The sequence below is a fragment of the Bradyrhizobium sp. RT6a genome (assembly GCF_040547675.1).
In the GTDB taxonomy this organism is placed as follows: domain Bacteria; phylum Pseudomonadota; class Alphaproteobacteria; order Rhizobiales; family Xanthobacteraceae; genus Bradyrhizobium.
The window spans coordinates 230686-288113 of the sequence record NZ_JBEPQC010000005.1; the positions used below are offsets into that span (position 1 = coordinate 230686).

A 57428-nucleotide genomic window follows, 5' to 3' on the forward strand; every position below is an offset into this window, starting at 1 on the left:
AGCCCGCCGCGCCTCCCTGGAACGGCGGGAGATCAGGACGATGCTCTTGCGGATACTTGGCGAGCAGGGTGCGAAGGACTTCCCATGGATCGCCCTCGAGAGCCACTCCGTTGCAACTCGCTTGTCCGTCCGCGACGATGTAGGTGCTGAACGGCTCGCAGGTCAGATATGAGTAGCGCCCAAGCAACTCATGCCTTGCTGCGCTATCGAAAAACGTGAGGTGTGCTCGATGCGCGAGACATCGCATCGCTGTGACCGGCTCAATCCACTGCAGCTCGCGGACGTGCATGGGACTGTCAGTCACCGACGACTGGCGTGTTGTGAGGCGTGCTCCGATTGTGATCCCGACCCCAACGAGAGCGACGCTCGTCTGGGACCCGCAAGCTCTTGAGATCGATTGTCAGGTTAACCCCCGCCAGTGGACACAGTGCGCCAAGTAACCTGGCTCCTCGCTGCCGTTGAGGCCAAACGCGCATCTGTTGATACATTGTAGTCCGCCGCGAACCGTAGCTCCCGGAGCGGTCGTACCCGCCTGATCGATTCCTGGTACAGATCGTGCGCCTTGTAAGCTGCGAGTTCCGTCTCGTTGTCGAACTCACCATAGACCACGACGTCAACATCGTTGCCGAGCTGGTCGGTCTTGCGATTGCGAGCAACCTCGAGCCGGCGTGCATGTGGGATTGTGGTGAGTACCGATAGGCCTTCGAGGATTTGGTCGATATGGGCCTTATCCTTGGCGGTGAACAAGACGATGTGACGAATCATGGATAGCCGTTAGTGAGTTCGGAATACGTCGCATAACTACCTTAGGATTGAGGCCGCCGCAACACTCGCCAAAGCGGTCGTGGCTTGACGCCCTTGCGATGGTCTGCGGGTTTCAACGAGGCTCATCCGATCTTATTTCTGCTCAGGAAGCGGGAAGGGCAAGGCGCTCAATCGTTTGAATGTGGCGCGCGAGCAGGTTACAGGCTTGATCGACGTTGCGCGCTCGAAGTGCCTGCAGAATCAGGCGGTGATCCTGGTTGGACCGGGGTCGCCAGCCGGCATTTCGCGCCATTGCGAACACCAATCGTGAATTTGCGAGTTGTAGTCCGTCGAGGCTCGCGAGAAGGCGCGGCATCGCACAGGGCGCCACCAGCGTGTGGTGAAAGGCGCGGTTGGCCGTCTCAAACTCCTGAATGGTCTGGGCATTGTCTGCTTCAATCAGGGCGAGCTCGATCTGTGCCAAATGGGCAGATGTGAGTATTGCAGCTGCATTGCGCAATGCGACCACTTCGAGCGCGGCGCGCATCTCGGCGATCTCCTTCACTGAATTGGTGTCGAGCGGGGCAACCCGCACACCGCGACGGCGCACAGCGACGACAAGATGTCGGGCCTCCAGTTGCCGAAAAGCCTCGCGCACCGGGACGTGGCTGGAATTGAATTCCCGCGCGACATGATCCTGCCGGAGCGGGACGTCTGGCTGCAGCGCGCCGCTGATGATGCGCTCACCAATTGACTCCGCAATGCGCACCGCAATCGTCGTGTTCTCGTCAGTCATCATAGATTATCTATCATTGCCCCTCCGTCGATGATCGGCATATGGCCCGCTCGCTTTGCAGAATTACTGCAATCCTTGCAGACTTTCGCGGTCTTTTGGCGTCGGCATACGCTTAAGTTTAAAGTTGGAGAGGCAAAGAAGGCGGGAACGGGCGGTCACATTATAGATAATCGCCAAGATTATCTATTGTCAGGAGGGCGAGACTTATGGTTGCTGCCGCGGGAGTGGAACGAAATGACAGGGGCAGCAGCGCGCCGGTCCGACGTGACTGGCAGCGCGCCGAGGCCGAAGCGCTCTATGGCCTGCGGTTTGCCGACCTGATGTTTCAGGCGCAGAGCATTCATCGCAAGAACTTCGATCCAAACCACGTCGAAATAGCAAGCCTGCTTAGCATCAAGACCGGCGGCTGTCCGGAAGACTGCGGCTATTGCTCGCAGAGCGCGCATTATGACACCGGCCTGAAAGCGACCCGCCTGATGGATCGCGCCGAAGTGGTCGCCACCGCCCAGTGCGCCAAGGACGCTGGCGCGACGCGCTTCTGCATGGCCGCGGCCTGGCGCAGTCCGAAAGACCGAGATCTCGATCAGGTCTGCGACATGATCAGCGCTGTTAAAGACCTTGGCATGGAAACCTGCGTCACGCTCGGCATGCTGACGTCGAAGCAGGCCACCCGGCTCTCCGAGGCCGGGCTCGACTTCTACAATCACAACGTCGATACCTCGCCCGAGTTCTACGACAAGATCATCACCACCCGCACCCTGCAGGATCGCATCGACACACTGGCACACGTGCGCGACGCCGGCATCAAGGTCTGTTGTGGCGGTATCGTCGGCATGGGTGAGCGCGCCGAGGACCGGCTCGGCATGCTCGTACTACTCGCCAATCTTCCCAGCCATCCGGAAAGCGTGCCGATTAACCTGTGGAATGAGGTCAAGGGCGTGCCGGTCAATGACACCGCGGAGCGTCCCGATCCGATCGCACTGGTGCGCCTGGTCGCGACGACCCGGATCATGATGCCGAAGAGCGTCGTGCGGTTGTCCGCTGGACGGCAGTTTATGACCGATGAACTGCAGGCGCTGTGCATTTTGGCCGGCGCGAATTCAATCTTCATCGGCGATGTGCTGTTGACCACCAAAAACCCGCGGCGCGACCGCGACGCGAATTTACTGGACCGGCTCGGCGTCACGTCCGGGCTTGCCTGATTGAAGCAGCTCAACGAGCACGCTGTGCGCAAACTCCGGTTTAGGTGAGGAATGCAGATTGCGTTGATGAAAGGCAAAATCCTTCGCGCCTCGGTGACTGAAGCCGATCTGCACAGTGATGGCTCGATTTCGATGATCGTGTGCTGCTGGATGCGGCAGGAGTCCTGGACAACGAACGCGTTGAAATCGGCAACGTCGAAACCGGAGCGCGCTTCGCCGCCTATGTGGCGGAAGCCCCGCGGATCTGGCACCATGCATTTGAACGGAGCGGCTGCGCGACTCGGGATGCGCGGAGACGAAATTATTATCGTTGCATATGCCTCCTTTGATGAAGCGGGAGCGAAACTCTTCAGACGCGCGTTGTGGTGGTTGACAGAGAAAATCGCATCTTGTCAGGTTGAAAGCCAAGAGCCCGTTGCTGAAGCTTTGTTCTTTGCGGCCATCAGAACTTTCGCGAGATCGACCGCTACTTTGCGAGTGAAGAATGAATTCAATCCAGAGGGCCAAAGTTGGCGACTATGTCGCGGCCTTGCATGCCTTGAGGGAAGACAACCGGCTGCGTGGCCTCAAGCCGCGCGCCGGCATCGATTTTGCGTCGAACGACTATCTGGCGCTGGCGAGCGCGCCTCGGATGAAAAAGGCTGTCTCCGCCGCGCTCGAGGTTGGCACACCGATCGGAGCCGGCGGGTCGCGGCTTCTGCGCGGCAATTGCGACGAACACGAAACTCTCGAAAAAGAGGCGGCTCAGTTCTTCGGGGCCGAGACGGCGCTATTCTTTGGTGGCGGTTATGTCGCAAATTTTGCCGTCCTGACAACGCTGCCGCAGCGGGGCGATCTGCTTGTTCTCGATTCTCTGGTGCACGCCAGTATTCATGAAGGCGCGCGCGCTGGCCGTGCCGAGTTTCGGATAAGCGCCCACAATGATCCCCAATCGATCGAAGACACGATTCGTGACTGGCGGGCCGGGGGTGGAGCGGGTCGGGTCTGGATCGTGGCCGAAAGTCTCTACAGCATGGACGGCGATTTCGCGCCGCTCGAAGGCCTGGTCGCGATCGCGGACCGGTACGACGCGTTCCTGATGGTGGATGAGGCTCATGCCACGGGCGTTTACGGCGAGCAGGGACGAGGGCTCACCGCGCCCTATGAGGGACGCGAAAATCTCCTGGTCGTTCATACCTGCGGCAAGGCGCTGGGCGCTGCGGGCGCGCTCGTCACTGCGTCCGGCGTGCTGCGCGAGTTTATGGTCAACCGTTGCCGTCCATTTATCTTTGCCACTGCGCCATCACCATTGATTGCTGTTGCCGTGCGGGAGGCACTCTTCATCCTCCAAGAAGAACCTGAGCGGCAGCAGCGTCTGGCCAAGCTGGTCGCGTTTACGCATCGGGAGATGGGTTTGCGCGGTTGGCGAAGTCCTTCGGTCTCGCAGATCGTGCCGTACATCGTTGGCGACAACGCGCGTGCGATGCGGCTCGCCTCCGCACTGCAGGCTCGCGGCTTCGATATCCGCGGAATTCGGCCGCCAACCGTGCCGGCGGGCACGGCCCGTTTGCGAATTTCACTGACGCTCAACGTTGGGGAGGATGATGTGCGTGCAATGCTCGATGCTCTCTTCGAGGAGACCAGAGGTGAAACTCGATGAGGCAGCAGATCGTGGTGACAGGGACAGATACCGGGGTTGGAAAAACGGTGCTTTCCGCGGGGCTCGCCAATCTTCTTGGCGCGCACTATTGGAAACCGATTCAGGCCGGCCTCGAAGGAGAGACTGATTCCGAGCTCGTCGCACGGCTGGGCAGTCTCTCGCCTGATCGCATCGTGCCGGAGCTTTACCGACTTCGAACCCCCGTTTCGCCCCATCATTCCGCTGAAATTGACGGAGTTCGCATCGAGCCAGATTCGCTCAATGTGCCAGACACCGGGGAGCGACCGTTGGTGATTGAGGGCGCTGGCGGCCTGATGGTGCCGCTGAGGGGCGATACACTTTACATTGATGTCTTCGAACGATGGCGACTTCCGGTCGTGCTTTGCGCGAGCACGGCACTGGGCACCATCAATCATTCGCTGCTGTCGATCGAGGCTCTGCGAAAGCGCCAGATCCCTATTCTTGGCATTGCCTTCATTGGGGAACCAAATGCTGAGACCCAGATCGCAATTCGGGAGATTGGGCGGACGCGTTGGTTAGGGCGATTGCCCTGGCTGTCTCCCCTCGCAGCAGATACGCTGCAGGCCGCCTTTAAAAGCTCGTTCCGTGCCGATCAATTCAAGCAATGAGGACGAAGCCGAAGTCGCCGATCTGGCATCCGTTCACACAACACGCGCTCCAAGAGGAGATGACAAAAGTTATGCGTGGAGATGGCGCCTATCTCCACACCGCTGATGGTCGTCGAATTATCGATGCCATATCATCCTGGTGGGTCGTGACCCACGGCCATTGCCATCCACATATCGTGAGCGCCATCCAGGAACAGGCGGGCAAGCTCAACCAGATCATCTTCGCAGGCTATACCCACGAACCGGCGGAGGAGATCGCTGCGCAACTCTTGAAGCTCGCATCCGATGGCCTCGAGCATGTCTTCTTCTCGGACAGTGGCTCGGCCTGCGTGGAAGTGGCGCTAAAAATGGCAGTCGGCTACTGGCACAACATCGGCAAACAGCGAAGATGCATTGTCGTGATGCAACATTCCTACCACGGGGACACAATTGGTGCGATGTCGATCGGTGCCCGAGGGGTGTTCAACGCGCCGTACGCTCCCCTCCTGTTCGACGTGACCTCAATCCCGTTTCCTGCGAGCGGTCGTGAGCACGCGACGCTGGACGCGCTGGAGTGGGCTTGTCGAAACGAAATGCCCGCCGCTTTTATTGTGGAGCCGATGATTTTGGGGGCAGGTGGGATGCTGATGTACCCGGCGTGGGTGCTAAGAGAGATGAAGCGGATCTGCGAGGCCTCTGATGTCCTGTTCATTGCCGACGAGGTCATGACCGGCTGGGGGCGCACCGGAACATTATTCGCCTGCGAACAGGCCAATGTCACTCCCGATATCGCCTGTTATTCGAAAGGCCTCACGGGAGGGGCGCTTCCGCTCGCTGTAACACTTTGTCGCGCGGATATTTTCGACGCGCACTATTCGAAAGATCGGACACGTACCTTCTTTCATTCGAGTTCTTATACGGCAAATCCAGTGGCCTGCGCCGCGGCAAAGGCCAACCTGGATCTCTGGCAAGATCCGGAATCTCGCCAACGTGTGGCGTCGGTCGCCACAATGCAAGAGCAGGCAATTGAGCCATTCCGCGCCGACCCGCGCTTTGCAAACGTCCGTCGGACCGGCACGATTACGGCACTTGATCTGAAAGCGAAGGATGGAGGCTATCTCGCGGGCGTCGGTCCGAAGCTTCAGGCTTTCTTTCAAGACCGAAATCTGCTGCTGCGCCCGCTCGGCAATACGATCTATGTAATGCCACCGTATTGCGTCACAGGGGCAGATCTTGATGAAATCTACGTCGGCATCAGAGATGCCGCCGATGCGCTAGCTTGAGGCGGGCTTGGCGCGTTTAGCGAGCGGGAACCCAAGGTTCGACCGTCGGGTTTCCGATTGCCGCCCTTTGACCGCGTAAAGCCAAAGATGGTGGCACTGATAACTCCAGACGAGTTGCTGTACGCACCCCATCGGCGCCAGTTGAATTCCGTCGCGGAAAGCCGCCCGCACGGGGCATTTAAGCGTCAACGCGCGACTCATTGCATTAAACAAGATGGAAAGATAGTTACAGTCAATAATTAAGACTTGGCCGGCGAAGCACCCCGATGGAGCATGCCGCTTCGCCAAGGAGGCGCAATTCAGAGCTCAAACTCTTGCGCCCGGTGTCCGCACATGCCGCGAGACTAGGCATCGCCAGCTTCGCACTTCACGTGCGGGCATGGTGCTGCAGCGAAGAAAGGGGGTATCCACCTAATGCCGACAGGAGGCGAGGAATGCGCAACAGCTCTCATAGTTCGCACCGCGGTTCAGTAAGGTGCTGCGCGATATGCGGTGGAAGGTTCGGGCTGATCCGTTATTACTGCTGGCGAACGGCCCTTTGCTCCAAGAAATGCGTCGGTCGCTTCAAGGCGCGGCGGGAGGCCGACCATCAATGGTTTCGCTGGTTGCGAGCGGCTTAATGCATGGCTACCACGCTATGAAATTTATACTCGTGAATCAAAGACCCCGCGCGGCGACAGAACCTGCACCGAATGTTCTCGGTCCTTAGGTCCGGGTTACGTGCGAGAGGTGGTAACGCGGAGAAAATATTGCAACTACGATTGCTACCGACGCTGCCACTTAATGGACATCGCCTTCCCGTACCTTACAGCGCGTGCCGATTCTAATTCCGACACGAAAGATCTCGTTCCTCTTGGGCTCGCAGCCTTGCTGGGTGCGGCTTCGTTCTGGTTTCAGGTTGGGGCGGCCTCGATGTCATGGATCAACACAGGCGCGCATGCCGACGAGCCGTCTGCGGCTGAGCGACCTCCCTCGGCTTAAGCTGGACTGAGTCGTCAAGCGTGACCCAAAGCCGCTCCGCATGAGGAAGAACGGCTGAGAAGTTCTTATTTGATGATCGCGCGATCATTGGAGGTTTTGATGCGTCCGTACGTGACCCTGGAGAGGTAATTTCCTTTTATCATCTCCCCATTGACAGCTTCCTCTCGCCTTCCCAAGGAAGCGCCGACTCCAAGCATGCGGGGGTGGATCGGGACCTAACATGAGCCACATTTCAGAGCCGCCTGTTGAACGCGTCACGATTCCAGTCCTGCAGCGATGGAAGGAGGAGGGGCATCGTATCGCGATGACCACCGCTTACGACGCGGTTACAGCACGCATCGCCGATCCGATCGTGGATGTCGTCCTTGTCGGGGATAGCGTCGGCAACGTCTGTCTTGGATTCGATGATACGTTGCCGGTCAGCATGGCGATGATGAACCATCACCTCGAAGCCGTTGTACGCACAAATCCTCGTGCCTTGCTCGTGGCCGATATGCCCTTTCTTAGCTTCCATCTCAGTCCAGCGGAGACGATACGCAATGCCGGAGGCTTCCTGCAGCGTGGCGCCGACGCTGTCAAACTCGAGGGGGGTGCCAAGCGTATCGAGATGGTGCGCGCCCTGGTCGATTGCGAAATTCCTGTGATGGGCCATCTCGGCCTGACTCCGCAGAGCGTCAATGTCATGGGTGGGTTCAAGGTGCAGGGCCGCAAGGCCGATGACGCCTTGCGCCTGCTCGATGACGCCCACCGTCTCCAGGAGGCCGGATGCTTCGCTCTCGTCCTGGAGGGTATTCCGGATGAGCTCGCGGCGCGAGCGACCGAATCCCTGAGGATACCGACCATTGGAATCGGTGCGGGTCCTGGCTGCTCAGGCCAGGTGCTCGTCTTCCACGATGTGCTAGGATTGACTGAAGGGCATCGCCCCAAATTTGTTCGCGCCTATGCCAATGGTTTCCAGTTGTTACAGGAGGCCCTGTCGCGTTGGGCAGCCGATGTTCGCAACGGTGCATTCCCGACACCGCAAGAGTCCTATCGGCTTCCTGAAGGCCTTCGCGACACGGTCGCGAACTGGACACCCTCCAATCCAACCTGATGTAAAGCACAATATGCAAACGATCACGACGGTCGCAGAGCTTCGTCGCGCGCTCGCAGAGGTTCGCAGCGCTGATAAACGCGTCGGACTTGTGCCGACGATGGGCTATCTACACGACGGCCATCTGGCGCTGGTCGAGGCCAGCCGGACGCAATGCGACGTCACCGTAGTTAGCATCTTCGTCAACCCCACTCAGTTCGGGCCAAATGAGGATCTCAGTACCTATCCGCGCGACTTCCTGCGCGATCAAGAGCTGTGTCGCGATGCCGGCGTTGCGATCGTCTTTGCGCCGGATATACAGGAGATCTATCCGGCTCAATTTGAGACCTTCGTCGAACCGGGCGAGCTCGCAAAACCAATGTGCGGAGCTTTCAGGCCTGGGCATTTTCGTGGGGTGGCGACTGTCGTTGGCAAGCTATTCAGCATGGTGCAGCCGGATGTCGCGTTTTTTGGCCAAAAGGATTTTCAGCAATGCGCGGTGGTGCGCATGGCAATTGACCTCAACCTTCCAATTGAGATCGTCACCGTACAAACCGTCCGGGAACCGGACGGGCTCGCGATGAGCAGTCGCAACCGCTATCTAAGCGAGGAAGAACGTCGGCGCGCTCTTGCAATCAGCCGTGGGCTGTTCGCCGCAGCGGATAAGTTTCGCTCAGGAGAGCGCGACGTGGAACAGCTGATTGCGATCGCAAAGGAGCGGTTGAATACGGTCGATCGACTGCAGTACCTTGAGCTTGTCGACGCTGATACTCTCAAGCCCGCCGAGAGTCCTCTGCGGCGTACCGCTGCACTATGCGCCGCAGCTTATGTCGGCTCGACACGTCTGATCGACAACGTGATACTGTCGTTGCCGACTCCTCAGCGCGACTCACGACTAAACGACTGAATAGTCTCAGAATACTGAAGTTTGCAGTGAATGGGTGTTTTCGTGGACGAACAGTTTTTGAGAGACCGGGCTCGGATTATTCGCGATCTAGCGGACAAGGCGGACCCCTTCATCAGAAAGAGACTGCTGGACCTGGCGGAACGGTATGACAGACGTATTAGCCGCCCATCTCAGGCGATGAAGATGGTGACCGCGGCGATTTCGCCGACCAGCACAAGCGCGTCATCGATGCGGTAAAGTCCATCGAAACGTAAGCGCGATCGAGGCTGGACAGCCGCAATCGAACACCGGCACAAGCCGAGAAAACGTGTGTTAGGAGAAGCAGAAAGAGAAGGTGGAGACCGCTCTGTGGCGGGGCGCGGCAGTCGCAGATTTCTTACCCGATCAAACACACTTGAACCGCGAAACGCGAAATGTGCATTATCCTCCTCACTAGGGATGGGGGAGATCTCCAAATGTTGGATGCCGCTACCACCGGGCTTCTGCGCGCGATCCTCGACGAGGTCTGCGAGAGCCTTTCCCCGTATGATACCGGCGCCCGCACCTACGTCGCCTCGAAGATTCTGGAAGCCGCCATCAGAGGTGAGACGACGCCCGACCGCCTCAAACAGATCGGCCGCGAGGCCCTTTCCGAAAGACCGACCATGTGGAGGTAGGCCTAGACAACATGATGTTGTCACTCAGTTGAATTTCCAGATCACAGTTCTGAATATCCTGGTGAGCTATCTGGACGAGGCCGCACCGATGCTGAGCTTAAGCGTGACATGGCCATTTTGGCGATCTCCTGCCTTGCCCGGGTTGGCCCAAAAGTTGACGCCATGACCGCACGGAAAAACTTTCCATTCTGCTGAGCTGGCGCAGATTTTCGCCGATGCGAGGTCCCTGATTAGAGAATTTCGCTTTTAGGAAGCCGATAAATGTTACTGCAAGAGATGGAGATAAGCCGAACCCTGAGAACCGACTATCTTGTCGGCAGAATCGATGCGGCTCCTAGTTATCTCTCTCCATACGAACGACTGGACCATCTGACGAAGCCTGAGTGGAGGTAAGGATGCGCCCCAAGGGGCGAATCCAATCAAATGGGAGACCTTCGGATGCCGTACTACTCTTTTGATCTTGTGATTGACGAGGAGTACAGGAATCAAGGCAGCCTCATTCTCGAAAACATCGAGGTTGCCTCCGACCGAGCGGACCAGCTCGCGACCGAACTGTCTATTGTGCATCCGGACCTGAAGGCCAAAGGCTGTGCGGTTCGGGTCACCAGCCCCGAAAATGCCGACGTCTATCGCACGCCACTCGATCCGGTCCCGTCATGGATGAGACGCCAGCACTGAGTCCTCGGGAGCGGCGGGCGACACTCGAAACGCTCGGTTTGGCTAATGGGAGGGGCGATCGCGCGTTCACGGCGAGGCGCCTTGACGTTCGCAGACAGTCGATCTGTCGAGGTCATCTACGGGCCATAGCGTCGACAGAATAGGCGCGAGATGGACGAGGAGAGATTCACTGCTTACTTGACTTGGTCGCCTGAACTTAAAAAGGGAGCCTCGATGAGGCGACCGGGGCGTGGCCTTGTGTCCTAACAGCGTTCCACGCGTTGTTTCCGTCTAAGACCCGCTGAATCCTGCATATCGACCGGCACCTTGTTGGATGCAAAAAAAGGCCGCGCGAAGATTACGCGCGGCACCAAGTCAGGGAGGAAAACGCCCCAAGGGGCCATTGAAGGAGCATCGAGATGAGCAGATCGATCACTCATCGAGAGCTCCAAGCTTGTGAGAGAATCACCGTTGCGAGCGCTTCAATCATCTTTGATCCCGCGCATGAGTGACCGGATAACCGAATTGAGCGCTGCTTGGCGGCGTTTTTCGCGCATGTTTCGCATCTTTTATGCGAAAATGATCAACGTGTCGCACGCCGTGAGCTACTACCGACCTGTTCTGGCAGTTCGCATCTCATCGGCCGGTAAATTGATTTCCCTTTGATAGATCTGCAACGTGTCCTCAAGGCTATGTAGCGCGCCTCGGACCGTTTTTGCCCAGCGAGCTTCGCTCCCTATCATCGCGGCGCAACCCTCGTCGGGGAAAGTTCGCTCGCCACGACGCCGAGCAATAGTGCTTCACCTACACTGCGAGTTCAGGATTTCGAAATCAATGTAATTTAATTGGCAGGTTGTCATCGACCGAATGAAGTCCTCTCCCGTTTAGCTCCATATAGGAAATGCGCCCGTCGCACTCGCGATAACCAGCACTGCGCTGGGGCAAAAACTTATTGAAGGGGTAAAATGAGTAAAATTGCTACGAGGATTTTCGGGCAATCAAAGGGCTGCCGTGGCGTACGCATTGGATTGCGCGGCCAAATGGCACTACTCGGGATTTCCGGGGTCCTCGTCACCGGTGCAATCTGCGCCGCCGCCCTGAATTACGCGAGCCTCGTCCAGAGCGCTTCGAACGACAGCAACCAATTCAAAGCCGATGTCGTATCGTTGTCGCAAAGCTTCCTCGAGTCACGACAAATCGCGAGCGACTTCCTGCGCAAGCCCAGTGAAGTATCGATCAAGAAGTATGCAGACAATTATGAGCAGCAGCTCGCAGACTTGAGTCGCGTCGAAGCACTTGTGACGGCGTTGCCGGAGGATGATCCGCTGAAGCAGGCGACCTTCCTGCGGCCGGTGATTGGTCTCTATGCAACGCGCTTTCATAACCTCGTGGCAGCGCAACGCAACCTCGGCTTCAACGAAGAGGACGGATTTCAGGGCAAGCTGCGCAAGGCCGTGCACACCGTCGAGCAACGGCTGGCAGAGCTGAACCAGCCACGCCTCACGATCTTGATGCTGATGATACGCCGGCACGAGAGAGATTTCATGCTGCGCGGCGAAGACAAATATGGCGACCAACTGGCGGACCGGGAGGTGGAATTCGAAACCGCGCTCGCTCAGGGCAGCCTACCCGCAGAGCTGAAATCCCAGATCCTCGAACTGATCCGCGCTTACAAGTCGAGTTTTATGTCGTTCATGGTGACGCAGCAAGCGCTGAGCGACCAGGTCGACGATCTCGCACAGATCTACGACCGTATCCGCCCGGCGCTCGTGAAGATCATGGCTGCCGCTGACGCGCGCTCGCGGGCTGCGGAAATGCGAGCTGAAGAAATTCGGCGGAAGCTGATCTGGGTGATCGGGCTCGCAACGATGGTCGTCGGCCTGCTCGCCTTACTGTTCGGCCAGCGCATTGCCAAAACGGTCGCTTCGATGACGGCAGCCATGCGCCAGCTCGGCGACGGTCGGTTCGATGTGGTTCTCCCGGGCCTTGGCCGAAAGGATGAGCTTGGCGAGATGGCCGAGGCAGTCGAAATGTTCAAGCTGAGAGCTAGCGAGAAGGCGCAGGCCGAGCTCGACGCAAAGGCCGAACAGGATCGTGCCGCTGCCGAGCAGCGTAAAGCCGATATCACTCGGCTCGCCGGCGAATTCGAAGCCGCCGTAGGCAAGGTGATCGACACTGTCTCGTCCGCCTCCACAAAACTTGAAGTCTCCGCACGCAGCCTTACCAGTTCGGCTGATCACAGCCGGCAACTCTCCATAGAGGTCGCCTCCTCATCGGAAGATGCGTCTGAAAACGTTCAACGTGTCGCAGCCGCGACGGGCGAAATGGCGGCAACCATCGCCGGTGTGGGCCGGCCGGTCGAAGAAGTGGCCAACATGGCGCGCGAAGCGGTTCGCAAAGCCGAACTCAGCGACCAGCGCATGGTTAATTTGACGGCCGCGGCGGAGCGAATCGGCAGCGTGGTCCAGCTGATCGCCGCGATCGCGCGGCAAACCAATTTGCTCGCGCTGAATGCGACGATTGAAGCCGCGCGCGCCGGCGATCGCGGCAGAGGTTTCGCGGTTGTCGCCCAGGAAGTGAAATCGCTCGCGACGCAAACCGCGCACGCGACCGTTGAGATCACCGAGCACATTGGCGGCATTCAGGCCGCGACGACTGAGTCGGTCGGCGCGCTTACCGAAATTGGCGTCATCATCGGCCGCATCTCGGACATCGCCATCACCGTGGTCGATTCGATCGGGGAACAGGAGGCAACCAGCAAGAACATTGCGTTCAATTTGCAGGAAGCGGCAGCCAGGACGACCCAAGTGGCAGCGAGCGCCGGTGAAGTCACCAACCGCGCAAAGGAAACCGGAGGGGCTTTGATGCAGGTGCTGATGTCTGCCGAACTGCTATCTGAGGAAAGCTCTCGGCTGAAGCACGAACTAGACAGCTACCTGGGCAGCGTTCAAACGGCTTAAATCGGCGTGTCAACGTCGCAAGCTCTCCACGCCTGAAAGTTGACCTTTCTTCCGAAGCCAAGTTACCCCATCTGCTCTCGATGCTAGGTAGACCGACTCTGTTAGAGCTGCAAACGCGGAAGCGCTGAGCACTCCTGCGGTTCTCATGCGCGGTTTCTTTATCTCCGCCGCAAGACGGCGTAGCGAGCCGTAGCCACGCTGGAAAAATGCTTTCCCTCCTAACAACAGCAGGAATAATGCGCTGGTTTTGAATATTAATTTATGCGCTGACCGGTCAAGCACGTAACGCAGCGATTGCTGCTCTCTCTTCTGCGGTGCAATCGAGGGTGTCTCATGCGCAATCATGACCTTGTTTCCGGTAGCTTCCTGGCACTGACCGCGGCCGGCCTCGCGCTGCTCTGCTCGAGCCTGCTCGTCTTTGCCTTCGCTTAGCGGCTGCATACGACGTCGAGGAACCGATCGACATCGAGCATATGGAATTTTGAGCCGATGGTCTTGCTGCGGTGAAGGACGCTCAGCGTCGGCATCCAGTAGGCGTTCTGCAGCATCGGCGGCTCGGCGGCAAAGCCACCGTTTCTAGGCGGTTTCGATCGATATCATGTCCTCTGGCAGGAAGATCGTCGCCTCATGAAGGTGACGGTATTGCCGGTCAGTCGCTGTAATTGTCGATCGCTGGAGCGCCGTCGGCCCAAGCCGACAGTCGTTGGTGAAATTGACCTGCCCCTGAAGTTTCACCCAGTAGCGGTTAGAGTCTCGGCGGATGTTACGCCGTTTGGCGCGGTGTGAGCAACGTGCGATCGGCGGAGCTGGTCGGGGTTGCGCAGCCGATCGGACGTTGCGGTGAGGTAGGCGGCATAGGCCGCAGGGGTCAGATAGCGGGCGTTGGCCGTTGTAGTCGCCGACCCAATCCGCAATCTTGGCGCGGGCGTGATCGAGGCCGAAGAACAAGGTTTCGTTGAGAAGCTCGTCCCGCATCCGGCCGTTGAAGCTTTCACAGAAGCCGTTCTGCATCGGCTTGCCCGGCGCAATGAAGTGCCAGTCGATCTTGTTCTCCTCCGACCAGGCCAGCATGGCATTGCAGGTGAACTCGGTGCCGTTGTCGGAGACGATCATGCCCGGCTTGCCGCGCTGATTGATCAGCGCCGTCAGTTCGCGTGCCACCCGCCGCCCCGGGATCGAGGTGTCGGGGATGGCCGCCAGACATTCCCGGGTCACGTCATCGACGATATTCAGGACCCGGAAGCGACGGCCGCTGGCGAACTGGTCGTGGACAAAATCCAGCGACCACCGGGCGTTCGGCCGAGCCTCGACCAGTATCGGCGCTCGGGTGCCCACGGCGCGGCGGCGGGCCCGGCGCTTGCGCACGCTGAGGCCTTCCTCTCGATACAGACGGTAGATCCGGTTCCGCCCGGACGGCTCGCCCTGCTGGCGAAGCAGCACGAACAGCCGGCGGTAGCCGAACCGCCGACGGGCATTAGCAAGCTCGCGCAAGTGGCCGCGTAGTTCGGTGTCCGGCGGTCGGCACGATCGGTACCGAACCATCTTGCGGTCAGCGCCGACGATGCCGCAGGCCCGCCGCTCCGACAGACCCATGACGGCCTGCAGGTGCGCGACGGCTTCGCGCTTGGTGACGGGCCCTACCATTTTTTTGACAAAAGCTCGCGTAGCGCTGCAGCATCCAGCATCTGCTCGGCCAGCAGCTTCTTCAGCTTGGCGTTCTCGTCCTCGAGTTGCCGCAACCGCTTGGCATCGGAGACGTCCAGACCGCCGAACTTCGCCTTCCAATTGAACAGCGTCGCTTCAGAGACGCCATGCTTCCGCGCCAAATCGACAGCCTTCGCACCCGCCTCATGCTCACGCAGCACGCCAATAATCTGCTCTTCCGTAAACCTGGCTCGCTTCATCTGTCCGTCCTTCAGAAGGCCGGACTCTAACTTCAACTGGAGGAAATCGGCAGGGGCAGGTCAAAATCCGTCGAGAAACGGCATCGGAACGCGGAATTCCGGCGTCAGTGCCGCGCCATTGCATTAATCAATATCGCCATATGGCTACTGTGTAGGGGCGAACGTGACCATTGGACGAGCCGACGTTTGTGGAGGCCGGCAAAGTACAATGGCGGCGGCTAAGTCAATTCCAATTGGACGACGCAGCAAATGATCTGGCTGCAGACAATCTGATGCGCTCGGCAGCGAAGTCGTCCGATCTGAGCACAGGTCTACTGCGACGGATCAGCTAGTCCGGAATGGAAAACGAGGTGGCTGAAGCCATCGGCATGCTGATGTAACTCCAGCCAGGACGGCAGGACTATCTTGTTTAAGGCCGCAACCAGACACCCGTCCGGACACGACCTTGATGGCAGATGTCTGCACGGATGGACCTTGCTGCTCGTGAGCGCCACGACGGCGGTGCTTGCCGGCGTCACGGCTGCGGGCGCGGCCGACTGTCCGCGTAAGGACGCGCTCGGGACCTCGCGCGTGCTCGTCGTTGACGCTAAGACTTATCCGCGGGTCGGACTGAAGAGCTTTCCCCAGACGCTGCCCTTGGCCGACCATGAAGTTGTGCTGACCTTCGACGACGGGCCCCAGCCGCCGTACACAGAAGAGGTGCTGGCGGCGCTCGCGCAGGAGTGCGTCCGAGTCACGTTCTTCCTGGTCGGCAAGTCGTCGGCCCAATTTCCCGAGCTCGTGCGGCACGCCGCTGCGCAAGGCCACACCATAGCGCACCACACTTGGTCGCATTCGATGGCGTCGAAGATTAGCTTCGAGAAGGCAAAAGAGGACATTGACCGTGGGATTGCGGCCGACGAAATGGCGCTCCATGGCGTATCGACGATAGCGCCCTCGACGCCGTTCTTCCGCTTCCCCTATTTCGACTTGACCCCTAAGACGCTCAAGCTACTCCAGTCTCGGGGCATCGTCGTGTTCGGAGCGGACCTGTGGGCCAGCGACTGGGAGGAAATGACGCCAGACCAGGAGCTGAAGCTCATCACCAGCCGGCTGAATGCCGAGGGGAGGGGGATCATTCTATTTCACGACGCCAAGGCACATACCGCCGCGATGATGCCCGCCTTCCTACGGTACCTGCACGACAACGGCTATCACGTCGTTCACATCGTTCCGACTGCGCCGCTGCAGAGGAATGCCGTCACGCATTGATGGCGGAATGTCACGGCGGCGCAGAGTTGAGTAATCCCGAATCAACTAAGCTTTCGTTCATGCTAGCCGGTGCAATGATGAAGGCGGAATCGCGCCTGAGCCGTTTCGGGCAGGCTCCGTCATAGGAAGGTAGGAACGGCAAAGTGACGTAGGTCACTTCAGACGTCTGCCTCATCGTTGCCGTTTACGCGCCGGCAGGAGTGGTAGGCGCGCATAGCCGCTCGGCAACTTCTTCGGCAGCACTTCCTGATTTTGAAATGGCAGAAGCCCACCGCTTGTGACCTAAGCGATCTTCTGCCGAAATGCCGCGACCGCCTCACGCTGTAACGCGCGTCGCAAGCATTAGAAGAGGTTTTCCAAAAAAACAGATCGTAAAGTGATCCAACTGAACGGAAGAAACGATCTCGCGCGACACGGCCCGACGACGCTCTCAGAAAGCATTTAACGGCAATGCGATGGCAGGCCGTGAACCCGGCTCATCAGGACGGGACATTGTCTATTCGAAGAACACGAGAGAAGCCAGCCTCAATCGCGCGCTCAACGACCAAGTTGCACGCGTTCGTCGGGCGTCCGTAATATCCTTCATCGCGCGGCAACAAATGGCGCGTCCGATAAGAAATTAAAAAAACTGATTATCTAAACACTACCAAAAACAGTGTGCCTTGGACTCGCGCATTCCACGATTCTCTGAGAGCATTGGTCTCAGGCAATGAAGCCGGTCGAGGGAGCTCATGATGCCCAACAACATCTTCGACACGTTGAGTGATTCAATTATTACCGCGGGCCGATGACCGTTCCTTCCGCGATGCGCGCAGCCACTGCGATGGGACCGTCGAATGTGATTGCTCGAGACTGGATCCGGCAAATCGCTGGTCGGCTTGCCGCTCGAGCTTTCTACGAGGGGGAGAGTGGATCCAAATCCGTGAGCCTGTTCGCAAGCTGTCAGCCTCGCTCTTGTAACGTCCGAGCATGCGCACGATGGCCCCGATGTTGGGGGACACGCAAGTCCAAAGAAGAAGAGACGGCTCCGTGCGACCATCACGATGTTCGACAAGTTGTCTTTCGATTTTCTGAGATATTTTTAGCTTAGCTAGGAGCGACACAGAGACGCTATCACCTCGGTGTGAACTAATACGTCATCTGACCTTCAACCGTGCGGCATATCTGTTTTGGATCGGGTGCTGCGGCAGCCTCCTGCCCCGATGCCGCCGCTGGACCAGGTCGTATGTTAGTTAAACTTGGAAGAGGATATGACATGGTGACCACGCGTGAAGTCTCTATCGATGACGCCACAACGGTGACTCACATGGTTGCTGCCCTACTTGTCGAACTTGAGGGCGGACAGAAGCAGGGCGGACCAGATACCCAGCTTGTTGTCGACCTCCTGGCCATGAAAGAACGCGTCTATGGGTTTCTGGCCTTCACGGAGGCACGCCCGGTCGGCCTCATCATGTTGTCGGAAAGCGCCGCCCTTTTTGCTGGCGGAGCCTACGGTATTATCACCGAACTCTACGTGGTGCCGGATCAGCGATCGTCTGGGGTTGCGATGCGTCTCATTGAGGCTGCGGTGGGCTTGGGCACGGCAAAAGGCTGGGGCCAGCTTGAAGTGGGGGCGCCGAGGCAACCCATTTGGAGCCGTAGCCCGAACTCAGCATTGTACCTGAAGGCCGGTTTTGCAGAAATTGGCCCACGCCTCAAGTTGCCGTTACACAGCTTAGCCAGTCAACGTGCGAAATGTAATGCTGCGGGGAGATCGCGGTTAAATCCACGGCGGCAACGCGCACTAGGCCGCGGTATTCCGGATGCGTCTTCTGCAAAATTTGCGTGAGCGTCGATTTGCCGGCGCCCGATTAATTCGCGATGAGGTTTGTAGCGCCGGGTTTGAGTCCAGCCGACAAGTCAGAGAGCACCGGCATCTCAAACCCCTCATTCTGAGTGAGCTGATCCGCGTGCCTAGCTCGAAAGGACATGAATCCCTGCGCCACGCAGGGGCCGGCCTCTGCGCGGCGATGAGCCTTCTGTAAGGGCCGCACGCTGGCCAGTCTTCAAGGGCGTGCGGATCGGACGGCTAACGCAAGGCTCACGAGCTCGCCCCATCTGTTGAGCCGTTCTTGACCGGCTTATTATTCTTCGCGGTCACTTGCGCTGGCGTCGCATTGACGAGTTGTTCGTACAGGAGAGGATCTGTCGCGCCCTCGGCGTTGATCAGGAAGGCCCGTGCATTGGGTCCAAGACCAATCTTACCACGCAAGGTCGGGTCAGAAGCAGCCTTCAGCAAGGCTGCAAGGCCAACACCACCACTTTCGCCTGCAACGACGGCGGGATCGCCATCCTTCGGATTTGCCAGACGTTTCATCACGCTGATTGCGTCCTCGTCGTCGACAGTCATAAAAGCATCCGCTGTGCGCGAAAGGATGCGCCAAGCGACGAGCGAAGGCTCGTAGCATTCGAGCATCGCCATCACGGTCGATTGCCCATGATCTACCTTGACAGGATGCCCGGCCCGCGTGCTTTCGAAGAGGCATGCTGCCCGCGAGGGATCGACAACTGTGAAGAACGGGCGGTCGTCGCCCAACAGAATTGATAGATGTCCAGCAACGGCTGCGGCGATCCCACCGACGCCTGCCTGGATGAAGACGTGTGTCGGCGGCTCCGGCAACTGGCGTAGTGCTTCGCTCACAAGTGCGGTGTATCCCTGCATTACAAAGCGGGGGATCCGCTCGTAGCCAGGCCAAGGACGTGTCAGACACTGTGATCCAACCTTCTTGAGCTGCAACTCGCGATGCTTGGACGACGGAATCGTCATAGTTGCCGTCGACGCGGATCATCTGCGCGCCAAAGCCGGCGATGGCGGTGATGCGCTCGTTGCTCACGCCTGAATGAACGAAGATGGCGCATTTTGCATCAACGAGCTGGGCGCCTTGAGCAACTGATCTGCCATGGTTGCCATCCGTGGCGCAAGAGAGCGTCATACCTCTTGCCACGGTCTTCACTTCAGGTGTGTGCAGCTCGGACACGTCAATATCGCGACCGAGCTGCCGAGTTGCTTCCTCGAGCACCAGACGGATCACAGCATAGGAACCGCCCAAGGCTTTGAAACTCCCAAGGCCGAGACGTTGGCCTTCGTCCTTTAGATGGATCGAACCCACTCCAATCTCGCGGGCAAGGCCTGGCAAAGAAATAAGAGGGGTTTCCTTGTGACCATCGCGATGCTTGAAAAACCGCTCGACCTCGCGAGCTGCTTCGAGACTCAACGTGTCGGCGTCCTAGGCATCGAGGGGCGTGCGGTGGTCGATGTGCTGGTTGAGGAGAAACATGGTTTGGCTTTCTTGCCTCATCGGGAGCGCTTTGCATGGAATACTACATTTACGAAAATTAAGTTCCGCATTCTGGAATCATTTTGTGCAAGATTCGCTCATACCAGAGGAGAGCTCCTTGATCAGCTTGGATCGCTCGAGCCGAAAGTCGCAAACGATACGGCGCGCTCTGCAGCAATAGAAAAAGCGCCCTATTGGCGTCATACCTGGCAGCGGATCGGCTGCTTCCTGAACCCGTCACAACCAGCGGGCCTTCGGTCGTGCAGACCGACCACAACCACCTTCGCCCGCGCTGCTTTAAGAAAATCTTGAACGAGGGAAATTGATCAGACGGAGCGGCTAAAAAGCGATGCGACGAAGCCCGGCTTGCGCGAGAGCGCCGCCGGCCGAAATCACAGCAGCGTTCTGTATAAAATGATTAGACGGCTTCACCGACCATATTGCTTCATCGAAATACGCGTGCGCGCTCCGCCAGGTGGCCTAAGAAGGCTGGACAACCAGTACCATGCTGCGCACCCGCTCGACCAGCCGATCCGTCCGCCGCAAGATCCGGGGCCGCCCTTCGAAGTTGTCTTCGGCAAAGCGCCCGCACTGGCCTTGCAGACCCAAATGCTGCGCAATTATCGGACAATCGATGTGGTGAAATCCGTCGAAAGAAGCGCTCGAACGCGGAATTTAAGCGTCAACGCGGGGCTCGTTGCATTTATCAATGTCGACATGTCGTTACTCTACAGCATCGAACAAGCTGTTTCGCGAGCCGACTGTTGCGTAAGTCCCAATTGCCGGTGCTCGCTGCCTCCTGCCCAGCGTGGTAAACGTCTACGAAAATCAAATAGGTCTCTGTTAAATTGGAGTTCGCCTTGGGACGTTTCTACTTTCACCTACGTGCCGGCGACGAGATTACGCTCGATGAGGAAGGAACAGAGCTGCCAGATTTATCTGCGGCTGAGGGTGAGGCCGTATTAGCTGCGCGCGAGCTTCTAGCCGAAGCGATCAAGAGCGGTACGCCAGACGTGTCGGAGGTTTTGGTCATCGCAGATGAGGTGGGGCGACCGCTCAGTACCGTGCCCCTCGCAACCGTTCTGCCGAGGCTCTTAAAGAAGTAGGGTGCCTGTTGGCGTCTGAGCATCATTCCGACAGTATTTGCCGCTTCCGAGATCCTTATTGCAGATTTATCGGCTTGCCATACGGCCCCGCCGCTATCCAAACTGCGGGATGATAGTCCGACCAACAGAAGCATCGCTCGAGCGAGCGCTGGATCGCGCGCAGGCTATTTCTTCAGGCGAACGCCCCTTCAATCTCCGATTCGTGATGCCTCGTTTCGCCTCTAGGTACCCTCCGCACCACACGTGGAAGCAGATTGTTCCTTTTAAGGTCGCACGATCAGCCTTGTATCTTGTCTATCCGCCCGGCATGCCCGCGGACACGGCTGCGCAATCAACGACGCTTAGGCGTCTCGCCCCCTTAACAGGTGCCGGATTAGCCAAGGCTGAAGATCAAATAGAGCGGGATCGCGGCCACAACTTGCGTCGGCATCGGACGGCCTTTCCCAATGAAACTAACGAAGAGACCGCTGGCGCTGGACAGCGATCTCTTGGACCCGCCTCGAAGCGTCTTCAAGATGAAAGCTCTTACCCGGGGTCCGCCATAATCAAACGCCGGACTCGCCACCCTGTGAAGTCAAAAACGAATCGAAGGCCAGTGGAACAATTGTGACGTTGCGAGCGCGACACACCTAACAAGCTAGGCCAGCACCGGCGGAGAGTTCTTCCTCGGGCGGAAGCCAACCGATTTGGCATAGAAATGAGTGACGGTGCCTGGCGCACAAGCCGGCGTGTACCGTCCCGTAAGTTCGTAGCATAATTATTGCAGTTGTTTCGGGTATCCTGATCGAAGGAGCTACTCGATGCGAACCGGACGCCCAAAGGCAACACTAACGATATCGAGCGACAAACGCACGCATCTTTGGCCATAACGCGGTCGCGCTCTTTGCCGGCGGCACTGACATTGCGGGCGAAGATCGTGCTGGCGTGCGAGCGCGAGCCCAGCAACGCCGGCGTGGCAACGCGGTTTGGCGTCGGTCCCATACGATTTGCAAATGGCGCAGTCGCTTCATCACCGATCGGATCGAGGGGCTCTACGACGAGATGCGTAGCGGCAGGCCCGCACGGTTGAGGATGAGGCGGTGGCCGAGTTGATCACCAAGACACTGGCCCGCAAGCCCAAGGCCGCAACACACTGGAGCGTGCGCGCCATCGCCAAAGAGACCGGGATGCCAAGAGCACCGTCCATCGCGTGAACGGGTAGCGAAAGATGCGTGCAGATCTTTGTCGTCGCCCTTGGATTGTTTCAGTTCATCTCAGGATTTTAGTTCAGCCTGTAGGCGAGCTTTTTCCAGCCGATGCCTGACTCCGCTGAGGCAGCTAGCCAATTTGGCGAATTCCTTAATGCCGAGATAATCAAAAACAAACTGATCGATCTCTTCCTGCTGTGCCGCGATGCTCGCAAGACGTTTGCGAGCGTTGTCTGTTAGCGACAGATGTACGACTCGGGCGTCCTTCGTGCAGGGCTCGCGCCGCACAAACCGTTTATTCTCGAGCTCCTTCGAATGCTTCGTGATGAAGGCCGAGCCCACCTCCATTAACTTTGCAACCACGTTGACCGGAACCCCGTCATTCCGTTCCAATTCGGTCAGCGCCATCAGGATCATCATTTGCGGTCCAGTAATACCGAGCGCATTCGCCTGGAAATAGCGAAGTTCGTCCAGACACACATTGATAGATCTGATCTCCCACGTGAATCGCCTAAGTACATGCTGACCCGCGGCAGAGCCCTTTCCGAGCCGTGTTGTTCGATTAGGCAAATTCGGCGCCATCGGATCTTAGGAGCTCCATCGTTAGACTGTTCCGCGCCAGCAGAGTTCAACAGAGAGGATTGATGTTTGACTGACCGACTCGACCGGCCACGCGCTGGATGTCAGCTCGATGAGCTGCAGTCCCCCCGCTCGCTCACGATGCTACTCTCTCGCTGGAGCTCCAACGCATACGTCGCAACTTCACACAATCGCGGTGGTGAAATCCTTCAAAAACTTGCTTGTAAACGCAGAAGTTAAGCATCGCGGCAGGTCAGACGTAATTAACTGCCACCAAATAGCCCAGAAAGCGCGAAGACATCGCTTCCCACAACCCATTCAAGCTCCGCGCAATCGGTGCGTACGAGCTGACTGGCGAGACACTGCCATACGCCTGAAGTGCTGGCGTTCGTCAGAAGAACAACAGGGCAACTAGCACCCCCGCTTTCTCGCGAGCTTCACGCGTCGAGACGAGGCACGTCCAGATCCCGCCTTCGCCGAGTCGTTCTTCCTTGCCGTCGAGACTTGATTACTCCCGCCGGCTAAACCCGGCGCGACAACTCACCATAAGATGCCTGGAAGGCACGGCCGCGGAAGGACCGATCTATTCGCCGAATCCGTGAGAACCTGGTTCACCGGGAGTGAACCTCGCTCAGACCCCGGCTTCCTATGAGGAGCATAGATAAATCTCTCCTCACTTACGCCTTCGCCGTCCAGCGACCCAATGAAAACAACCCGTTAGGCTTCTATTGCGACATCGTCAAATCAGTGTTGTCAGGCGAATTATGCGATCGCTTGAATGGCGTTGGAGAAGATGCTGGCCGGTCGGCTCAGGCCGTAATGATCGCGCAGCGTTGTGCCCGTGTAGTCGTGACGGAACAGGCCGCGCTTGCGTAGAATAGGCACGACCTGCTCGGCGAAGATGTCGAACCCGCCGGGTAGCCAGGGCGGCATGACGTTGAAACCATCGGCTGCCCCGTTCTCGAACCAGGTCTGGATGTTGTCGGCGATCTTTTCCGGCGGTCCGGCAATCACCCAATGGCCGCGGGCGCCGGCGAGGCGCTGCACGAGCTGACGAATCGTCGGCTTCTCGCGATCAACGATGTCGATCACCAGCTTGAAACGGCTGGCGACGCCGCGGGCGCCCTCGGTATCGATCAGATGACGAGGAAAGGGGCCATCGAGGTCAAACCCGGAGAGGTCGAGACCAATCATCTGGCGCAGCTGGGTCAGCGAATACTCGGGCTGGATCAGCTCGTTGAACTCGTCCTGCAGTCGATCGGCCTCAATCTGCGTGCTGGCGATGAAGGGACTGATGCCGGGCAAAATCTTGATCTGATCGGGACTGCGGTCGAAGGCGCGCGCCTGACGCTTGATGTCGGCATAGAATTCCTGGGCGCTCGCCAGTGTCTGATGCGCGGTGAAGATCGCCTCGGCGAAACGCGCCGCAAAGGCACGTCCGTCGTCGGAAGAGCCGGCCTGGACATAGACCGGTCGTCCCTGCGGCGTCCTAGAGATGTTGAGCGGCCCCCGCACGCGGAAATGCTTTCCGATGTGATTGATCGCGTGGATCTTGCCGGTGTCGGCGAAAACACCCGATCTGGGATCGTTGACGAGCGCGTCGTCCTCCCAGCTGTCCCAAAGGCGCGTGATGACGTCGAGATACTCCCGCGCCCGCTCATAGCGTTCGTGATGCGGAGGATGCTTGGGCAAGCCAAAGTTCTGCGCGGCCTGCGGCGTGCTCGTTGTCACGATGTTCCAGCCGGCCCGGCCGCTACTGATGTGATCCAGCGAGGCGAAGAGCCGCGCGAGGTTGTAGGGCTCGGTATAGGTCGTCGATGCGGTCGCGATCAGGCCGATCCGCTGGGTGGCGGATGCGATCGCGGTGAGCAGGGTGATCGGCTCGAGCCGAAACCGCTGCGCATAGCGGACATTGTCCGCCAGCGCCGGGCCGTCGGCGAAGAAGACCGCGTCGAACTTGTGCGCTTCAGCGCGCTGCGCCAGCTCCTGATAATAGGTGACGTCGAGGATGCGATTGGCTGCCGTACTCCTGTGGCGCCAGGCAGCCTCGTGATGACCGTCTGGATAGATGAAGAAGTTGAGGGAAAGCTGCCGTCGTTCGCTCATTTGCGAGATCCGTGTGCATTGGGAGCTGTAACAAGCGAGACTCTACGTCTACAGTCACGCTGATGTCGATGAAATGAATTTGCATTGTTGAGTTGGATGCAAGCACGAAGCTTGCGAGCAGAGCACCAATCAAAGACGAGGGCAGTCGTCACGACGAGAAACGGCGGCGGTTGTAACGATTTTATCGCGTCTTTGGACGAGAAGTGCGTTGCGTCGCGTCAAATTACGTTCCTCTTGCAACTGCGCGAGCAGTCATCATTGCGAATCTTTCAGTGTCAGCATCGACGGCGACGCGTTCGTTGCCTGTCGCCGAAAACAAAGCTGGTTTCGTTTCATTGACTGACGATCGATCGCTCGTACCATTCAAGGCCTCAACGCGAAGTCGCTTCATCATGCTCCAATCCGATCCCAGTGACCGATGTCCCGGCTGGGGCCGTCTGCCGGAGCACGTTGCGGCCGAGTAGGGCCCCTAGCCTGAAATGATTCATCTATCTCCGCCGTCGTTTCCGCGACCGGCGCATGGCGGAGCTTTGTCCAGGAGATCGCAGTAACGAGAGCACGACCATGAGCCACACGACAACCATCGATAACGTCATTCCGCGCGCCGACATCGTCAAGCGTGCGGCAAGGGTCGGCGCCGAGATCAGGAGCATCAAACTGTCGGGCGACCTTTCGGACGAGACCATCCGTGCCATCAATCAGGTACTGCTTGAGCACAAGGTGATCTTCTTTCGGGACCAGGAACATCTCGACGATGCCGAGCAGGAGCGCTTTGCCATCAGGCTCGGCAAGCTGGTGCCCCATCCGACGGTCGGCGCGATCAAGGGCACGTCGTCGATCCTGGAGCTGGACTCGGGCCGGGGCGGCGGCCGCGCCGACCAATGGCATACGGATGTCACGTTCGTCGACGCCTATCCAAAAATCTCGGTGCTGCGCGGCGTGGTGATTCCACCCTACGGCGGCGATACCGTCTGGTCGAACACGGCAGCCGCCTACCTCGACCTGCCGGCGCCGCTGCGCAAGCTCGCCGACGAACTGTAGGCCGTCCACAGCAACGCCTATGACTATGCCGTGAAGACGCGGGCAACCGAGGCGGACAAGAAGCACTTCGACGAGGTATTCACCGGAACGATCTACGAAACCGAGCATCCGGTCGTGCGCGTCCATCCCGAGACCGGCGAGCGCACGCTCGTGCTCGGGAATTTCGTGCAGCGCTTCGTCGGCCTGCCGAAATACGACGGCCAGAAGCTGTTCGACCTGTTCCAGTCGCATATCACGGCGCCGGAAAACAACGTGCGCTGGAGCTGGAAGGCCGGCGACGTTGCGATCTGGGACAATCGCGCCACGCAACATTACGCGGTCAACGACTATGGCGACCAGCACCGCGTTGTGCGCCGCGCCACCATCGATGGCGATGTACCACTCAGCGTCGACAGTCGCCGCAGCGTGACGCGCGTCAAGACATCCAAGCCCCAGACCGCCAAAGCCGCCTGATCCGGATTAGCTCACGAGAGTCGCAATGATGAACGCTATACTTCAATTGCTTCGCGCAAGGTGCGCCCGGTTGGGACGTGCCACCCGCAAGACGTTGCGGGTTTTGTTGGCCGGCGCCGTGGCGCTCGGCCTCATGGCCCCGGCATTCGCCGAGCCGCCGCTCGAGAAGACCGACATCCGCTACCAGGGATCGGCCGGGCAGGTGACGTTTATCGAGCTGGCCGAGGACCTCGGCTATCTCGCGCCGCTCAAGCTCAAATGGGTCGGTAACACCATGAGCGGGCCGCAGGACATCCAGACCGTCGTCACCGGTGATATCGACATTAGCGGCGCGTTCTATGGGGCGATCCTCAAGTTGATCGCGGCGAAGGCGCCGGTCAAGGCGGTGGTCGGCTATTACGGCTCCGATGCCAACACCTATTATGGCTACTTCGTGAAGGACGACAGCCCGATCAAGACTGCGCGTGACCTGATTGGCAAGAAGGTCGCGGTCAACACGCTCGGCGCCCGTCTGGAATTCGTGCTCCGCGAATATCTGGCTAGGTCCGGCCTCAGCGCAAGCGAGGCCAAGCAGGTCACGCTGGTGGCGATCCGCCGGTCAGCGGCGAGCAAGCGTTGCGCCAGGGCCAGGTCGAGGTCAGCGCGCTGGGCGGTGTCCTCCGCGACAAGGCGCTGGAACGGGGCGGCATCCGCTCGCTGTTTGTCGACTCCGATCTGTTCGGCCAGTTCACCGGCGGCGCCTATGTGTTGCGAGAGAAGTTCATAAAGGACAATCCCAACCTCTCGCGCAAGCTGGTGGAGGGGATTTCGCGGGCCATCGAATGGGCCCAGACCACACCGCCGGAAGAGGTGCGGGCCCGGTTCGACAAGATCATCGCGGAGCGCCAGCGCAACTAGGATGCCTCCTCGATCAAATACTGGAAGAGCACGGGCGTTGCGTCCAAGGGCGGCGTGATCTCGGACAGCGAAATCCAGGTGTGGATTGACTGGCTGGTGAAGGACGGCCTGTTCAAGCCGGGGCAGCTCAAGGCTTCCGACACCTACACCAATGCGTTCAACTATTTCCGTCCCGGAAAGACGGCGGAGGCCCGATGACCTCCGTCAAGATCCGTTTCGAGCATGTCCGCAAGGAGTTCGTCGTGCGCGGCGAGGGCGGCGGACCAGGCCGCCACTTCATCGCGCTGGAGGACATCACGCTCGATGTTCGCTCCGGCGAATTCCTGACCCTAGTTGGCCCAAGCGGCTGCGGGAAATCCACCTTGCTCGATCTGCTGGGCGGGCTCACGCTGCCGACCAGCGGCCGGATTCTGCTCGATGGCCGGCCGATTGCCGGACCCGGTCGCGACCGCGGCATCGTGTTCCAGCAGTATGCGCTGTTTCCCTGGCGCACCGCCGCGCAGAATGTCGAGTTCGGGCTTGATATCGCCGGGCTCAAGGCCAAGCAGCGGATCGACATCGCGCAGCATTTCCTCGACCTGGTCGGGCTGGCCGGCTTCGCCGACCGCTATCCGCATGAGCTCCGGCGGCATGAAGCAGCGTGTCGCGATCGCGCGAAGCCTCGCCTATGATCCGGAGGTGCTGCTGATGGACGAGCCGTTCGCCGCGCTCGACGCCCAGACGCGCGAGACGCTGCAGGGTGAGCTGCTGCAGATCTGGCGCGCCACCGGCAAGACGATCGTCTTCATCACCCACGGTATCGACGAGGCCATCGTGCTCGGCCAGCGGGTGGCGGTGATGACGTCGCGTCCGGGCTGGATCAAGCAGGTCATCGACATTCCGGACGTGCTGCGCAGCGCGGACGACGACGTACGTTCGCTGCCTGAGTTCGGCCCCGTGCGCCACGAGGTCTGGAGCCTGTTACGCGAGGAAGTGCTGAAAGCGCAGCAAGGGCAATTGACCGCCGGCGCTTTCGCGCGAGCCGATCGCAAAGTGGAAGGGGTCGCCCATGTCTAGTCTCGAGATGTTGACGTTGCTGGAGCTTGCACACGGTCGTCGAGAGCCGCTCACCAGCGCGGAGAGCCCGGCATCGCCGGTGATGGACCGGATCCGCGCCGCCGCCCGCGGGCACGCTGTCTTCGGGCACCGCTCATTGCTGCTGATTGCCCTGTTGGCAGCGTGGGAGGCGGCTCCGAGGCTCGGGCTGATCGATGCCGTGTTCTTGCCACCCTTCTCGGAGGTCATTGCCGCGGGCTGGCAGCTTGCGCAAACCGGCGAGCTCTATGATGACGTCTCCGCCAGCCTGCTGCGTGCTTTGAGCGGATTTCTGATTTCGGTCGCCTTGATCGTCCCGCTTGGCGTGGCGGTCGGTTGGTATGCGCGACTCGGCAATCTCGTGAACCAGTTCATCGAGATCTGCCGCAACACGGCGCTGCTGGCGCTGCTGCCGGTCTTCATCCTGTTGCTCGGAATCGGCGAGCTGTCGAAGATCACGATGGTAATCTATAGCTGCGCCTCGCCACTCCTGCTCAATACCATTGCCGCGGTGAAACAGGTCGATCCGTTGCTGATCAAGTCAGCGCGGACCATGGGTGCAACCCCGCAGCAGCTGTTTCGCAAGGTGATCGTTCCGGCGGCGCTTCCCACTATCTTCGTCGGTATTCGCCTGGCCAGCGCGTCGGCCATGCTGGTGCTGGTTGCGTCCGAAATGGTCGGCGCCAAGGCCGGCCTCGGCTATCTCATCATCAACAGCCAGTACAGCTTCCTGATTCCGCAGATGTATTTCGGCATTCTCAGCATCACCGTCATCGGGCTGGCGTTCAATGCCATTCTGGAGGCACTGGAGCGGCGCCTCACGCGGTGGAAGGCGCCAGTGACGGCATGAGATATGGGACAGGCGCCGCTCGGAACTTTCCGCGCGGAGGCCAGCGTCACCATGCTGCTCGGCGGCACATCGCGGATCAGCCAGACATTCCCGCCGATGGTCGATCCGCGGCCAATCGTGATTCAGCCGATGGTGATACGGCCAAGGATCGTTTCGCCGACGTAGATCACGACGCCGTCGTCCAGGATCGGGTGGCGGGTGTCGCTCCTGATCACATTGCCTTTGTCATCCGTCGGAAAGTCGCGCCTCGAGCGTGACCGCCTGATAGATGCAGACATTGTCGCCGATAATTGCCGATAGCGACCTCGGTGCCGTAATCGATGAAGAAGCCGGAGCCGAAGCCGGTGCGAGCGCCGGGGTGAATATCGATGCCGATCGGCCTGGCGCAATTGAAAATACGTGAATTACGAGCCTATGTCAGCGATCGATGACTTTTTATAATGTCATCGATCGCTGACATTTACAAATTGTCAACGAACGCTGACTTATGCTAAAGTAAGCGAACGTTGACATTTGGAAATCCCATGCTCGTACGCACACCAGCCGAACTCGGTGCCGTCCTTCGCGACCGGCGCAAGAAGCTCAAACTCGATCAATCGACGTTTGCTAAACGCATTGGCGTCAGCCGCCAATGGGTGATCGAAGTTGAGCACGGTCACGCGCGCGCTGAGCTCGGTCTGATCCTTCGCGCCCTCGACGCCCTGGACATTCGCCTGGATGCGAGCACCGAACAAGCGCCGGCCCGCGGGGCCACCAGGCCAGCCGTCGATATCAACGCCATCGTGGCCAAGGCCAGGAAGAAAAAGGCATGACGAGCGAACTTGTTGCTCTGCTGGATGGTCGGGAAATCGGCCGCGTGCGCAATGACGCCCGCGGCCGGCTCACCTTTGTCTATGACAGGGACTGGCGCGAGGCCGAGGGAGCCTATCCGCTGTCGTTGTCCATGCCGATCGCGGCCGAAGAGCACGGTCCTTCCGCCGTGCAGGCTTTCCTCTGGGGCCTCCTGCCCGACAACGAACGCGTGCTCGAACGGTGGGCCCGAAGATTTCAGGTGTCCGCGCGCAACGTGTTTGCCCTTATTTCCCATGTCGGCGAGGACTGCGCGGGTGCCGTTCAGTTCGTCACGCCCGATCGACTGGAGGCCCTGCGAAGCGGGGCCGAAGACAAGGTCGAATGGCTTGATGAAACGGCGATCGCCAAACGCCTGCAGACCTTACGCGAGGATCACGCTGCATGGCGGTTGCCGCGCGATACCGGACAATTCAGCCTTGCGGGTGCCCAACCCAAAACCGCCTTGCTTCTGCAAAAGGGCAAGTGGGGAATTCCCTCCGGACGCATCCCGACGACGCATATCCTCAAACCGCCGACCGGCCATTTCGATGGACACGCGGAAAATGAACACATCTGCCTCATACTTGCGCGCAATCTCGGTCTGCCCGTCGCCGACACCCAGGTGATGCATTTCGGCAAGGAAATTGCCATCGTCATCGAGCGCTACGACCGGCAGTTCAGTGGCAACGAGATCGTCCGTGTCCACCAGGAAGATATCTGCCAGGCGCTCGGCATCCTGCCGACCATGAAGTATCAAAACGATGGCGGACCAAGCCCTCCCGACGTGATCGAGCTTTTGCGCACCTACTCCACGGATCGCGTCGCCGACGTTGACACGTTTGTCGACGCTCTAGGCTTCAATTGGCTGATTGCGGGTACGGATGCTCATGCCAAGAATTATTCGCTGCTGCTGGCCGGAGGCCCTCACGTACGACTCGCCCCGCTCTACGACATCGCCAGCATTCTTCCCTACGATGACTTCGATCTGCAGAAGATCAAGCTCGCGATGAAAATCGGCGGTGATTACAAGCTCAGCCAGATTAGTTTGCGCGATTGGCAGAAGTTCGCGCGCGAAACGCGCCTCGATCCTGACAAGGTGATCGCCCGACTGATTTCCATGGCCGAGCAGCTTCCGGACATTGTAGCCGCCGTACGGAAGCAAGCGCAGAAAGACGGATTGGACAATGCTGTCATCGGGCATCTCGCCGACCAATTGATTGCCAGAGCCAAGCAATGCCGTCGACTGCTCGGAGGGATATAGCTCAGAGCAGCCGCCAGCAGGATGATGATGGTCAGCAGCAAGGCTGCCGACCATCCTCGACATGTCGCTGTCGACGTCAACGCAGCACCAGCATCAACGCGATCGGCATGCCGATATCGATGTCGATGTCGACCATGATCGGTGGTTGCTCGCGATCCGTTGCACCCGCGTAGTCACTGCGGCTGCCATCACCTCACGTTAGACGTGTCCCTTCAAGGCTCCGGCAGATAAGCGCCGGATTAGCCGGGGGCGAAGATCAAATAGAGCAGGATCACGGCGACGGCGACTGTCCAGCCGACTGACGTGGCGAGAGCCCATATTTGGGTCGGCATCGGACGAACTCTCCCGATGAAGCTAACGAAGAGACCGCTGGCGCTGGACAGCGGCCTCTTGAACCCGCCTCAAAGCCTCTTCGAGATAAAAGCTCTTACCCCGGGGTCCGCCATAATCAAACGCCGCACTCGCCACCCTGTGAAGTCAAAAACGATTCGAAGGCCAATGGAACAATTGTGACGTTGCGAGAGCGACACACCTGACAAGCTAGGCCAGCACTGGTGGAGCGCTCTTCCTCGGGCGGAAGCCAACCATTTGGCACAGAAATGATCGACAGTGCCCGCATTCGCCAGCGCGGAGGGTGACGTAAGGCCGGCTGCTAGTCGGCGGTCCCAACCTGATCGGAGAGGTCTTCGACTATACTCACGAACATGTGCGATTCCTCCCCGAGGGCGCCAATCTGCAAACGCCTCCACGAGATCACCCGGCGGCCACGAACTGGATTGTAGATCGTATCGACGATAGGCTCGAGCTGCCGGCTTTGCGCAAGTAGCTGCTGATCGCGCTTTTCGATCAGTTCGGCCGTTTCCGGTGAAAACAATTCACGCGCGGTCTTGCCGACGAGGTCGCTGCGCGACATGCCGATCTGCTGTTCGGCCGCTTTGTTGATGAACAGATAGCGCAGACTGCGCGCGTCCTTGGCGATGATACCTTCGCGCACGTTCTCGACGACCGTGGCGAGCAGCCGTTCGGTACGCTCGAGAATTCGCTCTTTCTGCCGCTGTTCCGTGACGTCCTCCTGGACGGAGACCCAGCCGCCCCCATCCATAGGCCGTTCATAAATCTTGACGATCCGGCCGTCGTTGAGCCTTACCTCGTAAGTTGCCGGCTCCTTCTTTCCGATGCGAACGAGAATGGCCGAAACGTACTTTTTGATGTCGCCGCTGAACAGCCCGTGCTCCAGGATCTCCTCGAGCGAGGACCCTGACTCGATGGTCTCGGGCAGATTACACATCCGGCGGTAGTTGCTGTTCATTGCAATCACACGTGCCTTGCCGTCGAGCATGATGAGGCCTTGCGGCATGCTGTTGATAGCGGCGGAGAGCTGCCACTTTTTGGCCTGGTACTTCTTGTTGAACGCGTCGCGCTCGGCCATCGCGGCGTCGCGCTGCTTGCTGAGGTCCAATTCAAGCTGTTCGAGTTCAAAAACTTGAGCGACAGCAGCGCGGAAGTTCTGCACGCCGCGCGCCAGGTGGCCGATTTCGTCGTGCCCTCGCAGATGTGGCACCTCGCTTCCGATGTCCCCGGTTCTGATACGATCGGTCGCCTGGGAAATGTCTGAGAGCCGCGCCAGCACTGAATCCCGGATCACGAGAACATTGAGCGCGGCAAGCACCAGCGCCGCCAAACCCAGCATGAACAGGTACCCTGCCGCACAGCGATTCTGTTCGGCGAGCCCATCTGCTTCGCGAGTGCGTTCGTTGTAGCCGCGCTGCAACGCTTCCAGATCCGCATTCAACCTGCTGCGAACCGTGCTGCTGGCTTCGGTGTCCCCAAACTCGCGGGCAGCTGCGGGGCTAATCTCCACCGCCCGGCGCACCAACTCCTGGCGGAAATCGATGAATTGGGCAATCCGCCGTTTGAGGGATGCGAACTGTTCGAAGTCTTCCGAACGGACCGTAGGCTCCCAGCCGTTCATCACCTCCGCAAGCTCGTGGTTGCGCTTGAGGATTCCGTCCGCGAACTCTTTCACCTTGGCTCGTTCGGTGGACATGTAGATGCCGCGCGAGTCCATCACGATCGCATAGATGGATGCGTTGACCAGTCCGGAATTGATCGCCGCTGCAGCGGAGGAGGCTTGCGTATTACGATAGGAACTCTGCAGTCGCACCGTCTGGACAGGCATGACCAGAAGAAAGGCCGTAACAATTCCCAAAAACCCGGCGATCGCATAGACTTTCTCGGCTACTGTCAGGTCGTCGACCCCGCGCGCAAAGCGGATATACTTTTTTCAAAAGCCGCACGACGGGCCCGGCTCCAAGCCTGCGATCGCAGCATTCATGACACATCCCAGCCTAAACCTGCGCAATTGTGCGCGTTTTGGGGGCAATGTGCGTTGAGGAACGGCCGGCGTCGGAGAGCACGTCTTCGGGGGAGACTGGGGCGTACGCATCCCAGCGTAGGCCGCGGGCTCATTGGATTATTCTGGCGGCGAGCGCTTAGGCGGCTCCGGGCTTTCCATCCAGCCGATGAACTGGATGAGCAGACGGGGGCCACGCGAGCGACGGCTCATCTCATGTGAAGACGAAGACAAGCAGGCTCGAGCAGAGTAGCGCAACTCCTAATGCGGTGAGCCCTAGGAAACTGCTGGAGACAAGATCATGACTGCCCATGAACGACCTCTGCGGCGAGGAAAAGAGATCGGCAGTCGCCGCTTCGTTCCCTTTCCAGCCAATCTCAAGATTATTATTAAATGACGCGCACAATTCCTGCTGGACCCGCGATGGGGCGCACTTTTACAGCAAGATCAATGGACAGTTCGCCGCGTTCCGGCGGGCATCCTCGTTTAGTGCTATGGCGCCTGCAAGCAGATCGCGCCCCTTCTGACGCTGAGTAGACCAGAGCATTTGCCCGGGAATTCAGAGCTGTGCAATCAAACGCGCCGATGCGAGCCGCTCGACACCGCTCAGCCTTGGCCAGCCCCTCGGGGTCGTGGATTTACCGCTGCTACTCGGACGCCGGCCGGCGATCTCAAGGCCGTACGGCACAGCAAAGGTTTTTGTTCAGACGCAACGGCGTCGGCAGTAGTGCGCGTTTGCGCGCCCTGCGTTCGCTGTATTGGAGCTTCATCGAGCAAAATGGGCCGGAAGCGCGTGCGCGGCGTCTTTTGCGCGATTGGCTATCTCCGGATCAGCGTGCGCAGTTTGATGCCGAGGTTATTTCGAAGTCACGGGCTCTCACACCGGCCCGCGATATCGAATTCATCAGGGCACCATGAGCAATGTTTTGGAGTTTGATGAAACAATGCAGCCTAAGATCGGGTGGTGTTTCGTTCCCGAACGGGCTCTGGCAGCTGGCGACGTGATGCTCGCCCAGAAGATCGCGCTCGAAACCGACGAAGCCGCAGTGCTCGCGCTTGCCCACCGGTTTTCTCCGAGGCTGCCCTCCCTGCGCCGAGTAGTGCGGCGTGCTTACTAGGCCGCTCACGGGCGGGGCCGCCGCTTGTGACGGCGGCGGCCCCTTGCCGCGAAGGAGGCGGTTACGCGAGACATAGCCACCTCCGCGACGATAGGTAGCATCAACGCAGTGCTCGCCTTACGCAACCGGATCTACTTGTTAGCCTTACTCGATGGCGCCTGGTCGCATTTGGTGATGATCTTCTCGACATCTGCCATCGTTTCAGTGAATGCGTCCCATAGCCGCATCGCCTGAGCGGCGCTCTCTGCTTCGGTGAGATATGCAGTCTTGATCAGCAACCGGTTCAACAGATACGTGACGCGGGAGTTGTCAGAGTGCCGGGTTCGCAGAGCGATAATCTGTCGACGCATCTCGACGAGGTCGAGCGTTTTATGTTTTGACGGCCTCTTCAAAATCACACTCGCGCGCGTGGCCGGGCAAACGAAGCCGCCACGCCGAATAAGATGGCGCGACGGCTTCGCCTGGGCGGACCCGGACGGGGGCAATGTCCGGTGCACAAAGCTAACCCTCCGATGCGCCGCTGCAATCAATTCTTCAAGTTAAGCTTGATCTCCTCGCAGGGAAGTTAATTCGGGAACCGAGAAGCCCCACCGGAATGTACTTGCAGGTGAATGCCCAAGAAGGAACGTCAGGGCCTGCGTCGGAATTCCTGACTGAGCAACAGCTGCGAAACTTCGAGATGCATCGTGAGCTGTGACTGCGCGAGCCTCGCCAAATGCTTCGGGTTCTTGACCGCTACCGGTTCCGTTCACGACCCCGCGAGATAGCGCCGATCGCGATCCTCTTGGAGATAACGCCCGTCGAGGCTGCGCCGCAGGCGACGACGGCGGACCGTCCTACTGTTCAGGATCGCCGATGTCGAACGCGCCTAGACGGTAATCTTCGCCTACCGATTGCTCAGTCGTCGGCCGTGTGATCAAGGTGAAAGTGGCGTCGGGGTAACGCGTCCACACTTCGATGTCCTCTGAAGTGACGGTCAGATATCCGAAGAAGCACTTGTATCGACCCGGCTCCGTTACCCGGCCGATTTTGTCCCAATTGATCTTGTTGACGCGCATCGCTAGCTCCACTCGTTCTCAGGCAGCGAACCGGGCGGAGCTTTAAGTTCTTCGAGGCCGGCTTCGATCAGCGCCAGTTCATCTTGGATCGCTGTTACTGCGTTTTCGGGGTTGATGCCCGACACGGCTTCCAGCTGGGCGAGCACCTTGCGCCGATGCGCCAGCAAGTCGACTAGAGCGCGTCGGTCCCGCACCTTCACGTAGCCAGCGACGATCAATTCCATGGCCTTTGACACGTTCGTCGTTTCCCACCGGTTTGCGGGTTATCGGGGGCGGCTAACTTCTGTCAGACCGGCTGCGGTCATACGATATTCGACACTTTCGCCGGTTGAGCGTCGCTCCATCCATCCGTTTCGTAAGAGAGCGAGCGTTGTTCCGGGGTGATCGGGAAGCTTCGAAGAAGACGCCCAATCGCGGTCACGAAGAGGGTCGAGCATTTGCCGGTGATACTGATTAAAAAGCGGCCTGCGCGGGCGTTCGGTTTCCATGGCCGTTTGTTGCCATCGCATTGTTTACGATCAATTACGGATCGGGAACAGCCGGGCAATCTTTTCTAAATGGTTCATGGATATTTTTCTGCGGCATGGATCACGAGGACGCATCTGCTTGGTTCGTTCCGGCTCTCAGGCGAAGCTACGCTCGTCTAGCAGCGTGGATGACGCGCGGTAATCGCGCGCCTGAGCCGAGCCGCTTGCCGGCGCAGCCGCGCTCAGAGCGGCCAGCTCGCTTTCCCGCCCCCCCCCCCCGCGGCGGCCAGTGCCGCCGCGCATTTAGGCATTGCAGGCATCGCGAATGACGAACGAGCGCACATCGACGCGTCCGTGGTTGCCGGACGAAGAGGCGGAATTGCTCTCGCTCTTTGGCGCAGGTGCCACGGCTGAGGAGGTCGGCGAACGGTTAGGCCGCACCCGCCAAGCGGTCTACGCTCGCTTGCAGCGCTTTCAAAAACAGCGGGGGCGAGCGAGTAGGACGAGTGGGAAACTCTTTGCTCAGTTACTAGAGTGATCGAGCGACGGCGATCGATCTCTAGAGTCGCAAGATCACATCCGCAGCGGAATCAAGGTAGCAATCCGATCGCATCGGCCGGTCGCCCGGCCGAAGTAACCCTCAACCGATACATCGAAGGTTCAATTGCATCCGCTTCAAAAGGCACCAAGCTGTGAGTGATAGCATTGAGGTCGACCGATGACCAGCCCGACTGATGACGAATTGCGCGCCGCTGTCACCGCCGCCATTGAGCAGTGGAAGACTTCGCGCCAGCTTCCCCATCTGTCGCCGTACGATTGTGAGACGCTGAACAAGTTGATCATCACTGGACTTCAAACCGTGCTGTTCCAGCGTGCGAAGGCCTTCGACAAGCGCTAAACCGGACAGCTTGATCAAACCCGGCGGAATTCCAAGACGCGATCTTTAATCGAAGCATGCGCCCGAAAGCCCGCGTTCATCCAAGCCCTTGCTTGGGTATGCCAACCTTCATGGAGCTTTCGTTGCTCCACCACGCCGTGAATTTGTGAGCCGATGCCGGAAGCTCTCTCCTAAGTATCTCTTCCATCTCGGAGAAGGTTAGCCGAACGATTTGTCCACGCTCGCTCAACAACCGTTGATGCAATGGTTCGTAGATCGAGTTTCGGAAGCTCATGGTCTCACCGCAGGCAAGGCAAACATGGACGTTGTCCTAGTGCAAGTGTGTGCCGAGCTTGCGCACGGTGGCGATCACAAGAGCCGGAAGTACATCGCGGAGCAATCGATCCAAGCGGCTGAGGCAGGGCAAGGGACCTCAACAGACATCACGGCAGTCGCCCGACGCGCTTTGGTCCATCTCAACAATCGACCGCGGTCCGCCGAGAGGGCGCCGATCGGGCTGAGCGAGGGCGCCGCCGGGCTGGCTGCTGGCGGGCCCGCTCGACCAAAGGCGCTCGCGTCCTTGGAGGATCGCTTCATCGCTCGCCTACCACCACCTTGTCTCTTGCTCTTTTATATTCGAGCAACTGCGACACCGCATCGTAGGAATGATACCTCGCGTACACGCTCTTTGCATTCCTCTCGCGAAGATCGGCCAGAGCATCAGCCCAATAAGCGACCATGGCGCGCCGAACTCCGTCGAGGGCGAAGATGCGTTCGGCCTTTGCAAAATCCTCGTCGAAACTCACACTTACTGCACGTTCAGCAGCTTTGTAGTCGGCCGGTTGAACATCCCCAGCGCGTTGGCCAAGCCACATAATCGTTTTGGGATACTCCAAAATCAGACGGTCGAGCACAAGGTAGTGCGAAAACTTTCCGTCCACAGGCGTTCGAGTGCTGAAAGCGACTTCGTGAGACCCGATGTTTAATGTGAACCAACGCCCTCCGTTGGTCTGCGGGAGAACGCTTAAGGTCCACGCGCCTTGAATGTCGAGGTTGCCGTACAATCCCGAAAGCTGGAACAAGCGAAAGAGAAACAGGCTGACATCGGGATTGTGGAAGAGCCGATCCGTCCTTTCGGGATCGACGCGAAGTGGCTCGCTAATCGAACGCAATTGTTCTCTAGCCTCGTGCGGAGCCACGCTGAATAGCTCCCGCGTTCCGTCGATCTCTACGTTTCGGTTGCGAAAGTGACGATGGAGAGCGTTCTCTATTGCGACGCAGTCCGTCACGTGGACAAAATCGGACAATTCCCATGGACCGTGAGGAGCATATGCCTCGCCCCCATTTATTCCGCGAAGCCGTTCGCTAATGGGCCGCTCGGTGCGGCCGATCTTTATGTAGTCGCTGTTCGGCGAAACGAGAATGTAGACAAACCCCTGCGGCATATGCGTGTTCCCCAAAAACACGCCGAACAAAGTAAAGGACCACCCGGACGTGAAACAGGCGGAACGTCTGGATTGCATGACTGGGTGCGGCAATCCTCGCGCATCGGCGGCAGATTGCTAACCAAAAGGTCTGACGAAACGATTAGTGGAATGACTGCGGGCTCCCACTAAGCCTAGACGACGCAGACAGAATGAAATGGCCGGCGGGCATCACTGCCGCCGGCCATCGCTTGCGCTACCTTGGGCTAGCGGTGATCGGCAGCGCTGACCGCGAGGCTGCCGAACGCCGACTAACAACCCACTAACCAATTCGGGCGGGCTCTGGATATTTCGCGGGCAACAACGCGGCGAGCCTGTGCTGCGGCCCGCGTTGAACCAGCCAGCGTTTCGGACCACGCGCGCCGGATAGTGCTAAAACAGGCCGGGCATCCGCTTGCTGGCGTGGCGTTGTTGACGCGGAAGAGAACGGCAAAGGAGCCCGCCGTGATGAAGTATGCCGGCGTTTCTATCACTGCCCCGTTCCCGGGTGCCCTCTTAAGTTGGAAGAGCGAGCCCCACGGCGGTCGGCAAGCGCGGCCGGACCCAAGCCGATCGAGCAGAAAGACGGCGCATCACAAGGGTCAAACGCTGCCAATCGCCGTGGTTGCAATGCTAAAAGGTCCTCGCCGACTGACTGGGGGCAGCATGGTTAAGGCATTTCGCAATGTGATCATGGCACTTACTTTTGTAGGAGTTGCCGGCTGCAACATGTTTTGGAATTTCATGAATGCCTATATAGCCTGCGGTCTTGCGCTGGCGGCTTCAGTTGCAGCCGGCTTTTGCGTTGAGCGCGTCTTCATCGAGCGGTCTCGTCGGGAGATGATCCGCCTCCACGGCGCGGACTGGCATTCGGCGGAGAACCGACAGCTCGACTCATGAGCCTCACCCGTCGCACGCTCGTCGTTTTCATCATCCGATTGTTCGCATTCGAGCGGAGGGCCTAGCCCAATGATCAAACTGGTCCATCCATTCCGGTTCGCTCGCATGGAGCGCCTGCGAGAGCTGCTTGAACGAGACTACGAAATGGCAGTTGATCCGAATGCGGGCGTGAGCACCACGAAGCTGGTGAGAGCCGATCCGCCAATGCTCGATGCAGGTTTGGTACTCGGTCGTGATCCAGGAGGGTGCTAGCTGGGTCCTTTTGCGAGCGATGCGAGCGCTAGGGCACCGCAACCGGTCAATACGCCCGGGTAGCATCACGATCTGGAAGGGCGACGACCATAAGCCGAGCCCGAGGTAGGGGGATGCCGAAAGCGAACTCCCCGGCTCCATTAGTCCTTACCGCTTTACAATGTTGCCACAGGGGTCTCGTCGTAGTCGACACCATCGCCGCCAGCGAGGTAGGCGCGAGGCTCAACGGCAACAGCTGGCGGAGAAGTAGTGCACGAGCTGGCAACCTGATGATTGAAGGCGGCCCTATGGGGTTGTCCCTCACCGGACGGCAGGTCGTCACTGGAAACCAGCACTATCTGCTCTGGCGACTTGGTCTCGAGGACCATTTCGAGCTCGCCATTGCCGAGCTTACGCGGCGGCAACTCATGGCTATGGGCGTCGATCACGAATTTTGGGTTGTTAACTGGTATTAGCGCGTGCCCGGGCTGTGCCCCAACCTATTCGGGGCACACCTGAAGAGAATGAAAGCGCTAAGTGTTTGTAGTTAGTGTGAAAATGGTTGGCGCACAAAGGATCGAACCTTGGACCTCTCCCTTCTGAACGAGATGGTGCTCGCGGCCAAGCCTTTTGTCGTCCCATCGATTTGTATTTGGCCTCTACCCACGGGCGGTGGCGTTCGTAAAAATCAACGAATATGAGAGTAATGGTCTCCAGTACACGCTATTGAACCCAGTCGTGAAAGGCAGAGTACTGGGGGCTAAGGGGGCTTGCCTCTTACTGTGGATTGTCACGCTACAGGCCTTCGCCGCTTCCTGCGCAAATGCAGCCTCGGCTACCCCGCCGAGTGGAGCTTCTAGCGACAAGTCGAATGCAGTCGAATCAATCACTGCGGTATGATCGCTATCAATGCCGTGGCTACGCCCGAGATACCCCTAGCCGAAGTGGGATTCGGCAGCCGAAATAAACTGTTTGCAGTGTTCGATGAACTCTTCGACATACAAGAGCGCAGGTTTCTCGCCCCAACCAACTTCTGCGAAGAAGAATTGGTGAGAGACCATACTTGATCCGGATGCCGGTAGCTTCTCGGGTTTGGATTCGGCGGCGGCGCCTTCATCCTTTTCGATCGATCCATCCGCGCGGATAACTGTCACCGAGACGGACATGGTCATTGTGATTTGCTCGCTTACTTCCACGTTCACCTGCGCGTGGGTTAGCTCCGGGTGCTGGTGCAGGATATAGTTTCGGCGCTCATAAAAGTAGTGAAAGAGCTGATCGGATTTTTTCCACTTTTGATCGTGCCATCGCCTGTATCCTTGTCCATTGAACCTTGAAGAATAGTCCGCTTTGAGATGTTCGATTGAGGTTCTCGCATAGACAATGGCAGCTTCGAGATTCGCTGCAAATGGGAGCCGGTCGCTCAGCGCGTTAACGTCGCTCTCCGCCTTCTGTGCTTGGGAAAGAAAGTATCGCGCCTTCAATAGTGCGGTTTGTGCTGTGCTTGCCGTCATCGATTACGTCCATTCCAATGTCTTTTTTGGAGCCAGTTGTGGGGCGTGAGAGGCAAGAGTAGGGAGCGGCACAGTTGGGATTGAGGTTGCCCGCCGTCGTCAGGATGACGTGAATGAGCTTGGATTTCATGGCGTCGACCAGGAGCTTGATCAGTTGATTGTCGTGCAGCTCGTACAGCGCCAGATAGACTTGGCCGCCTTCCTTCTTGGCGCGGTCGACCAGTTCGGTCACAAACTTATAGACATCTCCCATCAGGAATTCCCGGATCTTTGAATCCGGACGCCGGATTTCTTCCTTCAGGGTTTGGAGGAGGTGGGTCTCCTTCTGGCCGGCTGCCTTGGCGCGCTCGGCCGGTTTGTCCGAGTTTGCATCCTTGATCGAGTTCTTGGCCGGCATCCAAGGAGATCACTAAGCGGATGACAAGTTTCTGGTTAGCAAAAAAACGCGAATACCATCAGGTATACCAAGCCAGCGTTTCACAATTTCGGTTCGAATCCGCCTCGGTATTAGCTTGCTAGATCGGGAGCTATTCTCGTCAATTCCCGGTGAGTCCGCATTATGAGCTCACAGCATAGCGATGAACCCAAGGCCGATCAGCCCTTTGTCCGCGTGTGCGCCTGCTCTTTAGGGTCATTAACCTTCAGGTCGCTGGTTCAAATCCAGCCCCTGCGACCAAATGATCCTTCCAAGTCGCCGACCTGAAGGGTTTTTTGGAGCCGCTGTGCCTCGTCGCAGCGGCCGCCCGCAGGTCACAATGTCTTCAGGTATTCGAGCAACGCCTTTTTGTCCTCGTCGCTCAGGCTCGTCCCGTACTCGTGACCGCATCGGCTGTTTCCCGAATGGATATCACTACAATCCGTAACGGATCGTGTTTCACTCGACTGCCCCTGGACGGCAGCAAGGCCAACGTCCTCGATGTCGTATTTTCGTCCGACGCTGAACTGCGACTTGCGTTGAGCTGACGGTTTAAGCAATTCCGCCAAGGTTGGCACCGAACCGTTGTGGAGATAGGGCGCAGCAGCCCAAATACCCTGCAGAACTCGCGCTTCGTAGGCGTTTTTTGGCGGCGCCTCGACCACGGCCGCTCGTGGCAAGCCCAGTTCCTTGGCCTGCCTTGCCGCTTCCATGGTGTTGGTCGTATTGAAGGCCGTAGGCAAGTCCTGCAAAGCTGGCGGCAGTCGAGTCAGTTGCAGAGACTGCGGCGTTTCGAGCGCCCCCGGGAGCGGCGCTGCCGCGATCCGCGCGTTGCTTGACGTAACACCACCAGTCAAAACGTTCTCTGCGATCGAACCGATGACCGACGTCGCAAGAATGTTGATGACAAGGTCGTTGTCCTTGAGCGGCACTGTTGCCAGCGGAATGTACGCACCCTGCAGCACACCGGTATTCGCCGTCCAAGCAAGAACATCGTATTGCCGTGTATCAGTCCCGACGTTTTGTATTGGAGTCTTCCAGGTCTTGATAAATGGAAAGCGTTCATCGCCGTCTGCTATTCCGTGACATCCGTTGCAACCACCGCCTTGGGGCGCGGCTTGTTCAAAGATCACCTTGCCTCGGGCTGCCAGCGTTGCGTCAATCGTCCAGGGCCATTTGGGTGCCCCAATCGTTTTCACCAAATCTTCCAGCTTGCTCAAGCCATCGAAGTTCGCGGAATTATTGCTCAGGAAGTTGATGATCGGGCCTTGACGTTTCGGTTCGAACGTCGCGAATACCCCCAGAACCTCGCCGACATTTCGGCCCAATCCCAGAACGTCGCTTCCGTTGTTGGCAAATCCCGGCCATTGCGTCTTGTCCTGCTTCGGCGCGTTCCATAGGAACGGATACCTTACCGGCGCATCGGCTGGCCTAATGTTCTCGGGGATCATGAAGTCAGGGGGCGGGCCTATATCGAGACCGGATACGCGGTTGAAAATCATTCCAACAGCATCCAGACGCCCAAGCCCCCAACCATTGCTGGGCAGTGCGCGAGACATGATCGTGTGAAACCGTACATACCACGCGTCGACCTGTCGCCGCAGGTCCGCGACGTCGGCCGCGGCCGGTGTCGCGGTCTGCAGAACAGCCGCCGCAAATGGAGCAAACGTTGCGTCACTGGCCGTCACGTCGCCGATGGCCTTGTCCAAATCGCCAAGGAACGCGTAGAAGTCCGCGAGCGCCGGACCACCATCGACGCGATATGACAAACCGGCGACTTCGATCTGGCGAGTGTGGCATGCGGAACAGGTCATTCCGACGATCTGGAGACCTTCCGGTCCGGAGGCGTGAAAGCCGACGGGCAGACCGGCTTTGTTTCCGGGGTTCGGCAGATAGCCGTATCGCGACAGACCATCAGCCAGGAACGGGTGTCCGTTTCTCTGCTTCAGAGCCAGCATCCAAGATAACGTGATCAAGCGCGAACCCTGATCTCGCACGTAGAAATCGGCTCTCGCCGTTGTTGTCCAATCCGTCCCCTGGTCAACATAGATTTCGTCGGTCCCGGCACCCCGGGCGCTCGACATCATCGCGGTGAGGAGGGTCAAGCCGATCAAAAAGTGAGTACGAAGCATCGTTCGCCTCCGTCAATTCACTGGTGAACTCGCCATCAGGCCGTTGCAACCTCGGCTCTGTTTGTGGCCAGATTTTCAATCTAGTCGGCCGGTGACGTGATTAACTCTCAGATCTCCGGTTACGGCAGAATATTTGTATCCCGACCATGTTCACATGCCATTACTTGTCCGACGCCGCAATGCGTCTTGTAAGGCAACAAACGCAATTAGCTTTATTCGCTCTCTGATTGAGACTACTCATTGCCTGTAAGATTGCAATCGCACATCCATTGGGTGAGTGGTGCTGATTTCTAGACCCCGCGGACAGGCACAAGTCCGGCGCGCTCGATGCAACCGTTCGTGATCGAGCGTTTCGACACGGCCGAATATCTCGATGTCGATCCCATCGCGCGCGACAGAACACATCCCGTTTCCTATCCATCAGCCTCCGATTGGGATCGCCGGCTCGGCGTCGCGAGACATGCGACGGCCAAAGGCACTTTATGGTTGTATAATTTTCGAAGATTCCCTATTATGAGCCGATTACCCCAAGCCGGCGCTGCCATTGCTGTTCGCGGAGCGAATATCGAAAAATATTGCAAGTGCACGGGGCATCATATGAGACGTGTCGTTCTGGAATTCATTGCTAGAATTGCCTTTCCGGGACTTGTTGTGCTCGCTGCAAGCACGGCGCGTGCCGCAACAATCGGCGCCGATAAACTCCGTGCCCGTCGATTCTCTGCCGCTGAACGATCCAATTCGGCAAGCCGCGCGACCGGTCGGACTCTTGCGTTCCGTGTTGCCGGACGGAACCGCGCAGATCTGCACGGCCATCATCATTTCCGATCGCCACATCCTGACTGCGGCGCATTGCGCCTTCGGTGCCGAAAGTCTGACTGTTGTTTTCGGCCTGACAGAACAGGAGCGGAAGTCGTTCCGCGTGCAGAGCTCTCCGTCAGAAATCGACAAGGAGCGGGGTTATGCCGTCGTCGGCGTGGAAGGGACTCCGTCACAAACATTCGGCACCGCGAGGCTGTTGCTTCGCATCCCACTCAAGGGCGGTGGCATCGGGGTTGAAGCATGAGGAGGTCGAGGTGCCGCGATTCGTTCAATCAGCGATTAGTGCTGCGGGCAAACGCCACTCCGGCAAGCGCAAGCGGCGGCATCTCTGTCCAATGCAATATTGGCTCTTAGCCGCGCTGGCCAGCTTTATCCTGGGCGCATCGATGTTCGCGTGGTCAGAGGTCGCCGCTGCCGACGAGTCCAGCCCGGTCTCATCGTTGCCTTTCTCGGACAAGGTGCGTATGGCCGGCCGGCCAATCGGTAGTTTAAGCGTGATATCGAGCAGCGGCTCGATATTCAAGTGCACGGCGGCGTTGATCTCGAAAGTCCATATCATCACGCCATTGTATTGCATCAACGACGCCGTCTCGGCGGAACTGACTCTCGGTCTCGTGACGACAGAGCCGCCGACCGGCAAGAAGTTCGAGGTCACGCTTCCACCTGTGAGCAGCGATGCCAAACTCGGTTATGCCGTGTTGGAAGTCGGCGGCGAACCCGACAAGGAATTCGGCGTCGCAAACCTCCTCGTTCGCATTCCAATCGAGGGCGAAAAGGTCTTCATCATCTTTCATGGGCAGGCAGCGGTCCAGCTTTTTGCGGCAGACTGCAGGGTAGTTTCGGCGAATGATACGCCGCTCGATACTGGCCCCATCCCGGGAGCAACCGTCGTGCATGATTGCGAAACCCAGGCCGGCTCCGGTGGCGCGTTTCTTTTCTCGGAAACCGATAATGCTGTGCTCGGCATACACATGCTTAGGAATCCCGTCGGAAACCAGATCCGCCTCGCGCGTGCGGTGCCAATGTATTCGATCGCTCTTTCCGATCCCGTCGTGCGTTCGATCGCCGCAGTGCGTCCGACAACCATCGATTTCCGAACCCGCAATCGCGACTTTTCCAGCGTTGGAGTTGACATTCTCAAGCTGTATCTCACGCTGCACAATTCACTTCGCCTGCCCCTCCGGCCACGGCAGGTCGACGACTTCAAGAACATCGAGGATGTCTATCGACAGTTCGGCCTGTTTTATGGGGAGCCCTTTCCGGAACAACTTGATAGCCTGGCTTGCGATCTCAATCCAAACGTCTGCTCTCGGCAACTGATTCCCGCGTCTGAGACGGAACTCGCGAGCCTTACCGGGCACGTCTCCCGTTTCAAGAGCTCGGTCGGCACCTGGACAGTCCCACCGGGCACCTCTCTCTTCTTGCCGGACATCCCGTTCGAACGCGGCCAGGATTGGATCAACTACAAAAAGACGAAAAACACGTCGTTGGCCAAGATCGTGGAAAAGGATCTTGGCGGCTGTGTCAAATTCGATGAGCAATGCAAGAAGCTGATCGCAACGATCAACCGGATGGACGACGACCGAAAATTCCGGGACGATTATGCCGGGTTGCTGATCCTGCCGGTGGCGTCCATCACTGCCATGAACGTCGACATCTCGTCTGGTCCGGAGCGGTCAAGCTCACGGTCGGAAAAAATTACGGTCAGCTCCCCCCATGACGATCGGTCCACGATCCTGGAGCGGAAGGAAGCTCTGGATTCGCGTCTCAGTAACAAATCGGCCGTCAGTGTGGACGACTCGTTGCGTGCCGTAAAGCTTCCATCCGACCCGGCGAAGGCGGCGGGGGCGGCGTTGGGGTCGGTCAAGATGGACCTTGATACCGTTGTGCGCACGCTTGGATCGACCGCGGCCGGCAAGATCAGCATCAAGCCCTTCGCCGTGCCTGAAACGCCGCGCTGCGGAGGCGACGAGCAACGGGAGTGCGAACTTAAAAATGAGGATTTTGAGATTTATCGGTCACGCCTCCTGAAAGGCCTCTCCTTCCCGTTCGAAAAAATCGACGCCTACCCTGACGAGATCAAGACTGGCACGTCAGCGGTTGCAATCATCGACACCCAGGCCGATTTGCAACATTGTGCTTTCCAGGCACTCCGGGACAAGAACAAGATCCGCCACATCGGAGACATGGGGCGGCTTGCCAACTATCCTGCGCCGATCGCGCCATGCGAATGGATGATGCCGAAGGGCAAGCTGGACGTCGCAGCAAGCCACGGCACCCATGTCGCAGGCATCATCGCGGGCGATTTCAAGGGCCTCATGTCGGGCCTGAACCCCTATGCGACGCTCTATACGGGTCACATCCCTCTTACCGGCACCAGCGACTCCGAGGAAGTGAAGCTCGAAGAGCTGAATACACTGCTGAAGCGAATGCTGACGGAGGCGGGCAACGCCGGCGTCAGGATCGATGTCGTGAATTTCAGCTTTTACTATCGACGACAACCGTTGCCGAACTCGGAGTCCGGCGGACAGCGCGTGATTGGCGACCCGGTTTTGCGCACGATCAGGACATTCGGCGCCAATACGTTGTTCGTGGTTGCTGCCGGCAATGATGAGGAGGAGTTTTCGGCGATTTGCGATTCGCGCCCCTCCTGCTTCGACCTGCCCAATGTGATTTCGGTCGGCGCGCTGGACAGCAGCAGCAAGGATGCGATCTTATTGTCGCTACCCCAAGCGAAAGGCAGCAATTTTGGCCGACGGGTTCATGTTGCAGCGCCGGGCCGGGACATCCTGAGTGCCATATCCGGTAACTACTTCGGTGTGATGAGCGGCACATCGCAGGCCACCCCTCAAGTGGCCGCGGTCGCCTCGTTGCTCAGGGCGGGCAACAAACATCTCACTCCGAGTGAGGTGAAGGAGCGACTGATCATCTGCTCAACAAGTGTTCCCGTCAGCACTGAAGGTGATCTGGAGACCAGTACGGTGGTTTTTGGTGGACACATAGATGCAAGCTGCACGTTGCAGAAAAACGGGTGGCTCGAACTGAAGGATACACCGGGGGTCATGATTCCCGTTACGGAAGTGAGCAACACTGCAACTGACCTGTCGTTTGCGCCTGCCGGCCGTGATTCAAAGATTGCTCTGAACCCGAGAGCGATCCGAGGAATACGTTTCAACCCGGATGATAGTACATTCACCGTATTCCATCGCCGGCCGGGAGACGAACGCGATGCCGAGTTGTTGCGCGAGGAACGTGTGGAGCTGCCAGGCGACTTGGATCAGAAGCTGAATTTGAGGGTGCAACTTCCCGGCAAGCCGCCAAAACTGATGAGCTACTCGCTTAGTAATGTCGCGCGTTTCGTGGTGCCGCTGCGCAAGCCGTGATCGTGCTTACCCTGGAGGTCGCTCGTGCTGAGAAAAGCCTTCGTCGTCGTGGGGGTTCTGTTAGCATCGGGCCCACCGGTCGCAGCGCAACGCATGGAGAACGGAAACGTACGGCCGGTGAGCGACGGAATCGTGCAGGAAGTCAGCATGATGCTCCAGCCGCAAAGCGGACAGCCGCAATCCGCGAAGATGTCCGTCGACAGCGCGGGGGCGAAAAGCATTCGCATCAGGATCAACCTTGCCAAAAATGCAACGCCACGCACGGATTACATCGTTGCCGTCAGGGATCGAAACGGCGGGCTAGTGGCGCGATACCCGGCTGCCGAGCTTCGCGTCAAGCAAGAGGTCTGGAGCCCGCCTGTTCCGGGCGCTTCGGTCGAGGTCGAGGTCGAGGTCGAGACGGCGGCGGCGGATACGGTCGGCATTGCAATCGCAGTGACCGGTATCATCGCGCAACGCACGCCAGGCGATCCAATGCTCTCGGTGTTAGGCGAAACTTTCGACTTGGAACCCATGGAGGCCTTCCGCCTGGAAAAGCCCGAGATCTTCAAGGCCGGGCTCGCGGTAGCCAAGCTGATGTTCGTGCGTGACGGTAAGTCGCTGGCGTGCACCGGCTTCATGATCGACGACGATCGAATGCTGACGAATGAGCATTGCATCAACAGCCAGGCAGTGTGCGAAAGCGCAGTCGCATTATTCGGATATGATTCGAACGCGAGTATGACGAGCGAAATGGTGCGTGACCAGTCGTCCGCCTGTTTGGAATTCCAGAGCATGGACGAGAAGCTCGACGTGGCGATGGTTCGGTTGGCCAACAGTCCGGGCAAGCGATGGGGACGACTGAAGCTTGCTGCCGCAACGCCCGACGAACTATCGATCGTGATCCACCATCCGAATGGAGACCCGAAGTATGTGACGCGGGAAGATTGCTTCGTCGTCAAGCTCCCTGTCGACGGGCGCGCCAAAGACACTGACTTTAGCCACCTGTGCGACACGATGGGAGGAAGCTCGGGCTCGCCGGTCCTCAGCCGAAGGAGCCTTGAGGTCATCGGCTTGCATCACTTTGGCATCGACCTCGCCGATCCGGATTGGCGTGACCAGAATCGCGCTGTGCGAATGGAGCTAATTCGCACGAAGCTGGGCCTTTGAGTGCGGCCCAGGCACATCCGAACTTGTAGCGACGGCAGCGGCCTCGCCGAGGAGAGCTGAGAGTTGCAGGTGGAGGGCGCAACCTGCGACGAGAGCGCGCTGGCAAAACGTCAATTCAGTGTTAGGATCGTTGGAGTTGCTTTAGATTGAACCTACTACCTCTATTTATTTCACGCTCAAGGGAGTTGAACATGAGTTTTGGATTTGGGTTTTCGACGGCATTGCAGCAACGTGTGCACCACCCGATAGCCGGCATGATCTTGGCCGCGGCCGTTTCGATGATTCCCGGCTCCGGTGTTCTGGCGCAGGATAAAGCTCCCTTTACTCCCGACCAGGCCAGGCTTTTCCTGAACAATGCCGCCGAGAAGGCCAGAGAAATGCAGAAACAGAACAGCAAAACGTTTGAGGAGTTCAAGAAATCGGTTACCAAAGAGCCGTTCCAATACGGGAAATACATTGTGAATGGGGACACACCCATTTCTACCGACAAGGAGCTTGAGGAGTTCTACAAGCAGAACGTGGAGAACCCCGGGCTTGTCTTCGCTGAGTTTACCGTCATGAACAAGCTGGGCATCGACATCATCTGGAAAGATGGCGATAAGAAAAATCTCTCATACTGCGTGAGCAACGCTTCGGCGGATGCGGGTGGGTTCGGAAACCGCTACAACACGGTTGTGAGCGCCATGGCCGATGCGACGAAAGCATGGGAAGCAGTCGCCGACATCAAGTATATTCACGTGACTGCGGAGGACTCGAACTGCGCGCCGACGAACGAAAACGTCAAATTCGATGTTAGGCCGGTTAATCTCAACGCGTATTTGGCGCGAGCGTTTTTCCCGGATGAAGATCGCACCGCGCGCAACGTCCTCATTGACAACTCGGCGTTCGAGCTTCCGGCCGGGGGAAAGCTCTCGCTGACCGGCATTCTTCGACATGAGCTCGGACACACGATAGGCGCGCGGCACGAGCATACTCGGCCCCAGTCGGGGACGTGTTTTGAGGACAAGGATTGGAGAGGCGTAACCGACTATGATGCCCTGTCGGTGATGCACTATCCCCAGTGTAACGGAAAGGGCGATTGGTCGCTGACATTGACCCTTCAGGACAAGAATGGAGTTGCATGCCTGTACAAGGCGGCCCCGGGATTCACGATTGACCCAAATATCTGCAAACCGAAGTAGCGGTCAAACGAACCTGCCAATGAAAATGTTGGCGGCCTTCCAACGTTAGGGCCGCTAACGGCATAGCAATCCCAGAGTATCACCATGAATATGGCGCCTTTGCTGCTCTCGGGACTTCTTAGTTTATCGTTCCCCTGGCAACTCGGCTACGCTTGCCAGACGGCTGAGACTGCACTGCTACGCAAGACGCTGGATTTGACTGGACCTCAGGATCAGGCAACCAATCGCGCCGCGAACTTTGCGGTTATCGACGGTGGATGGATTATGCGCGCGGCTGGATCCGCTGACTCGGGTCGTGACACCGGACCGCCTGACACCGTTCTCGAGCTTCAGAGCTTTGCGTTATACGCGCTATCTCGGGGCAAGGGCCTGTCCGAGGATGGTCGGAGGGCGCTAGAAGACTTTCGTCAGCTTTTGCGTAACATGAAGACGCAAGGTCAAGTTGTCGAGGTTTCGGACACGAGAATCGGGCTCGAGGGCGAAACGAGGATATGCGCCAAATTCGCGAGCTCAGATCTGGCGGGAAAAGCGTGGATGCAAATGCAGGGACTTTCAGCCGGTGTGGACCTCGTGCAGCTAAAGCCAGAGAAGTGCTGAGTACAGTCTCACCTGCCAGGGAGATATGAATTTGGCTGTGCAGAAGCTGACTGCTGCTGTCATGCCTGCGCAAGACGCTTTGGTTTGAGAGCGAGGTGTACACACGCGTAGATGGCTCCCAAATTCTGTACCGAATTTATCGACCGGAAAAGTCAAATGCCTCACGGCGAGCATCAAGATGTTTGTGCGATCCGTCCTGACCACGGTATAGCCGACCTATGGTTGAACTCGTATGGTCCCCGATTAACTTGGCCTGGAGGGCAGGATGGAAGCGGAGCCTTTTGAAGACTTGCAGGCACTTCTCGAGCGGGACAGCCTGGCCTACGCATTCCAACGATTAGGCGAAGTCGATCCTGAGAGGGCCGATCTCGGCACGGTTGGAGAGTCAGACGAGGCGAAGGCCGAGGGAGGACGCAACCGGTGGGATCGGCATAAGAACGACGTGAAGGAGTTCGTGTGTCTGAGCGAGACAATTCGTAAGGAGGGACCACTCAGAGTCGTTCAAGCCATCTTCGGTGTTCTTGCGCATGCTTTCGGGGGCGCGATTGCGACATACGCCACGGTCATTCTCATCAAGAAGCAGTTTGGTTCGACGATCAATAATCTGGGCAAAGACGCTCTTGACGCCTGGTGCGGCGATATTAAGCCCGCGAAAACGACGCGAACCGCCAAAGCGTCGAAAGGCAAGAAGTCAGTCAGGAAACGCAAGTAACCCGACAAAGGGTTGAAACTGATGCCGGGAGAGCGGGCGGCTGAGTTTTCTGGGATGGCCTGCGGTCCTCCGCGGGGCTGGCCATGGTCCTGGATTGATCCGACGCAATACTCAAGACTTCCCGAAATGCCCGAGGGCTTGGCCGCAGCGTCCAAGCTCCTCGGGGATGTCGCACCGATCATGAAAACCTTGCTGAAGCGTGATGAGAAGGTATTTCCCATTTGCAAGTACGTATCTCCGGGGCTGACGAATTATGGCTGGTTCGGCGGAAGCGCGGGCTATCTCACCGACCGCACCGGCTATGCGGTCGCGGTGGAAGCCTCTTCCTCACTTCAAATCCTGTTTGCACTCTTCCGGTTGATGGCCGAGCCATCAAGCTTCACTTCGCTTAAATCGGTTCGCCAGCCTAAGTTAAAGCGGCCGATCGGACTTCCGCTCTTGCCGAAAGGAGGCGGACCAGAGCTTCGCTGGATTGGTAATGAGAACATTGAGGCTCCCGCTTTAGCCGAAGATTCGAAGCTCATGGGCCATCTCCGGCTGTTACATTCGCATGCGCTCACGTATCTTTTCTTGCACGAAATCGCGCACGTTATTGAGGGCCACATCGAATTTTGCCGAGAGACCAAGCTTAAGGCGGCGCGTATGCGACGTCAGGAACATGAAGAGTTCCTGGGCAAGGAATTGCGGCCACTTGAATTGTTGGCGGATCAGCGTGGGCTCTACTTGGCGGCGCTTCACATTCTGCGGGGTCTGTGGGCAAACCCCTCAATCAAGCGGAAGAAGGAAGCAGCCATCGAGCATCTGACACTGTTCGGCATCGCAACCGGAATTGTATCGTTGGTCTTCGAACGTTTTTCTGGGGACTACTCACATCCTCCAGCGTCGCATCGGGCCCTGTACCTTCGCGTGGGCGTGCATATCAATTTGCCCGCGTTTGACCTGTCCGATGTCGAAATTCGATCAGCGCTCAACGAAGGGATGCAGCAAGCTTCCGACGCATGGGACTTACTCGGTTGGCCACGCAGCCGGGATGTACCCGAAGATATCGACCGCTTTCTGGCTCCGCTGATTGACGTCGAATCCCGATGCGTGCGGCCTAAAAAGCCGCCAGTGTTACCGGGACGCAATAAGAGCCGTCGTCCGGACTCGTAGGCGGATTCGCAACCCTCACCGGGTTCTAGGCTAGTACCCCGAGCTGCCACGGCGTCGGAGCGCGCAGCGATTAGCGACGGAATATGCGGCGGAGAAAACACAGCAGCCTGCCGGGAATATCCACGATCCGCGACAGGACGGGGCGTGGAGTGGTGATGTTGGCGAAATCGGTCTCTTCAAACAAGCCGTTCGGCGACAGGGAAATCTCCTTGCAGGAGAAAACGTCCTCCGGAAACGGCCGTTGCGCCCAGTAATTGTGAACAAGGAGCGGCTCGCCGTTGTTGCGGGCGTAATGTACGGCGCTGGTTGTCGTGTTTTTCTCAGGCGTCCAGCCGCCGTCCTTGTCAACGATGTACTCGCCCTTTTCGGGCTGTCCTTCCGGATAGCTGAACTTGAGGTTTCCGTACAACGCGCTCGCGATGATTGTCTCATCTGGAACGTCGAGACCCTCATGGAATATCGCCAGCAGGCTTGGCGCGGACTTGTACCTATTGCCATTCTTGAACGGATCGTTGGCATCACTCAGAACCTCACGAATGCGCTCCGGATTTTTCAATCGCTTGGCCCGAGCGGCAGCCGCCGCCGTCAGCAGCGAGAATTTTCGGTGTTTTTCCGAACGATGATAGCGACAAGGAAAATTTGGTTGGGTTGCACGAACGTGCCGCCAAGCCGCGTTCGCTCGTTGCCATCGGAGAAATGCTGCGTCACCTGCTGGTCGAACGGATCGGCATAAATGCCGTCCGGACTGCCGTAGATTCCAGTCCGCGACACGCAGCTGTGAATTCAGCCGGGCCGTGGGTTCTGGTCGCAACGGAGAAGCGGACAAACTCCTTCCGGTCCGGACTTAACGTGACGAGCGCGCGTGTCGGGCGCGTCGCCGTTCTCGAACCGCTTCAGCCCGCGCTTCAGGAGGTGAACGACTTTCTTGGCGTCGCGGTCCGAATAATCATCATGGATGTAGGCAATGCCTTGCCCCTTGCCATCGAGATTATTGGTTCGGCCCACTAGGTCGTGAAACGCCTCGTCAAATTTGTCGGTGTCTTCAGGCCGCTCCAGTGTTTTTACTTCACACCAGAAAGGCTTTTTGCCGCTGCAGTAAAAGTCAGGCTTCTGCCCTTCCTTGATCCACCTGGGCTCAGGCTCGAAAGGAATGCCCGCCTTGCGGAGAAGACGTTCTGCTCTTGCGTTGCTCAAGGATTTCTTCCTGGGGCAAGTCTAGGGGTGACGTCTCACGGCTGTCAAACACCCTACGCGCTTTCCCGCGCCCCTCAGTGGCCGCATTGAGACCCGCACAAGCTCGTATCTGCAAGCGCTCTCTACGAGGTTGTTGGGAATCAATTTGACATTCGACAACGGAGGCTTTTCCACTGTGCCCTTCCCGTTATCGGGGTTGCCCCAGAGCGAATATGCTTCCGCAACCGCAAAGTCCGGCTCTCTGAAAGGCAGATCCTCGATATTGTAAAGAATGGCAAACTTTAGCCTGGAAGGAAACCGGGCCGTCGGATTAGTTGCCCTGTTCTGACGGTCAATTGAATTCGCGAGCGTCAGGGGATTGAAGGTCCACACGAATGTGGGCACTGGTCTGTCCTTGCAGGCCAACTATTGATCGAATGGGGCGCATCGCGCGTATCGTCAGATCGGCAGTATTGCGACGGCACAGGGCACGTTGAGGTGCCGCCCGAAATAATGTCTGACTTTTTCGACAATATGTGAGCCTTCTGCGACCAGGTCACCGAAGGTCTCAACGTCCCAAACGACAGGATCGCGTTCTAGCCGTCATCGAGACTGATCAGCACGAGAACGGAGTCTTTCTCGTCAGGTGTGTTACTTTTCTTCGCTCCTGAAACCGGTTTCGACTTCGCTCCGCCAACTTCGCGAGCATAAGACAGAAGGAAAAGGCCGTCATTGGGCCGGCTGCTCAATACATTTGATGAGAAAACCCAATCGGACCGCCTGCTGCTTGAGTTTGAGGCAATCGAGTAATCCCCGTGTTTTCTTGCCCCGCGAGGCCACGCGCCGTTGCGTTAGGAGGCCGCGACTCAAACTCACGCTCCATTGTTTGATTTTCGACGGGCGTACTTAAGAATCATCGAGAGTATCGGTATGAAGACAATTCTACTCAGATTGCGTGATTGTTTCGCTTAACTACTGTCAGCGGTTCCACCCGGCAGCAAGATAGCGGCCGGGAAAGAGCGTTCTGCCAGCGAAGCCGCCCACTCAAAAGGCAGGCACGCGAAGGGTATTATTCAGCCGTTCAAGCGTCAGCTGCAAGGAAGTTCCCGCCACATTGGGATTCTGGTCGGCCGGCAACGGCGCGGGCGCGCGCACCGTGCGCTGGACGACAGTGGTCGATGCGGGATGGTTGATCGTGTCGAGCAACTGTCCCTTCTTCGTGTCGAGGCTTTGCTGAGCCTGAGTAGTTTCCGTCTGAATTTTTCTCAGGTCCGCGAGCCTGCCAGTGTTTGCCGCATTGCCAAAAAATTCTCGGGCTTCCGACTGCCTCTGCGCCAGAAATTCGCGGTTCGCGTTTGGTTGCAACTGCTGCAACGTCGCTTCAGGCAGATTGAATTTCTCCAATTGATCGGCGCGCTGTAAGAATTCCTTGTTATCCTTCTCCGCAAGCGTCTTCTTGTTTGCGTCGAGCTTGTCGATCAACTCCTTGATCTCCTTTTCGAGGGACTGAAGCGCCTCAAGCTGAAGCTTCGCGTAGTTCGCGGTCGTCTTGGTTTGCGAGGCGGTCCCGGCAGCGGCCTTGCCCAGCGACACCTCGACGATGTTGTCCTCCAGTCGATCTATGGTGCCGGTGGGCGTGACGGTCGTCGCGGGAGCAGGCATGATGACGAAGACCGGGGACGCGTTCGCGTTCAGGTCGATGCTGAACTCGAAGGAATGGCCGATGCTCGCGAGGTCCGATGTTTTCGCGGCTATCGTCTGCTCCGCCAGGGCGCCGTCGAGCGCGCGGTCCATCCATTCCTCAAAGCCGATCCTTCCCTTGAGGAGCGGGTGAGCGGCGTAGGCCGGCGGCGGCTCGCAGCGGGGACCGTCCCTCACCGCGGCGAAGTCGAGATTGAACTTGAGGATCGCGATCCTGTTGGCGGTCGTCGTGCCGCCGCCGCCCACACCAAGGTTGAGGGTAGAGCGCGCCGGAAGAAGGATGGGATTGGTGCTGGACGAAATCTTCACGCCGCCGGTCTCGTTGCCCTTCAGGGTGACGGTATACTGCCCCTGCCAGGTGCGGAGCCATTGGCGCCCCGGGCGACGATAAATCTGTGTCCGGACAGCATCCTGAAACTCGCAATCGATGCTCGCGACAAGCGCCTCGATCGGCAGCACCTGTTCACTCACAAGCGCCGGAACATGCGTTCCGCATCCCGCCAGCATGAAAGACCCTGACAGACACACAATCAATCGCGCACGCATGGACGCCCCCGGCTGCAATCGGTTCAGTATTCATTGCTCGTCTGAAACGATGAAACCTAACGCACGCAACCATCGGGCGATAGTGCCTTCTCCCACATCTTCGCGAAGTTTTTGCCGCCTTTCGATCATGGTGCGTCCTGTCGGACTGGGCTCTATGCTGCGCCCGGAGCCTTCCTTCGAAGTCTCGACCATCCGGTAACGATCCCTCACGCAAGGGCGACACCAGCCCGGCCGCTTCAAGGCCATGCCCTGCGGACGCTACAGGACCTTGACCGTCCGGCCCTGGCGCGGCAAGAGGCTTGGAACGCCCTAAGCCGGGCGGCTTAGGTGATCCGGCCGACGATCGACCCATCGAACGCTTCCGCACCGCTTCCCACCGCTGCTGCGACCGATGACATCATGAAGCTTTGTGCCGGCGGTGGGGCAGTCGGTATTGAAGGGGAAGTTAAGGGCGAGCTTACGCGCTTCCTGAAAGGCGCCGAGGCGGCGGGGCAGGCCAAGATCACAGATTTCGGGGCCGTGTTGGACAAGATGAAGCCTGACGCGGTCGGCGTCGAATTTTACCGGATCTACACTCAGTGTTTGAAGGAACAAGCTGAGATCACTCTAGAAAAGTACAATGTGAAGATCACTGATCAGCTTAGCCAAATCGAGATGAGAGTGAAGGCTCAACCCTTTAACTTCCCGAAGGGAGTGTTTCAAACTGTGCCGTCGGCGCGGCGTCCACCCATCATAAATCTGGCGGCGTGATGCGGCGAAGGCTAAGTCCACTTTGCCCTCTATAGCGGCGAAGTTCGTGCGGGAGCGCAATATGTCGCGATGGGAAAAGAGCGGCCAACATGTTTTCTCGCGGTGCGCTGTTGGAGGTCAGGTTGGACGTCGCTGGATACACTTTGTCCAGAGGAAAGGTGCTGGACTTCTTCGCCGCTCAGCCGAGTTGCACTGTCGCGCTGGAGCTATGTGGCCGGGCTCATCACTAGCTCGCCAGCTCACCCAGCTTGGCCACGAGGTTCGGCCGATTCCGCCGGTCTACGTAAAACCTTTCGGGGAGCGACAGAAGAACGATGCGATCGACGCCGCGGCGATTTGCGAAGCCGCTCAGCGGCCGAGCATGCGGTTCGTGGCCGT

The 57428-nt window shown here is 58.4% G+C and carries 49 protein-coding genes and 8 pseudogenes (2 of these 57 only partly in view); 36 read left to right on the plus strand and 21 right to left on the minus strand.

Annotation, left to right across the window (positions count from 1 at the left end; all coding sequences use genetic code 11):
* From pabB to ABIC03_RS26530, 3 genes are all read right to left on the minus strand, one after another.
* Positions 1-289 carry the start of an aminodeoxychorismate synthase component I gene (gene pabB / locus ABIC03_RS26520; RefSeq protein ID WP_354062342.1) on the minus strand. Its footprint begins 1109 nt before the window's first position, so only the first 289 of its 1398 coding nucleotides appear in the window; its start codon is at positions 287-289; its stop codon lies beyond the left edge, outside the window.
* Between the two features lie 116 nt (positions 290-405).
* Entirely contained in the window at positions 406-765 is a 360-nt protein-coding gene (locus ABIC03_RS26525) for a Dabb family protein (RefSeq protein ID WP_354062344.1), read from the minus strand.
* Positions 766-907: 142 nt separating this feature from the next.
* On the minus strand, positions 908-1543 hold the full coding sequence (locus ABIC03_RS26530) for a GntR family transcriptional regulator (protein WP_354062346.1): 636 nt from the start codon (positions 1541-1543) through the stop codon (positions 908-910).
* A 203-nt stretch (positions 1544-1746) separates the two neighbouring features.
* Here ABIC03_RS26530 and bioB point away from each other — a divergent pair, with 203 nt between their 5' ends.
* The 10 genes and pseudogenes from bioB (at position 1747) to ABIC03_RS26580 (ending at position 13505) form a co-directional block, all read left to right on the plus strand.
* The gene (gene bioB / locus ABIC03_RS26535) at positions 1747-2742 is read left to right on the plus strand and encodes a biotin synthase BioB (protein WP_354062348.1); all 996 of its coding nucleotides are present in this window, start codon (positions 1747-1749) and stop codon (positions 2740-2742) included.
* A gap of 51 nt (positions 2743-2793) precedes the next feature.
* A pseudogene (panD, locus tag ABIC03_RS26540) lies at positions 2794-3143 on the plus strand (aspartate 1-decarboxylase).
* 83 nt (positions 3144-3226) lie between these two features.
* A complete protein-coding gene (locus tag ABIC03_RS26545; RefSeq protein ID WP_354062350.1) occupies positions 3227-4381 on the plus strand; it encodes an 8-amino-7-oxononanoate synthase in 1155 nt (384 codons plus the stop codon).
* Complete coding sequence (bioD, locus tag ABIC03_RS26550; protein ID WP_354062352.1) at positions 4378-5010, plus strand: dethiobiotin synthase; 633 nt, start codon at positions 4378-4380, stop codon at positions 5008-5010. The genes ABIC03_RS26545 and bioD overlap by 4 nt, the downstream gene beginning before the upstream one ends.
* Positions 5007-6272 (plus strand): adenosylmethionine--8-amino-7-oxononanoate transaminase, encoded by a 1266-nt coding sequence (locus ABIC03_RS26555; protein ID WP_354062354.1) that lies wholly within the window; start codon positions 5007-5009, stop codon positions 6270-6272. Before bioD ends, ABIC03_RS26555 begins: the two co-directional genes overlap by 4 nt.
* Positions 6273-7473: 1201 nt before the next feature.
* Positions 7474-8346 carry a 3-methyl-2-oxobutanoate hydroxymethyltransferase gene (gene panB / locus ABIC03_RS26560; RefSeq protein ID WP_354062356.1) on the plus strand — a complete coding sequence of 291 codons (873 nt, stop codon included), beginning with the start codon at positions 7474-7476 and terminating at the stop codon, positions 8344-8346.
* 13 nt (positions 8347-8359) lie between these two features.
* Positions 8360-9232, plus strand: coding sequence for a pantoate--beta-alanine ligase (gene panC / locus ABIC03_RS26565; protein WP_354062358.1), 873 nt, complete (start codon positions 8360-8362; stop codon positions 9230-9232).
* Positions 9233-9687: 455 nt separating this feature from the next.
* Positions 9688-9888, plus strand: a complete 201-nt coding sequence (locus tag ABIC03_RS26570; RefSeq protein ID WP_354062360.1) for a hypothetical protein — start codon at positions 9688-9690, stop codon at positions 9886-9888.
* A gap of 438 nt (positions 9889-10326) precedes the next feature.
* Entirely contained in the window at positions 10327-10566 is a 240-nt protein-coding gene (locus ABIC03_RS26575; RefSeq protein WP_354062362.1) for a hypothetical protein, read from the plus strand.
* 944 nt (positions 10567-11510) lie between these two features.
* Positions 11511-13505, plus strand: a complete 1995-nt coding sequence (locus tag ABIC03_RS26580; RefSeq protein ID WP_354062364.1) for a methyl-accepting chemotaxis protein — start codon at positions 11511-11513, stop codon at positions 13503-13505.
* A 576-nt stretch (positions 13506-14081) separates the two neighbouring features.
* Here ABIC03_RS26580 and ABIC03_RS26585 read toward each other — a convergent pair.
* The gene (locus ABIC03_RS26585) at positions 14082-15290 is read right to left on the minus strand and encodes an IS3 family transposase (RefSeq protein WP_354062366.1); all 1209 of its coding nucleotides are present in this window, start codon (positions 15288-15290) and stop codon (positions 14082-14084) included.
* Positions 15257-15409: pseudogene (locus ABIC03_RS26590) on the minus strand (transposase); the annotation flags it as partial. The gene ABIC03_RS26585 and the pseudogene ABIC03_RS26590, both read right to left, overlap by 34 nt.
* Before the next feature lie 477 nt (positions 15410-15886).
* On the opposite strand from ABIC03_RS26590, the gene ABIC03_RS26595 reads away from it, so the two are divergent.
* Positions 15887-16660 (plus strand): polysaccharide deacetylase family protein, encoded by a 774-nt coding sequence (locus ABIC03_RS26595; protein WP_354062651.1) that lies wholly within the window; start codon positions 15887-15889, stop codon positions 16658-16660.
* A 1255-nt stretch (positions 16661-17915) separates the two neighbouring features.
* Positions 17916-18488: a GNAT family N-acetyltransferase gene (locus ABIC03_RS26600; protein WP_354062368.1), complete on the plus strand. Its 573-nt coding sequence runs from the start codon at positions 17916-17918 to the stop codon at positions 18486-18488.
* Positions 18489-18740: 252 nt separating this feature from the next.
* Here the strand turns inward: ABIC03_RS26600 and ABIC03_RS26605 are convergent.
* Positions 18741-19977: pseudogene (locus tag ABIC03_RS26605) on the minus strand (diaminopropionate ammonia-lyase).
* Here ABIC03_RS26605 and ABIC03_RS26610 point away from each other — a divergent pair.
* The gene (locus ABIC03_RS26610; RefSeq protein ID WP_354062668.1) at positions 19858-20289 is read left to right on the plus strand and encodes a hypothetical protein; all 432 of its coding nucleotides are present in this window, start codon (positions 19858-19860) and stop codon (positions 20287-20289) included. The pseudogene ABIC03_RS26605 and the gene ABIC03_RS26610 sit on opposite strands and share 120 nt — an antisense overlap.
* A gap of 548 nt (positions 20290-20837) precedes the next feature.
* Positions 20838-21083 (plus strand): DUF6894 family protein, encoded by a 246-nt coding sequence (locus ABIC03_RS26615; protein ID WP_279692847.1) that lies wholly within the window; start codon positions 20838-20840, stop codon positions 21081-21083.
* Positions 21084-22336: 1253 nt separating this feature from the next.
* Here the strand turns inward: ABIC03_RS26615 and ABIC03_RS26620 are convergent.
* Together ABIC03_RS26620 and ABIC03_RS26625 are read right to left on the minus strand one after the other, a co-directional pair.
* On the minus strand, positions 22337-22852 hold the full coding sequence (locus ABIC03_RS26620; RefSeq protein ID WP_502916752.1) for a MarR family winged helix-turn-helix transcriptional regulator: 516 nt from the start codon (positions 22850-22852) through the stop codon (positions 22337-22339).
* Between the two features lie 759 nt (positions 22853-23611).
* Positions 23612-24955 (minus strand): LLM class flavin-dependent oxidoreductase, encoded by a 1344-nt coding sequence (locus ABIC03_RS26625; protein ID WP_354062370.1) that lies wholly within the window; start codon positions 24953-24955, stop codon positions 23612-23614.
* A gap of 564 nt (positions 24956-25519) precedes the next feature.
* On the opposite strand from ABIC03_RS26625, the pseudogene ABIC03_RS26630 reads away from it, so the two are divergent.
* The 6 genes and pseudogenes from ABIC03_RS26630 to ABIC03_RS26655 all read left to right on the plus strand — a co-directional run bounded on the left by ABIC03_RS26630 (position 25520) and on the right by ABIC03_RS26655 (position 29270).
* A pseudogene (locus tag ABIC03_RS26630) lies at positions 25520-26449 on the plus strand (TauD/TfdA dioxygenase family protein).
* Between the two features lie 70 nt (positions 26450-26519).
* A complete protein-coding gene (locus ABIC03_RS26635; RefSeq protein ID WP_354062372.1) occupies positions 26520-27215 on the plus strand; it encodes an ABC transporter substrate-binding protein in 696 nt (231 codons plus the stop codon).
* Positions 27197-27346, plus strand: a complete 150-nt coding sequence (locus ABIC03_RS26640) for a hypothetical protein (protein ID WP_354062374.1) — start codon at positions 27197-27199, stop codon at positions 27344-27346. The genes ABIC03_RS26635 and ABIC03_RS26640 overlap by 19 nt, the downstream gene beginning before the upstream one ends.
* 54 nt (positions 27347-27400) lie before the next feature.
* Positions 27401-27544: a hypothetical protein gene (locus ABIC03_RS26645; RefSeq protein ID WP_354062376.1), complete on the plus strand. Its 144-nt coding sequence runs from the start codon at positions 27401-27403 to the stop codon at positions 27542-27544.
* Positions 27541-28402 (plus strand): annotated as a pseudogene (locus tag ABIC03_RS26650) (ABC transporter ATP-binding protein). The gene ABIC03_RS26645 and the pseudogene ABIC03_RS26650 overlap by 4 nt, the downstream one beginning before the upstream one ends.
* Positions 28395-29270 carry an ABC transporter permease gene (locus ABIC03_RS26655; protein ID WP_354062378.1) on the plus strand — a complete coding sequence of 292 codons (876 nt, stop codon included), beginning with the start codon at positions 28395-28397 and terminating at the stop codon, positions 29268-29270. The pseudogene ABIC03_RS26650 and the gene ABIC03_RS26655 overlap by 8 nt, the downstream one beginning before the upstream one ends.
* Before the next feature lie 29 nt (positions 29271-29299).
* On the opposite strand, the pseudogene ABIC03_RS26660 reads toward ABIC03_RS26655, so the two are convergent.
* A pseudogene (locus ABIC03_RS26660) lies at positions 29300-29643 on the minus strand (serine O-acetyltransferase); the annotation flags it as partial.
* A gap of 151 nt (positions 29644-29794) precedes the next feature.
* On the opposite strand from ABIC03_RS26660, the gene ABIC03_RS26665 reads away from it, so the two are divergent.
* Positions 29795-30082, plus strand: coding sequence for a helix-turn-helix domain-containing protein (locus ABIC03_RS26665; protein ID WP_148774771.1), 288 nt, complete (start codon positions 29795-29797; stop codon positions 30080-30082).
* On the plus strand, positions 30079-31362 hold the full coding sequence (locus tag ABIC03_RS26670; RefSeq protein WP_354062379.1) for a type II toxin-antitoxin system HipA family toxin: 1284 nt from the start codon (positions 30079-30081) through the stop codon (positions 31360-31362). The genes ABIC03_RS26665 and ABIC03_RS26670 overlap by 4 nt, the downstream gene beginning before the upstream one ends.
* Positions 31363-32014: 652 nt before the next feature.
* Here ABIC03_RS26670 and ABIC03_RS26675 read toward each other — a convergent pair.
* On the minus strand, positions 32015-33541 hold the full coding sequence (locus ABIC03_RS26675) for a PAS-domain containing protein (protein WP_354062380.1): 1527 nt from the start codon (positions 33539-33541) through the stop codon (positions 32015-32017).
* Positions 33542-34414: 873 nt separating this feature from the next.
* Here ABIC03_RS26675 and ABIC03_RS26680 point away from each other — a divergent pair.
* Positions 34415-34833, plus strand: a pseudogene (locus tag ABIC03_RS26680) (hypothetical protein).
* A 131-nt stretch (positions 34834-34964) separates the two neighbouring features.
* Here the strand turns inward: ABIC03_RS26680 and ABIC03_RS26685 are convergent.
* From ABIC03_RS26685 to ABIC03_RS26695, 3 genes are all read right to left on the minus strand, one after another.
* Positions 34965-35330 (minus strand): hypothetical protein, encoded by a 366-nt coding sequence (locus tag ABIC03_RS26685; RefSeq protein WP_354062381.1) that lies wholly within the window; start codon positions 35328-35330, stop codon positions 34965-34967.
* Between the two features lie 339 nt (positions 35331-35669).
* A complete protein-coding gene (locus ABIC03_RS26690) occupies positions 35670-35891 on the minus strand; it encodes a hypothetical protein (RefSeq protein WP_354062382.1) in 222 nt (73 codons plus the stop codon).
* 2 nt (positions 35892-35893) lie between these two features.
* Positions 35894-36127, minus strand: coding sequence for a hypothetical protein (locus tag ABIC03_RS26695; RefSeq protein ID WP_354062384.1), 234 nt, complete (start codon positions 36125-36127; stop codon positions 35894-35896).
* A 949-nt stretch (positions 36128-37076) separates the two neighbouring features.
* Here ABIC03_RS26695 and ABIC03_RS26700 point away from each other — a divergent pair.
* Positions 37077-37256, plus strand: a complete 180-nt coding sequence (locus tag ABIC03_RS26700; protein ID WP_354062386.1) for a hypothetical protein — start codon at positions 37077-37079, stop codon at positions 37254-37256.
* Between the two features lie 76 nt (positions 37257-37332).
* Here the strand turns inward: ABIC03_RS26700 and ABIC03_RS39305 are convergent, their stop codons facing one another.
* Both ABIC03_RS39305 and ABIC03_RS26705 read right to left on the minus strand, forming a co-directional pair.
* Positions 37333-37530 carry a DUF7662 domain-containing protein gene (locus ABIC03_RS39305; RefSeq protein ID WP_474424277.1) on the minus strand — a complete coding sequence of 66 codons (198 nt, stop codon included), beginning with the start codon at positions 37528-37530 and terminating at the stop codon, positions 37333-37335.
* Positions 37531-37828: 298 nt separating this feature from the next.
* Positions 37829-38680 (minus strand): GIY-YIG nuclease family protein, encoded by an 852-nt coding sequence (locus ABIC03_RS26705; protein ID WP_354062388.1) that lies wholly within the window; start codon positions 38678-38680, stop codon positions 37829-37831.
* 684 nt (positions 38681-39364) lie between these two features.
* On the opposite strand from ABIC03_RS26705, the gene ABIC03_RS26710 reads away from it, so the two are divergent.
* The 3 genes from ABIC03_RS26710 (at position 39365) to ABIC03_RS26720 (ending at position 40305) form a co-directional block, all read left to right on the plus strand.
* Complete coding sequence (locus ABIC03_RS26710) at positions 39365-39598, plus strand: hypothetical protein (protein WP_354062390.1); 234 nt, start codon at positions 39365-39367, stop codon at positions 39596-39598.
* 69 nt (positions 39599-39667) lie between these two features.
* A complete protein-coding gene (locus ABIC03_RS26715; protein ID WP_354062392.1) occupies positions 39668-39850 on the plus strand; it encodes a hypothetical protein in 183 nt (60 codons plus the stop codon).
* A gap of 269 nt (positions 39851-40119) precedes the next feature.
* Positions 40120-40305, plus strand: a complete 186-nt coding sequence (locus ABIC03_RS26720) for a hypothetical protein (protein WP_354062394.1) — start codon at positions 40120-40122, stop codon at positions 40303-40305.
* 459 nt (positions 40306-40764) lie between these two features.
* Here the strand turns inward: ABIC03_RS26720 and ABIC03_RS26725 are convergent, their stop codons facing one another.
* The 3 genes from ABIC03_RS26725 to ABIC03_RS26735 all read right to left on the minus strand — a co-directional run bounded on the left by ABIC03_RS26725 (position 40765) and on the right by ABIC03_RS26735 (position 43887).
* Complete coding sequence (locus ABIC03_RS26725) at positions 40765-41340, minus strand: hypothetical protein (RefSeq protein ID WP_354062396.1); 576 nt, start codon at positions 41338-41340, stop codon at positions 40765-40767.
* Positions 41258-41737, minus strand: a complete 480-nt coding sequence (locus tag ABIC03_RS26730; protein ID WP_354062398.1) for a hypothetical protein — start codon at positions 41735-41737, stop codon at positions 41258-41260. The genes ABIC03_RS26725 and ABIC03_RS26730 overlap by 83 nt, the downstream gene beginning before the upstream one ends.
* A 353-nt stretch (positions 41738-42090) precedes the next feature.
* Entirely contained in the window at positions 42091-43887 is a 1797-nt protein-coding gene (locus ABIC03_RS26735; protein WP_354062400.1) for a di-heme-cytochrome C peroxidase, read from the minus strand.
* Between the two features lie 604 nt (positions 43888-44491).
* Between ABIC03_RS26735 and ABIC03_RS26740 the strand changes: the two genes are divergently transcribed.
* From ABIC03_RS26740 to ABIC03_RS26770, 7 genes are all read left to right on the plus strand, one after another.
* Positions 44492-44950 (plus strand): trypsin-like serine protease, encoded by a 459-nt coding sequence (locus ABIC03_RS26740; protein WP_354062402.1) that lies wholly within the window; start codon positions 44492-44494, stop codon positions 44948-44950.
* Between the two features lie 10 nt (positions 44951-44960).
* The gene (locus ABIC03_RS26745; protein ID WP_354062404.1) at positions 44961-48089 is read left to right on the plus strand and encodes a S8 family peptidase; all 3129 of its coding nucleotides are present in this window, start codon (positions 44961-44963) and stop codon (positions 48087-48089) included.
* Between the two features lie 24 nt (positions 48090-48113).
* Complete coding sequence (locus ABIC03_RS26750; RefSeq protein ID WP_354062406.1) at positions 48114-49238, plus strand: trypsin-like serine peptidase; 1125 nt, start codon at positions 48114-48116, stop codon at positions 49236-49238.
* A 191-nt stretch (positions 49239-49429) separates the two neighbouring features.
* Positions 49430-50419: a matrixin family metalloprotease gene (locus tag ABIC03_RS26755; protein WP_354062408.1), complete on the plus strand. Its 990-nt coding sequence runs from the start codon at positions 49430-49432 to the stop codon at positions 50417-50419.
* 84 nt (positions 50420-50503) lie between these two features.
* The gene (locus ABIC03_RS26760; RefSeq protein ID WP_354062410.1) at positions 50504-51016 is read left to right on the plus strand and encodes a hypothetical protein; all 513 of its coding nucleotides are present in this window, start codon (positions 50504-50506) and stop codon (positions 51014-51016) included.
* A 265-nt stretch (positions 51017-51281) separates the two neighbouring features.
* On the plus strand, positions 51282-51728 hold the full coding sequence (locus tag ABIC03_RS26765; protein WP_354062412.1) for a hypothetical protein: 447 nt from the start codon (positions 51282-51284) through the stop codon (positions 51726-51728).
* A gap of 180 nt (positions 51729-51908) precedes the next feature.
* Positions 51909-52880 carry a M48 family metalloprotease gene (locus ABIC03_RS26770; RefSeq protein WP_354062414.1) on the plus strand — a complete coding sequence of 324 codons (972 nt, stop codon included), beginning with the start codon at positions 51909-51911 and terminating at the stop codon, positions 52878-52880.
* 70 nt (positions 52881-52950) lie between these two features.
* Here the strand turns inward: ABIC03_RS26770 and ABIC03_RS26775 are convergent, their stop codons facing one another.
* The 3 genes from ABIC03_RS26775 to ABIC03_RS26785 all read right to left on the minus strand — a co-directional run bounded on the left by ABIC03_RS26775 (position 52951) and on the right by ABIC03_RS26785 (position 56300).
* Positions 52951-53436, minus strand: a complete 486-nt coding sequence (locus tag ABIC03_RS26775; protein ID WP_354062416.1) for a hypothetical protein — start codon at positions 53434-53436, stop codon at positions 52951-52953.
* Between the two features lie 227 nt (positions 53437-53663).
* Positions 53664-54074, minus strand: a complete 411-nt coding sequence (locus tag ABIC03_RS26780; protein WP_354062418.1) for a hypothetical protein — start codon at positions 54072-54074, stop codon at positions 53664-53666.
* 1023 nt (positions 54075-55097) lie between these two features.
* Complete coding sequence (locus tag ABIC03_RS26785; protein WP_354062420.1) at positions 55098-56300, minus strand: OmpH family outer membrane protein; 1203 nt, start codon at positions 56298-56300, stop codon at positions 55098-55100.
* A gap of 327 nt (positions 56301-56627) precedes the next feature.
* Here ABIC03_RS26785 and ABIC03_RS26790 point away from each other — a divergent pair, with 327 nt between their 5' ends.
* Positions 56628-57050: a hypothetical protein gene (locus ABIC03_RS26790; protein WP_354062422.1), complete on the plus strand. Its 423-nt coding sequence runs from the start codon at positions 56628-56630 to the stop codon at positions 57048-57050.
* A gap of 89 nt (positions 57051-57139) precedes the next feature.
* Positions 57140-57428 (plus strand): annotated as a pseudogene (locus ABIC03_RS26795) (IS110 family transposase); its annotated part runs 71 nt beyond the window's last position; the annotation flags it as partial.

Excerpts from the sequence above, each read along its gene's own strand:
- ABIC03_RS26725 (WP_354062396.1), bottom strand. The coding sequence starts at position 41,340 with ATGACGGCAAGCACAGCACAAACCGCACTATTGAAGGCGCGATACTTT.
- ABIC03_RS26715 (WP_354062392.1), top strand. The coding sequence starts at position 39,668 with ATGATCAAACTGGTCCATCCATTCCGGTTCGCTCGCATGGAGCGCCTG.
- bioB (WP_354062348.1), top strand. The coding sequence starts at position 1,747 with ATGGTTGCTGCCGCGGGAGTGGAACGAAATGACAGGGGCAGCAGCGCG.
- bioD (WP_354062352.1), top strand. The coding sequence starts at position 4,378 with ATGAGGCAGCAGATCGTGGTGACAGGGACAGATACCGGGGTTGGAAAA.
- ABIC03_RS26705 (WP_354062388.1), bottom strand. The coding sequence starts at position 38,680 with ATGCCGCAGGGGTTTGTCTACATTCTCGTTTCGCCGAACAGCGACTAC.
- ABIC03_RS26555 (WP_354062354.1), top strand. The coding sequence starts at position 5,007 with ATGAGGACGAAGCCGAAGTCGCCGATCTGGCATCCGTTCACACAACAC.
- ABIC03_RS26620 (WP_502916752.1), bottom strand. The coding sequence starts at position 22,852 with ATGGCGCCGAATTTGCCTAATCGAACAACACGGCTCGGAAAGGGCTCT.
- ABIC03_RS26655 (WP_354062378.1), top strand. The coding sequence starts at position 28,395 with ATGTCTAGTCTCGAGATGTTGACGTTGCTGGAGCTTGCACACGGTCGT.
- ABIC03_RS26530 (WP_354062346.1), bottom strand. The coding sequence starts at position 1,543 with ATGATGACTGACGAGAACACGACGATTGCGGTGCGCATTGCGGAGTCA.
- ABIC03_RS26700 (WP_354062386.1), top strand. The coding sequence starts at position 37,077 with ATGACCAGCCCGACTGATGACGAATTGCGCGCCGCTGTCACCGCCGCC.
- ABIC03_RS26665 (WP_148774771.1), top strand. The coding sequence starts at position 29,795 with ATGCTCGTACGCACACCAGCCGAACTCGGTGCCGTCCTTCGCGACCGG.
- ABIC03_RS26730 (WP_354062398.1), bottom strand. The coding sequence starts at position 41,737 with ATGCCGGCCAAGAACTCGATCAAGGATGCAAACTCGGACAAACCGGCC.
- ABIC03_RS26765 (WP_354062412.1), top strand. The coding sequence starts at position 51,282 with ATGGAAGCGGAGCCTTTTGAAGACTTGCAGGCACTTCTCGAGCGGGAC.
- panC (WP_354062358.1), top strand. The coding sequence starts at position 8,360 with ATGCAAACGATCACGACGGTCGCAGAGCTTCGTCGCGCGCTCGCAGAG.
- ABIC03_RS26575 (WP_354062362.1), top strand. The coding sequence starts at position 10,327 with ATGCCGTACTACTCTTTTGATCTTGTGATTGACGAGGAGTACAGGAAT.
- ABIC03_RS26600 (WP_354062368.1), top strand. The coding sequence starts at position 17,916 with ATGGTGACCACGCGTGAAGTCTCTATCGATGACGCCACAACGGTGACT.
- ABIC03_RS26785 (WP_354062420.1), bottom strand. The coding sequence starts at position 56,300 with ATGCGTGCGCGATTGATTGTGTGTCTGTCAGGGTCTTTCATGCTGGCG.
- ABIC03_RS26770 (WP_354062414.1), top strand. The coding sequence starts at position 51,909 with ATGAAAACCTTGCTGAAGCGTGATGAGAAGGTATTTCCCATTTGCAAG.
- ABIC03_RS26580 (WP_354062364.1), top strand. The coding sequence starts at position 11,511 with ATGAGTAAAATTGCTACGAGGATTTTCGGGCAATCAAAGGGCTGCCGT.
- ABIC03_RS26525 (WP_354062344.1), bottom strand. The coding sequence starts at position 765 with ATGATTCGTCACATCGTCTTGTTCACCGCCAAGGATAAGGCCCATATC.
- ABIC03_RS26760 (WP_354062410.1), top strand. The coding sequence starts at position 50,504 with ATGAATATGGCGCCTTTGCTGCTCTCGGGACTTCTTAGTTTATCGTTC.
- panB (WP_354062356.1), top strand. The coding sequence starts at position 7,474 with ATGAGCCACATTTCAGAGCCGCCTGTTGAACGCGTCACGATTCCAGTC.
- ABIC03_RS26625 (WP_354062370.1), bottom strand. The coding sequence starts at position 24,955 with ATGAGCGAACGACGGCAGCTTTCCCTCAACTTCTTCATCTATCCAGAC.
- ABIC03_RS26735 (WP_354062400.1), bottom strand. The coding sequence starts at position 43,887 with ATGCTTCGTACTCACTTTTTGATCGGCTTGACCCTCCTCACCGCGATG.
- ABIC03_RS26720 (WP_354062394.1), top strand. The coding sequence starts at position 40,120 with ATGATTGAAGGCGGCCCTATGGGGTTGTCCCTCACCGGACGGCAGGTC.
- ABIC03_RS26690 (WP_354062382.1), bottom strand. The coding sequence starts at position 35,891 with ATGCGCGTCAACAAGATCAATTGGGACAAAATCGGCCGGGTAACGGAG.
- ABIC03_RS39305 (WP_474424277.1), bottom strand. The coding sequence starts at position 37,530 with ATGAGCTTCCGAAACTCGATCTACGAACCATTGCATCAACGGTTGTTG.
- ABIC03_RS26670 (WP_354062379.1), top strand. The coding sequence starts at position 30,079 with ATGACGAGCGAACTTGTTGCTCTGCTGGATGGTCGGGAAATCGGCCGC.
- ABIC03_RS26545 (WP_354062350.1), top strand. The coding sequence starts at position 3,227 with ATGAATTCAATCCAGAGGGCCAAAGTTGGCGACTATGTCGCGGCCTTG.
- ABIC03_RS26710 (WP_354062390.1), top strand. The coding sequence starts at position 39,365 with ATGGTTAAGGCATTTCGCAATGTGATCATGGCACTTACTTTTGTAGGA.
- ABIC03_RS26755 (WP_354062408.1), top strand. The coding sequence starts at position 49,430 with ATGAGTTTTGGATTTGGGTTTTCGACGGCATTGCAGCAACGTGTGCAC.
- ABIC03_RS26675 (WP_354062380.1), bottom strand. The coding sequence starts at position 33,541 with ATGCCTGTCCAGACGGTGCGACTGCAGAGTTCCTATCGTAATACGCAA.
- ABIC03_RS26570 (WP_354062360.1), top strand. The coding sequence starts at position 9,688 with ATGTTGGATGCCGCTACCACCGGGCTTCTGCGCGCGATCCTCGACGAG.